Below are 51,802 nucleotides of genomic sequence, written 5' to 3'. Positions count from 1 at the left end.
TGTGTTAGGCCTGCCGCCAGCGTTCAATCTGAGCCATGATCAAACTCTTCAGTTTAAAATCATACAGTTCTTGCCTGCCCGAAGGCAGAAGCGAACCAATCTTGGCTCAAGGTTTCAAACGAATTCATAAATCCTGTTCCTGAGAACAGGCTTGACGAGTCGCTTGCCTTGATAATAGGTGATTTGTCACCCTCATCGGCAAGCGCCCACATGAATTACCTGATCAAATTCTTAAAGAGCGTGTCGCTGTATTACCGGCCAACTGCTGTACTGCTTGGCCTCAGCGAGGAAGGCGTATTCTACGCCTTCCGTGGTGTTTGTCAATCGCTATTTTCAGTGGCTGAATTCAGCAATGTAGGTGAGCAGACAATCGCTCTAACCTACTGACAAACCGAAGGTTTTTACCTTCATTCACCGCTGGAAACGCTTGGCGTCCCCGGCAGCGGATGCGTACTTTACGGGCTCAACGCCGGATTGGCAAGAGGCGTGTGTAAAAAAATTTCATGCCTGCCTCGCCACGCTTTTAGCGGGCCACTTTTTCACTGCCAAGCGCTAGGAGGTTCACCATGCCTCCGATACCAGAGAATCTTGCGTAAGATCCGCAATGCTGCGCGCGCCCGTCAGGGTCATTGCCACTCGCATCTCTTTTTCAAACAGCTCCAGCAAATGCGAGACGCCAGACTCCCCAGAGGTCGCGAGCGCGTAAATAAAGGCGCGGCCAATTAGCGCCGTGTCAGCCCCCATCGCAATCATTCTCACGACATCCAGTCCGTTGCGCACACCGGAGTCGGCCAGAATCTTCAAGTCGCCTTTAACGGCATCCGCTATCGCCGGCAAGGCCCGCGCCGTGGAAGGAACGCCATCTAGCTGACGACCGCCATGGTTGGAAACAACAATACCATCGGCACCGAAGCGCACCGCATCTCGAGCGTCTTCAGGATCCAAGATACCCTTAATAATCATGGGACCATCCCAAAACTCGCGAATCCACTCCAGATCTTTCCACGAAATGGCGGGATCAAAGTTATCCCCCAACCAGGCAATGTAATCCTCAAGCTCGGTCGGCTGCCCGCGATAATCAGAAACATTGCCCAAGTCGTGAGGGCGACCATTGAGCCCCACGTCCCACGCCCAAAGAGGATGCATCGCCGCCTGAAGAACGCGCCTCATTGGCCCGTGTTTGCCACTCATGCCTGAATGCGCGTCGCGGTAGCGCGCTCCTGGCACGGGCATATCGACAGTAAAGACCAGTGTTTTGACGCCTGCCTCTTTGGCACGCTCAAGGACATGCTTCATAAAGCCGCGATCCTTAAGCACATAGAGCTGAAACCAGATCGGGCGCTCAACGGCGCCCGCGACTTCGGCAATGGGACACACCGATACCGTCGAGAGGGTAAAGGGTATACCTTTCTTAGTGGCCGCTCGCGCCGCTTGAACCTCGCCACGCTTAGCGTACATGCCTGTTAATCCGACGGGCGCCAAGGCAACCGGCATGGAAAGCTTTTCGCCAAACAGCTCGGTTTCCAACGAGAGCGACGACATATCCTTGAGCACGCGCTGTCGCAACCCGATATCCGCAAGATCCTCGACGTTACGACGCAATGTACGTTCCGCGTATGACCCGCCGTCTGCGTAATGAAACAGGAAAGGAGGGAGGCGACGCTTGGCTGCTTGGCGGTAGTCTGTGGGTGCTGAAATGATCATGACGAGCCCTATGCAATGAGTGCACTGTGTAAAGCCGTTACCAAAGAGGCGACTGACGGCGGCTATCCGGTGCCACACATGCTATCTAGGCCGGTGCACCGCACTTAAAATTGGTTTTACCAATTAACAAAAAAATCAGACACAACGGTAGTGAAACGCCATTAAGGTGTCAAATCAAGGCACTCTCTTATCGCGGCTTTCTCACCTATACTTTAGTTTTAGGCTCACTGAGAAAGCCTCATCAGCAAAAATACCTTTCCTTCCACGTTCCCGCCAAATCGGTTGAAGACGCTACGCAAATTGCTTAACATTGGTCTTACCAATTAAGGAGCCGTTTATGAACTACTCGCCGCTTCGCCAGCCCCGTTTAGCCGATGTCATTACCGAACGCTTGGAGGCAATGATTTTAGAAGGCAGCCTAAAGCCTGGACAGCGCTTGCCGCCGGAGCGCGAGTTGGCCGAACGCTTTGGCGTCTCGCGCCCTTCATTGCGCGAGGCCATTCAAAAGCTTGCCGCGCGGGGGCTGCTGAACAGCCGCCAAGGGGGCGGTACCTTCGTCAACGATACTCTCAATAGCGGCTACACCGACCCGCTGCTGGAAATGCTCTCGCGCCACAAAGAGTTCCACCTTGACCTGCTAGAGTTTCGCGATGCGATGGAGGGTATTTCGGCCTATTACGCAGCGCTGCGCTCCACACCTGCGGATAAAGCGGTGTTGATTCAGCGCTTTGAAGAACTGGACGGTGGTTTTGCCGGCGCCGACCCCGCGCAAGAAGCCAAGCTAGACGCCGCTTTTCACCTGGCGATTGCCGAAGCCGCGCATAATGTCCTGCTGCTGCATACCATTCGCGGCATTTTCCACCTGCTGGAGCAGAGTATCGTCGATAACCTCGCGCATCTGTTCGCGAAGCCCGGCTCGCGCCGCCAGTTAATGCAGCAGCACCGCGCGCTGCTTGATGCCATTTTAGAAGGCCGCGCCGAAGACGCTCGCACCCGTGCCCACGAACATCTTGTCTTCGTCGAAGAGGGTCTTTTGGAAATGGCACGCGCCGAAACCCGTGCCCAACGCGCCTTGCGCCGCGCTCAGAGCGTCTCCTCACCGGCATGATGCAGTTTCGTCACTGGAAACCGCGTCAGCTTAATAAGTGGCGGCACGTGGTCTGGCTTATGGTAGCGCTCGGCCTGGTGCTAATGATGTGGCAGGCCGCTCGATTCGCTCGCGAGCAAGCGCTCACCAACCTTCAAGAGGATGCCGAAAATGAGCTGCGCCTCTCTGCCGCCAACCTAAACGGTTACTTGCTGCGCTACGATTATTTGCCGCAACTACTCGCCACCCGCGAAGGCGTACAGCGTTTTCTCGCCTCTCCCGAGCGACAAGACGTGATGCCGCTCAACCTGCTGCTCGACCGTTTTCGCTTTACCGCCGGCGTGTCGGATGTCTACCTGCTGGACCGCGAAGGCACCACCATTGCCGCCAGCAACTGGCATCGCCCCAACACTTTTATCGGCCAGAATTACGCCTTTCGCAGCTACTACACCGACGCGATCGGCGGGGGCCAGGGGCGCTTCTACGGCCTGGGGGTGCAATCGCTTGAGCGCGGCTACTACTTCTCCGCCCCGGTATGGCTCGACACCACCTCCCCCGATGCACGCCCCGACGGCGTGATGGTAGTGAAAGTGCTGCTAAACGATGTGGAAGAGAGCTGGGCGGAACAGGACGCCACGCTCTTTGTCACCGCTACCGACGACATCATTTTTCTGGCAAGCGAACCGGAACTGCGCATGAATGCGCTCCACCCGCTCTCCGATGAGCAGCGCGAAGCACTGCGTGAAACCCGCCGCTACGCCGTTGAACCCCTTGATGCCTCCGGGATCCGTCAAGAAGCGCAATACGCCCCCGGCACTCACATCGTCAGTTTCGACAGCGGGCCGCTTAGCAACCATCGCTACCTGAGCTTGACCCGCCAACTGCCTGAATTCGAGTGGGACATGCACATCCTTAAGCCGATCGACCCGGTGGTTAACGCGCAGTGGATGACGGCGCTAATGGCGGGTGGGCTTTACGGTGTCGTCGCGCTCGGTGGCGGCATCGGTTGGCAGCGTCTGCGCCTTCGCCGCGAGCGCGAAGCCTTTGCAGACCGCGAACGCCAGACGCTGGCACGGGTGCGCGATGAGCTGGAAATCAGCGTCGAGCGGCGCACCCGGGATTTAGTCGCCAGCAATCAGCGTTTATCGGCGGAGATCGAAGAGCGGCGCCGTGCGGAAGCCAATTTGCGGCAAACGCAGGATGAGCTGATTCAAGCCGCGAAGCTTGCCGTGATCGGCCAGCTCGCCGCGGGCATCAACCACGAACTCAACCAGCCTCTAGCCGCCATTCGCGCCTACGGCGAAAACGCGCGTCGCTTTCTTGAACTCTCCCGCGTGGAGCAAGCCGACGCCAATCTGGCTCAAATTATCGAGCTTACCCAACGCATGGCGGACATTAGCGCCCAGCTACGCCAGTTCTCACGCAAAAGCAGCGAGCGCCAGGAGACGATTTCGGTGCAGTCCTGCGTTGAGTATGCACTGCGGCTCTTTCACAGTCGCCTGCGGGCGGGGCAGATTAACGTGGAACAGCACCTCCCCCACGACACCCTTTGGGTCAAAGGCGACCTGGTGCGCCTGGAGCAGGTGATCGTCAATCTCATCAGCAATGCGCTGCAGGCGATGAAAGAGACTCCCGCGCCGACGCTCACTATCACGGTGACAGCCGTTGCCGTTCATGGCCTGCAGCAGGACTTGCTCAAGCTGCGCGTCGAGGCCCATCACGTTAAGCGTCTCCTGCCCGGCGAACCACTGCTGGGTAATCGCACGGCCTAGCGCCACGCGCACCAGCGCGGTGAGTTCGTTGGCGTCTTGCTGCTGCGGGGCGTACTCGGCCAGGGTATCGAGAATGGTGCGCATATCGCGGATGGAGACATCCTCGTCGAGCAGGTTCTGCAAGATGCGCTGCAGCACCGTCAGCGAAATCGCCTTCGGCACCACCTCTTCGACCAGCGACTTCTGTTCGTCGCTGAGTTTGTCGAGCAGCTTCTGCACCTCGGCGCGGCCCAGCATTTCGGGCGAGTGGCGGTGCAGCAGGTGGTTGAGGTGCGTGGCAATCACGGTGCTGGCATCCACCACCGTGTAGCCGTAGACCTGAGCATGTTCACGCTGGTTGCCGTCGATCCACACCGCTGGCAGGCCAAACGCCGGGTCCTGCGTCGGCGTGCCCTGCAGCTCACCGGAGACCTGGCCGGGGTCAATCGCCAGCCACTTGCCCGGGTGCGCCTCGGCGCGGCCGATCTCCGCGCCTTTCATGGTCAACACATAGTCGTTGGGCGCAAGCTCCAAGTTATCGCGGATATGCACCACCGGCGGCAAAAAGCCCACTTCCTGGGCGAACTTTTTGCGCACACTCTTGATCCGCCCCAGAAGCTCGCCCTTCTGGCGCGAATCGACCAGCGGAATCAAGCGGTGGCCCACTTCCAGCCCCAGGGTATCGACCAGCTGCACGTCTTCCCAACTGGCTTCGGGCGCCTCCTGCGTGGGCGGCGGCGGTGCCGCGGCGATCTCCTCTTTGACCAACAGCTGGTTCTGCTGACGAATCAAAAACCACGCCAAGCCGCCGAGCAGCGCGGTGAAAATCAAAAACACCAGGTTGGGCATGCCCGGCACCAACCCCAAAAGCCCCATTACCGCGGCGGCGAGGATCATCACCTGCGGATTAACGAACAGCTGGCTCAGCATCTGCTGGCCCACGTCCTGGTCGGTGGTGACCCGCGAGACCGTCACACCGGCGGCGGTGGAGATCACCAAGGCGGGAATTTGCGCCACCAGGCCATCGCCAATGGTCAACAGCGTGTAGGTCTCCCCCGCCGCGGCAAAGCTCATGTCGTGCTGCATCATGCCGATCAAAAGCCCGCCGATGATATTGACCACCATGATCACCAGACCCGCCATGGCATCACCGCGCACGAATTTACTGGCACCGTCCATGGAGCCGTAGAAATCCGCTTCCTGGGAGACTTCGGCACGGCGCTTTTTGGCGTCCTCTTCGCCGATCAGCCCGGCGTTCAGGTCGGCGTCGATCGCCATCTGCTTACCCGGCATGGCGTCGAGCATAAAGCGCGCGCCGACTTCGGCGATACGCCCGGCGCCCTTGGTGATGACCATAAAGTTGATCACCACCAAAATCAGAAACACCACCAAGCCCACGGCAAAGTTACCGCCGACGAGGAAGGTACCGAACGCCTCGATCACTTTACCCGCCGCGTCGCCCCCTTCGTGGCCATTCATTAAAACCACCCGAGTGGAGGCGACGTTCAACGACAGGCGCAGCAGCGTGGTAAACAGCAGCACCGCCGGAAAAGCGGCAAAATCGAGCGGTTTTTGCGTGAACATGCTAACCAGCAGCACCATGACCGCCAGGGCAATATTGAAGGTAAAGAGTAAATCGAGCACGAACGGCGGCAGCGGCACGATCATCATGCCGAGAATCATGATGATCAACACCGGGCCGGCGAGCACTTTCATGCGCACATCACTTAAACGGTCGCGCTGGCTCAGCAGTTGACTCAGCCCTTTCATGATGGCGTCTCATTGCCGCGATCGGTGCGGCTATCTAATTCCGGCGGTACCGGAAGGTTGTCGGGGGTGGGGGGCACCTCGCCTCCTTGATCGGTTACGTGCTTCAAGCGATACGCCCAAGCCATGACTTCCGCCACAGCGGTATACAGCTGTGCCGGTACTTCCTCATCTAAATCCACGTGGTGATACAGCGCCCGCGCCAAGGGCGCGGCTTCCAGACGCGGCACGCCGGCTTCTTCGCCTACTTCGCGAATTTTCGCCGCGACGGCATCGGCCCCCTTGGCCACCAGGCGCGGCGCGCCCATCGCACCTTCCTGGTAAACCAGCGCGACGGCGTAGTGCGTCGGGTTGGTAATGATAACATCGGCGTCGGGAACTTTACTCATCATCCGGCCACGCGCCATCGCCTGCTGCTGCTGACGAATGCGCGCTTTCACCTGCGGGTCCCCCTCTGACTCTTTGTGCTCGCGTTTGACTTCCTCTTTGGTCATGCGTAGCTGCTTGGCATGGTTATAGAGTTGAAATGGCACGTCGATCAAAATGACCACGAGCAGCGTCAGTACCATCAGCCCCGCCGCCTGCGCCGCCATGTTCAAGGCGTTGGTCAGCGCCTGCTGCACCGGCTGATCCATCAGCGACAGAAACTTGCCGATATTAAAGTAAAGAAACGCCGCGCCCACACCGCCGACCAACCCGGTCTTGGCCAGCGCTTTCGCCAGCTCGATCAGCGCCTGCAAGGAAAAAATACGCTTTAACCCTTTCGCCGGGTTGAGTTTGGACAGCTTGGGCTGCAGCGACTTGGCGGAGATCAGCCAGCCCCCCAGTAGCGCCGGCGCGACCAGCGCAATGATCGTCAGCAGCAAAAAAAGCGGCAGAATCGCGTACAGCGTGCGCTCGCCTAAATCCAGCGCCGACACTAGCATGGGCGTGGTTTCCAATGCTTCCCGGCGCTCAAACAGAAATGCTTGCTCCATGACCGTGCCGAGCTGGTCATACAGCATCATGCCCATGCTCCACAGGCCGATAACGCCACCGAGCAGCATCAAAAAAGTGGTGAGCTCGCGCGAACGCGGCACCTGCCCTTCTTCGCGCGCCTTTTCCTCGCGTCGGGGCGTGGCCTCTTCGGTCTTTTCCTCGTCGCTATCGTTATCTGCCATGGAGGTCTTTCGTCATAGAGGTCTTTGCCATTCGGCGAGGCGTACACGGACTCAGCCGCCCAAGGGGCGGCTGAAGCCAGTGACCAAGGTGTGACGTACACAGCGGCGCTCAACGCATGTCGCGACTAGAACCCAAGCTCATCGAGCAGGTCATCCACTTGGTCTTGGCCGGAGACAACATCAGGCGCATCATCCTTGATTTGCGGACCGTTGAGCAGTTCTTCATTGCGCCGTGCCTTGTCACTTTCCCACTGATCTTCGGCCTTGCGCTGCATGGTTTCACGCGCTTGCGCTTCGGGCACGTTATCAATCAGTACCTGCACCAACTGGTGTTCGATCTCGCGGATCACGTCCATCATCTTCTTGATCACCTGGCCGGTCAGGTCTTGGAAGTCCTGGGCCATCATGATCTCGAGAAGCTCTTTATTGGTCGCGCCGGTCATCTCCGGTACATCGCTTAAATAGCGGCGCGTCTCTTTCACCAGCGCCTTGGCGTCGTCGAGCTCCTTGGGCGCTTCGAACCACTCCGCCCAGCGCTTATCCAGCGCTTCGGCGCGCTCGGTGAGCTGATCCTGCATCGGCTGTGCGCGGTCGATGGCATTGAGCGCGCGCTCGGCGGCCTGCTCGGTCATCGCCGCAACGTAGTGCAGGCGGTCGCGGGCATCGGGAATCGCTTCGGCCGCTTTCTCGATCTCTTTATCGAGACCTAGCTCGCGCATGTTCTCACGCAGCATTCGCGTCAGCTTGCCGATACGATGAATCAGGTCTTCGGAGGCTTCCTCGGACAGCTTGCCGGAGCCGGCCTGCTCATTCTGACTCATGGTGTTGTCTCCTTGTTATACAGGCGCTTTGGCGCCTTTCCACTCACTTGCCCATTTTTTCGAAGATTTTGTTCAGCTTCTCTTCAAGGGTAGCAGCGGTAAAGGGCTTCACCACGTAGCCGTTCGCGCCCGCCTGAGCAGCCGCAATGATGTTCTCTTTCTTGGCTTCCGCGGTCACCATCAACACGGGCAAATCCTTGAGTTGATCATCCTGGCGGATCTCCTTAAGCATTTCGAGTCCGTCCAAGTTGGGCATGTTCCAGTCGGATACCACAAACTCAAAGTTGCCGGCGCGCAGCTTGTTAAGCGCGTCCTGGCCATCTTCGGCCTCTTCCACGTTGGTAAAGCCAAGCTCTTTGAGTAGGCTACGCACAATGCGGCGCATCGTGGGAAAGTCGTCGACTACCAGAAAGCTCATGTTCTTATCGGCCATGGGTCATCCTCTATGTCTATCAGCTATTAAATTCTTCCCAGTCGTCATGCGCTGGCACTGACGATGGTGTGAGTTTGCTACGCGCCAACGCGGGCTTGGGCGATGATAACGCAGGATGCGCGCTGACGCCGCTACTGGACAAAAAATCGCTACCGCCTGATTGGCGGCGTCTTGGGCGATATCCAGCACAGGCTGTTCAACACCCTGCTCATACTTACACCCGCTGCGCGCGGCCGGATGCGGCGATAAGCGACATCAAACGGTCAGGGATATCGTCCAGCGCCGCCACTTCGGTGGCGCCCCCAATGGCAATCGCCTCACGCGGCATACCAAAGACCACACAGGTCTCTTCGTTTTGCGCGATGGTGGCCGCGCCGGCTTGGCGCATTTCCATCAGCCCCGTGGCGCCATCTTTGCCCATGCCGGTCAAAATCACGCCGATGGCGTTTTTCCCCGCGTGCTTGGACGCCGAGTGAAACAGAACATCCACCGAGGGGCGGTGGCGATTGACCGGCGGGCCGTCGTTTAAGCGTGCGACGTAGTTCGCCCCGCTGCGCGCCAGTTCTAAGTGTTGATCGCCGGGGGCAATATAAGCATGGCCAGGCAGGACACGCTCGCCGTCGCTCGCCTCTTTCACGGTAATGCGGCATATGCGGTCCAGCCGCTCGGCAAACGAACGGGTAAAGCCACCGGGCATGTGCTGGGTAATCAAAATAGCCGGGGCGTTCGCCGGCAGCGGCTCCAGTACCGAACGGATCGCCTCGGTACCGCCGGTGGAGGCGCCGATGATAATGAGCTTTTCACTCGAGACCAGCGGCGCCTTCAACTCCTGTTTCGGCGGGGTGTTCTTGTGCCGCGCCTGGCGGGGGCGCGAGCGGGCAGCCGCGCGCAGCTTCTCGGCGATCTCGTTGGCATACTCCATCATGCCTGTGCGAATCCCGAGGCTTGGCTTGGCGACAAAATCCAGCGCCCCCAACTCTAGGGCACGCAGGGTGATTTCGGACCCTGCCTGTGTCAGCGAAGAGACCATCAGGACCGGCATGGGACGCAGGCGCATCAGGCGCTCAAGAAAATCCAGCCCGTCCATGCGCGGCATTTCCACGTCAAGCGTGAGCACGTCCGGGTTATGCTGCTTGATGAGATCCCGCGCCGCGATAGGGTCGGGGGCCACCGCCACCACTTCCATATCCGGCTGGGAGTTGATGATTTCCGTGAGCAAGTCGCGAATGAGTGCTGAATCATCGACACATAAGACTTTAATTTTAGATGCGCTCAATGCACGCCTCCTTTCGTGTGAATACGAGAGTTAAGCTGGCCACCGCCGTCGGTTGACACGCCCCAACTAATATCGAGAGTTAAACCGTCTAAGCACCCGCTATTTGGGCGCCAATGTATACACTGTCTGCCCGCGTAGCTTGAATTCGCTGCTGATATAGGAAAAGTTCTCGGAGTGCCCGGCAAACAAAATACCGTCGGGTTTTAGCAGCGGCGCAAAGCGCTTAAGGATTTTGGCCTGGGTGTCTTTGTCGAAATAGATCATGATGTTGCGACAAAAAATCGCATCAAACGGGCCTTTCACCGGCCACTTAGGGGCCAGCAAGTTCAGCGGCAGGAACTCGACCAGCTCGGAAACCTCGGGCCGTACCCGCGCCAAGCCGATACGACGCCCGGTTCCCTTTTGAAAGAAGCGCTTAATGCGCACTTCGTCCAGCTTATTCACCTGTTCAAGGGGGTAGACCCCCGTGCGCGCCTTCTGCAGCGCCTCGGTATCGATATCGGTCGCCACCACTTTGGCCTGGCTGGCCTTAGGGCCGAGGGTCTCCAAGAGCGTCATGGCGATGGAGTAGGGCTCTTCGCCGGTCGACGCCGCCGCGCACCAGATATTGACCGGGCCGGTTCTGTGCTTAATGTGCTCCGCTAACAGCGGAAAGTGGTGCGCCTCACGGAAAAACGCCGTGAGGTTGGTGGTCAACGCGTTGGTGAACGCTTCCCACTCTTTCGCATCCGGCTGACGCTCAAGACGCGAAAGGTAGTCGCTAAAGCGTGTCAGGCCATGGTGACGCAGCCGCTTGGCTAAGCGGCTGTAGACCATTTCACGCTTATGCTCGGCCAATACGATACCCGCGCGCTGATAAATCAGCTCGCGGATCCGGGTAAAATCGGCGTCTGTCAGTACCAGATCGCGTTCGATTTGGCTACTTGACGCCCACTGGCCGGCGTCCGTTCCTTCACGTTGCTGTGTCAAAACTCCTCCCAATCATCCACAACGGCCGGCTGCCGTTTATCCGGCCGTTTTTCCGACCGGTTTTCTAACAGCGTCGACCGAGTTTCGCGGCGCTCATCGCTATCGCTTTGGCGATCCGGTAGGCGGCCAGACGGCTTCGCGCTCGCGTTTACAGTATGCTGCAATGCAACCGGACGCAACGAGCCGCTCGAATTCAAGCGGAAGGCTTCCACCGATAGCGAGAGCAGCGATGCCTGCTGTTCAAGTGCCACCGCCGCACGCGCTGTTTCCTGTACGCGCACTGCATTTTGCTGGGTGGCTTGATCCATCTCGACCACGGCCTGGTTAACTTCCGCAATACCGCGACTCTGCTCTTCAGAGGCGGAGGAGATTTCATTCATGATTTGCGTCACGCCTTGTGTCGCTTGAATGACCTCGGCGATCGCCTCTTCGGCTCTTTTCACCAGCCCGGCGCCGTCGTTAATATCGCGGTTAGAGCCGTCAATAAGCTGGCGAATTTCACCCGAAGCGTCGGCGCTGCGCCCGGCGAGTTTGCGTACTTCGTCAGCGACAACGGCAAAGCCCCGCCCGTGCTCGCCGGCCCGCGCGGCCTCAACCGATGCATTCAGCGCGAGTATATTGGTTTGGAAGGCGATGGAGTCGATCACATCAATGATGTCGGTCATCTTTTTGGCGCTATGGGTGATGCGATCCATATTGGCCACCAGCTCGCCCATCAATTCGTTGGTTTGCGTCACGCGGGCATTGTTATTTTGCGCCAGACGCCGCGCTTGTTGCGCGTTGTCGCTATTCTGGCGCACCGTGGTGGTCATCTCTTCCATGCTCGACGCCGTTTGCTGCAAAGACGCCGCCTGCTGCTCGGTGCGGGCTGACAACTCTTCATTGCCGCTGGCGATATCCCGTGCCGAGGGGGTCACCACGTCGATGCCGCTTTTCACGTCGCCAATGATGCTGTTGAGGCTTTTGCGCATGGTGTTCAGCGTATCCATCAGATGGCCCACTTCATCCCGGCGCGGCGGGGGCACTTTCACCGCCAAATTGCCGCCCGCGATTTGCAGGGTAAAGCGCGCGGCGCTTTTCAACGGCCGTGTAATCGCCCGTAGGGTCAGCGCACCGAGTAGCGCCAGCACCACTAAGCCCACGATCAGCACCACCGATTGCGCCGAGAGCATCAGCGTTTGGCCCTCTTCCGCCTCGACCGCCATGGCTTCCGCCGCGCGCTGTTTCTGCCCAATCAGCTGGTTCACCAGCGTCGAGATCGTCTTCCCGTCGCGATTCATCACGTTGATCACTTCATCGAGGCCGGTGAACGCGACGTAGGTATCTTCCGCTTGCAGCACGTCGGCGGCGCGGTTCATGCCTTGCTGTAGAAACGCTTGCAGCTGCTGATCAAATTCCTGCGTGAGCTCGCCGCTATTCACCTCGCGGGAGTAGTACGCCTCCCACGCGGCCTCCACTTCACCGGCTTGCGCTTGTATCTCTTCGCCCATCTCAAAGCGCTGATCGATCAGCGCCATCCGCTCCGGCTCAATCATCGCTTGGCGCGCCTGGGCGATGGTTTGATCAATCTGCTGCAGGCGGATCACATCGCGTAGGCCGTCGTTGTTGAGTCGCTCCAAGCGATCCCCTGCTTCCTGCAGGCCGTATAGCCCCATCCCGCTGGTAGCGAGTAGCAAAATGCCCGCCACCGCGATCATGCCCGTTAGCTTGGCTCGAATGGTATCGAGACGTACACGCGATAAGCGGGCAACAAGTCCGCGCTGACGGATGCGCCCTTTATCTAAATACACCTTTGCGTTTCGGCCGTCACGCATGGCGGCGTAAACGCGCTCGGCGCGGGCGATGGCGTCGCGGCTTGCCTTTACCCGCACGGAGGCGTAACCAATCACGTCATCGCCTTCGGTAATCGGTGACACACTGGCATCCACCCAGTAGTGGTCACCGTTTTTGCAACGGTTCTTAACCAACCCCTGCCAGGTGTCGCCCGCTTTAATGGTGCGCCAGAGGTTCTCAAACGCAGCGGGCGGCATATCCGGGTGACGAATCACATTGTGCGGCGACCCTATCAATTCGTCGTGCTCAAAGCCGCTAATCTCAATAAAAGCCGGATTGGCATAAGTGAGGCAACCCTTTAAATCGGTTCGGGAAACCAAAAAGTCGTCATCGTTGAGCTCAACTTCGCGTTGAGTCACCGGTTGGTTATTTCGCATTGTTATGCCTTACGTTCGCGTTATTTCGTCGGGGTTTTAATTTTTATAGGGCGACACGTTTTGTGTCAGCCGTAGGGGTAGTCATGCACCGTGACCGCTCCACAACGGCGCATGGTGCCGCCTTTATGCTCAAGAAACAGCGGCAATACATGAAAAGCGGCGTGCTAACGCGTCCCTGCGTTATGGGTACGGGTCGATTCGTGGCCTATTCGTACGGTTCATTAGGTACGGCTATTTCACCGTACGCTTAGCGATTGCTGGTGCTATCCACTAGCGCCATCTCTTCACTGGTCAGCAGTTTGTCGATATCCACCAGCACCAGCATGCGATCCTCGAGACTGCCCAAGCCACTGAGGAAGTCGGATGAGAGGGTGACGCCAAACTCGGGGGCGGGCTTGATTTGCTCCGGCGTGAGTGTCATCACATCCGAGACGCCATCCACCACGATGCCGACAATGCGATCGGCGACGTTGACCACGATGACCACGGTTTGGCCACCGTACTCAACGCTGTCCAAGTGAAACTTAATGCGCAAATCGACAATGGGCACGATCACGCCACGCAGGTTGGTGACCCCTTTGATAAAATCGGGGGCATTGGCAATCCGTGTGACGTTTTCATAACCGCGAATCTCCTGCACTTTAAGGATATCGATCGCGTACTCTTCATCCCCTAGCGAGAAGACCAAAAATTCACGGTTTTCTGCTTCTGCGGCGGCCAGCACCGCATCGTTGTTAGCCTGGCTCATGACGGCTCTGCCTCCTTAAAGAACATCGAATTTTGTTGATTGACCGGTTGTTTGCCTGACTCTTTTTTCGCCCGGCTTAAGCGGTGTAGCCCGGTAATATCCAGAATCAACGACACGCTGCCATCGCCGAGGATGGTCGCTGCTGAGATGCCTGGCACTTTGCGGTAATTATCTTCTAGATTTTTCACCACCACTTGCTGCTGGCCGATCAACTCGTCAACCAGCATGGCATAGCGGCGCCCTTCACCTTGAACGATGACGGCAATGCTTTTGGTCGGATCGGTGATCGCATTCTCCACGTCGAGCACTTCGTGGATGGCGATCACGGGTAAGTATTCGTCGCGCACTTTAAGCACCACGTCGTCGCCGGCCATGGCGTACATATCTTCCTTGGCGGGCTGCAGCGACTCAAGCACCGCGGACAGCGGCAGGATAAAGGTCTCGGCGCCGACCTTGATCGACATGCCGTCCAGAATCGCCAGCGTCAATGGCAGGACAATACGCGTGTTGGTGCCTTCGCCCTTTTTCGACTGAATTTCCACGCGGCCGCCCATGCCTTGGATATTACGCTTCACCACGTCCATGCCCACGCCCCGCCCGGACACATCGGTCACTTCTTTGGCGGTGGAAAAACCGGGGGCGAAAATCAGCTGCCAAACGTCTTCGTCCGTCATGGTGTCGGAGACGTTAAGGCCGTTTTCTCGGGCTTTTTCCAAGAGTTTTTCGCGATCCATGCCGGCGCCATCGTCTTTGACCTCGATGAGGATGTTGCCGCCCTGATGACGAGCCGAGAGCGTCAACTTGCCGGTTCGCGGCTTACCCGCCGCCTCACGCTCGTCAGGCATTTCGATGCCGTGATCCAGGCTATTACGCACCAAGTGCGTTAGCGGGTCGGTAATGCGCTCAACCAGGCTTTTGTCGAGCTCGGTGGACTTGCCTTCGGTGACAAGCTCGATATCTTTGCCCAACTTGCCCGCCGTATCGCGTACCACGCGAGGGAAACGGCTGAAGACAAACTCCATCGGAATCATACGAATCGACATCACCGACTCTTGCAGATCCCGCGCGTTACGCTGGAGCAGGCTCATGCCGTTTTGCAGCGAACTGTTCTGCTCATCCAGGTCGCTCACCGTCTGATCGAGCATGGACTGGGTAATAATCAACTCGCCGACCAGGTTGATGATCTGGTCCACCTTGTCGACGGACACCCGAATCGATGAGGACTCCGCGGCGGCTTTTTTGGACTTGGGTTTTTCAGCTTTTTTCTCGGGTTTCTTCTCCGGCTTTTTCTCGGCGTTGGGCGCGGGTTGAGCGGGTGCTTCGGCGGGCGCTTTCTCTCGCGCCGGCGCCGGCTCCTTCGACTGGTCCTTCGCCGGCTCCTGCGGGGCGCTCTCCGCGGGCGTGGGGGTCTCGCCTTCAAGGGCGGTGACTTCCACCTGCTCAGGCTCGATAATAAAGCACATCACCGCTTCAATATCGTCGGCGCTGGTATTGCCCTGGAGAATGACTTCGTAGCGCGCTTCGTCTCCCGAGTGGGACACTACCTCGCCAAGCTGCTCAAGCTCCTCCACTAGCAGGTCGCGGTCTTTTTCACCCACGTTGAGCAGCGCGACTTTGAGCATGTCGCCGGAGGCGGCGGGCTTCTCCTCTTCGCCGCTTGTATCGGCAGCCGGCTCACTCTGGGGCGCTTTTTCAGCAGGCGCCTTATCGGCCTCGCTTGAAGACGTGGCATTGGCAATGGGGGCACCTTCCGCCGCTTCCAGGCCTTTGCCGATCTCTTCAAGGGCAATCTGCTGCAGCGTTTGGCAAATGCGCTCAAAAGCCTCCTGATCGGGCTCTTCCTCGTTGCGGTAGGCATCGAGTTGTTCGTGCATGATGTCTTTCGCCTCTAAAAACGTGTCAACGAGGTCAGCTCGCAACGCAAGCTCGCCTTTGCGTGCATGGTCGAGCAGGTTCTCAAAAATATGCGTTGTTTTTTGCAGCGCCGTGAAGCCGAACGTGCCCGCCCCGCCTTTAATCGAGTGGGCGGCGCGGAAAATGGCGTTTAGCTGTTCGCTGTCCGGATCTTCGACATCCAGCTCCAGCAAGTGCTGCTCCATATCCGCAAGCAGCTCTTCGGCTTCTTCAAAAAAGGTGTCAAAAAAATCCGTGATATCCATGCACCATCCCACCTTGTACGTCGTATTTTATGTCAACCGCCCGCTACTCATTGCTTTGTGGCAGTTGTGGAAAGTTGTCTCTCGACTCGTCTGTGCTTGCATTCTCCTCCAAGCCGGGAACCGGCATGGGAACCGGTGACGGCATCTCTGCCGTCACGCTGGGGTTGCGGATCGCCTCAGCGATCTCTGGCAGCAGCACCACAAGCTCAATGCGGCGATTGACCGGATCATCTGGCTCTGTATCCGGTAGAGTAACGCGGTCGGCAAAGCCTGAAACCCGCAGCAATTGACCCGGGTCAAGACCGCCGGCAATAAGTTCGCGTCGTGAGGCGTTAGCCCGGTCGCTGGAGAGCTCCCAGTTGCTGTAACCGCGATACCCCCCGCTATACGGCACGCTATCCGTATGGCCACCGATACTCAGATCATTGGGCAGGTCATTCAAAAGGGGGGCGATCGTGCGCAACAGATCGCGCATATAGGGCGCGACCTGATCGCTGCCTAGCTCAAACATGGGGCGCTGTTCGGTATCGAGTAGCTGAATCCGCAGCCCTTCGCGAGTAAGGTCAAAGCGCATCTGATTGCGCAGCTGGTTAAGCTCGGGGTCCAAGGCGATAGCTTGCTCAATGCGCTCTTGCACATTACGAAAAAAGCGCCGCTGCTGGCTGCTGGGGCGCGTGTGTTGCAGCGTATCGATGCGGGCGCGCTCGCCGTCGGAATGGGCCGGATCCGGGCCACCGCCGGGGATCGCACTGGTACTACCGGAGCGATCCCCTCCTGTGATGGCAACGGTTAGCGGCATGCTAAAATATTCTGAAACCCCCTGGCGCTGCTCCTCGCTGGCGGTGGCCAATATCCACATCACCAAAAAAAGCGCCATGAGCGCGGTCATAAAGTCTGCCAACGCGATCTTCCACGACCCGCCGTGGTGGGCGTGAACCACTTTCTTGCGCCGAATCACAATGGGGCGCTTATCACCGCCCTGGCTCATGCACCGCCTGCCTTCTTGGCGTCGCGTACGTACTCTTCAAGCTCCGTGAAGCTTGGACGCTCAGCGGTGAACAGCGCTTTGCGACCAAACTCCACGGCGATCTGGGGCGCATAGCCGTGCAGGCTCGCCAGCAGCGTCACGCGGATGCATTGCAGCATCTTTTCGGCCTCTTTGGCCTGACGGTCGAGGTAGCTCGCGACGGGATTCACAAAGCCATAACCGAGCAAAATACCCAAGAAGGTGCCCACCAGCGCATGGGCAATCATGACACCTAACTGCTCCGGGCTGGCATCGGCATAGGTCAGCGCCTTTACGACCCCCATGACGGCGGCAACGATACCAAAGGCGGGCATGGCGTCCCCTACTTTGGCAATCGCATCAATGGGAATGTGAGACTCCTGCTCAAACGCCTCAATTTCGTGCAGCATGAGTTCGTCGATTTCCATCGGCTCCATGCCGCCACTCACCATCAAACGTAAATAGTCGGTGAGAAAATTCATGATATGCGGATCGGCCAGCAGCTTGGGGTGCTCTTGGAACAGCGGGCTCTCTTGCGGGTTATCAATATCCCGCTCGATGCCGAGCATCCCTTCGCGGCGAATCTTGGAAAGCAGCTTAAACTGCAGCGCCATGAGCTCCATGTACATGGCTTTGTTGTATTTTTTTGTCCGCTTTAACTTGGGAAAGATTTTGAAGGTCGCCTTCAGCGCTTTGCCGTTGTTGGCCGCAATGAAGGCCCCAACCCCCGCGCCACCAATCATCAACAGCTCCGTTGGCTGGAACAGCGGCCCAAGGCTGCCACCCGCTAATACATAGCCGCCAAATACCGAGAGCAGCACTACTAAATATCCTAGAGGAATAAGCACAAGCAGTTTCCTTGCTAGTCTTTTGTCGCCAGAAAAGCCTTTTCGGCAGCGAATCAATGCGCAACGCTTTAATACCGGCGCTGATGAAAAAGTACCATCCCCGTTGCGCTGCATCCATATAATCGGCGCTTTTTTGCACGACTTAAACGGCCATGCAGGCTTAAGCCGCTAGCGCGATGTTTTTTTGTCGGAGGCCTTGCGGGTTTTTCCTGCACGCGAGGGGGGCTGACAAATGCCGCAGACGTAATCCTGCGCAGGGCTGTGCGCGTGCGCCACAAAGCGACCGCTACAGCGGGTACACGCGTTTAGCTGTAACAGATCGCTTTCGAAAAAACGCACTAGGGTCCAGGCGCGCGTCAGTCCTAGCGCCGGCTCAACGCCCTCAAGGGTAATTTGCTCATCATAGAGGCGGAACGCTTTGACAAACGCATCGATGCGTTCACACTCCTCACCCTCAATCAGGCTGAGATAGATATTGTAAAAAAGCGATGAGTGGATGTTGGGTAGCCAAGTGATGAACCAGTCGGCGGAGAAGGGCAGCATCCCCTTCGGCGGCGACATACCACGCACCTCTTTATAAAGCTTAATTAACCGCGTGCGGCTTAACTCCGTCTCTGTCTCCAGCACCTGTAGCCGTGCACCTAGCTCAATTAACTCGATGGCCAGCTGCACCTGGTGCATCTCATCCACCAAGCTTTTCTGGCTCACTGCGGCTCCTCATCTGGGTCGGGCGCCTTGGGTGGCGTTGTCGGCGGCGTCTGCGTTTGGCGCTTAGCCGGGGCCTTAGGCGCCTCACCGGCCAACAGCAGCGAGGTATGTAACCCCGCCAAGCCCTGGTCACGGGGGTTGTGCGTCACTTGGCGTATCTGCTCGGCACTGAGGGGGGTCAGCCGGCACAGCAGCTGGTTGGTCCGCGCCAGCTGGGTTAACTGCCTTGCATTGAGCGCCAAGAGAAGATCCGCCATCTCGGTGTCAATTTTGAGACGAAACATGCCCGCCTCGCGATCCTCTCCCAGCAGGCGCTGGGCAAGAAGCAAGTAGGCTAAGTTGATTTCTTGAATTTCGTCGAGAAAGCTGGTTTGACTCATGCTGCCCTATGGAAACGACCCGGTAAGTCCATGGTTCACCCGCTCTATATGCACCCTTTATAGGTAAACCTATCAGCTGCATGGTTGCATACAATGGCTATATTGGCTACTCGGGCGCATCGCGGGGGCGCACGCCGCCTTCGGAAAGCTCAAATACCCACACCAAAAGCTCGGCCACGACTTGGTAAAGGCTTGCGGGTATCTCTTCATCCAGATCGAGCTGCATCAAAAGCGCGACCAGCTCCGGCGCATCGTGAACGTAGATGCCCTGGCGCTGCGCTTCGGCCATGATCCGCTCGGCCAACTCGCCGTACCCTTTGGCCACAACGCGCGGCGCACCCTCATCGCTTTGGTACGCAAGCGCAACGGCCTGGCGCCGGCGCTCACCCGGAGAGCTCATGGGAATCCTCCTGCGTTATATAGCGCGCCCGCACCTGCACTTTGCGCAAATCCAGCGCCGAGAGACGCTCTTCAAGGGCGGGCACACCCTCCTCCAAGCGCTGGTGAACCGCTTCGCTCTCCGTGGTGAGGTCAACGCTTAACACACCCCGATAGAGCCACAGGGCGACCTCTAAATCGCCCAGGTTCGGCACCTCAAGGCGCATTTCAGAGCGCCAGCCATCTCGCTCCTCGCCGCTTTTCTCTTCGCCGCCCGACTCCTCTTCCCGGGTGGGGAGATTGACCACCAGGGCCATGAAGATCCCCGCCCAAACGTCGCCCTCCCAGCGGATCGTCGGCATTACCAGCATTTCCAACTGCTGGCGCACCATACTCTGCAGGCTCTCATGGACAACATCTCGCGACTGACGCGCCGAGCCCATCTCAAGCATTTCGCGGGCACCGGCGAGTTCGCCACGCGAGGCATCCGGCGTGACATTGAGCGCCACGCCACCCTGTGCGTTGGGCCCACGCGACGCGGCGCCCTCCACGCTGCTGGCAACGGGCAATAACACGCTACCAGGCTGGATCAATGCGCTTCCGCCGCCTTGACTGCTTTGCCCGCCCTGGCCCAGCTGACCGCCTTGAAGGCCCTGGAGTATCAGGTTCAGGCTTGACCTTTCCGGCACCACAAAAGGCACAGGAGAGGGGAGTAAAAGCGCAGGCGCATTGGGGGCCTGAGGGTTGTTGACCACGCCCCAACCGGCACTCCCAGCGCCCCCTAGCGCCAAGTTCGCCAGCGAGGGCGGCGGCGGCCGAATACCGGGCTGCATCTGGGGCTCGCGCAATAACTGCTGCCGCGAGCCTTCGCCTTGAAACCAGCGCTTTAGATGCGATTCGTAAAATAGACCACTATCGCGGATGCTCGACTCCAACCGCGTCGCCAGGGTTTGCGGTGATGCGGTTTCGGATGTCGACATCAAAGGCGCTTCGGTCCGTAACACGGAAGGGGGCGCGGGAAAGCGCAGGAGAAGATCGGCAATGCTGCGCGCAGCGGGGCTAAAGTGCGTCTGGATGGAACTTTGGCCCTGCGGTGGGAGGTCACCACGCGCGCCCTGGCGAGGCAAATCGAGCTGCGGGGGTAATCGGCGTAGGTCGTTTAATCGCGGATCCGAGCGGGCGTCTAGACGTGAATCACTGTGCAGGGGGCGCGGCCCTTCGCCCGGGTCGACAGGGCGCACGGGCTCGTTGAGAACCCGCGGTGAGCCGTCCGCGCGCTTGCCCAGCACTTGGTGCATCAAGGTGTCGATTAACGGCGTGATACCGCTCACGTGGACCTCTTGGTATCCGCCTCACCTAGCGCATAAAATGCTTCTGAATTGCCCTGTTGCGGTGCATAAGCGCGGTGTAAACGGCGCTGACTCTGAGAGACACCGATCAACTTCCCCAGCTCGTCTCGGCGCGCCACCAGCTGGCGACGAATCTCGACATCGTGCTCAAGAATCGCCTCCAGAAGCTCCGCTTTGCGCTGCTGCATGCGCTCATCTAGCGTCACCGCCGCGTCGAGCTGTCGCAACTTATCCACCAGCATGACGTAGTGAGTGCGCTGCTCGATAAGCGACGCCCACTCTTCCGCATTCGCCAGCTCATGCATGTGCGCGGCACTATCCAGCAGTACGGCATACGCATCCAGCAAAGCCTGCGGTGTCACCGGGTCGTGGCGGGGATTAGACGCTGACATGCATGCCTCATGCGCTTTGCTGTTGGCCAATTTCTCGCCATGCGGAGGCGATATCTTCAAGCAGCTTCTCCGCTTGATCGAGGCTCTCCTCATCGTTACGCAAATTGGCCGCCAACAAGAGCCTGACAATGTACTCATAAAGCGAGCCCAGCCGTTCCGCAATTTCACCGCCCTTTTCTTGGTCGAGCGCTGCGGCAAGGCCGTTGTTGATAATATCTAGCGCTTTCGAGATCGACTTGCCCTTCTCGCCGATATTACCCGACTGCATGTGAATGCGTGCCGCACGAATAGCCGCCTGAGCGCCGTCAAACAGCATCACAATCAGCTGATGCGGGTTCGCCGACATCACCCCGCTCTCGACACCGACCCTTGCATAGGCGTTGGCTCCTCGGCCGTAGGCACTGGCGCCGCGTGAGTAAGTCATAAATACAAACTCCTATCATGAAGTAAACCGCTGGTACCCTTTTTATATCGGCGCTTACTCAGGTGACTTTAACGCCAGGCGCTGTTTTTTACTTACGCCTTACGCCGGCCTTAGGTCGACACCGCCACTTCGCCCACCGGCCGCCCGAGGCGCTCGGTCACATTGCCACGAATGAGGCCGCCTAAGTTATCGTTGGAAGGCGGCTCGGCGCACTTGGCCACTTGCACCTCTGTGGGGTTACCTTTGGCATCCAAACGCAGCACCCAGGCCAATTGTTCGCTGGAAAAGCGCACCAAAGAGCCGATCGGGAGGGCTTTAAAGTGCTCGACGTAACGCTTTATCCAGCGCGGATCAAACTGATGCGGGTTCTTTAACAGGTGGCGATAAATTTGCTGCACGGTGCGCGCCGGTCGGTCGGCCCGGTCCCGACGCATCGCCTCCACCACATCGACAATGGCGCTGGCTTTTGCCAACTCGTGCAGCTGATCACCGTTAAGCCCTTTCGGGTAGCCGCTACCGTCCATGCGCTCATTGATACCGCCAATGACCGCCTGGGCAATACGCGCCGATAGCCAGTGGCAGTTGTTGAGCCGCGACATAATCAGGTCGACGTGCTCGCTCATCGCGCTGCGGTGCGTGCCTTCAAACTTCGCCGCCTGAAACAGCACTTGGGGCACGAGCGCTTTACCCAAATCATGCACCATGGCGCTCGCTGTGATGGCTTTGCGCAGATCGTGGGGAATATGGGTGCCCACCAAATCCAATAGATGCACGGCTACCGAGAGGCTATGCCGCACCAGGAGCGGCTCGCGCGTCATGCAGCGAGTGGCGAACAGCAGGGCCTCGCGGTCCTCTTCGTGCAGCGTCATCAACCGGTCGGCGTAGCGCGAAAGCTGGCGCGAATTGACATCGCTGCCATTTTGCAACAGCAGCATCTGCGAATCGAGATAGGCCGCCACTTTGGCTAAGCGCCGCGCCATCGGCGTGGCGTAATGCTTTAATTCGCGCCGGCCAATATGATCGCCGCTGGCACGCTTTTGTGGCGCCTCAAATAGGGGAGATGGCTGCCGTCCCGCTTGGTTATCTTTCTTGTAGCGCGACGCTTCACGCTCAATTTCGCAGACGAAATACCAAATTTGCCGCTCTTGGTCGGCGCTGCAGTGGGTAAAGCGGAAACCAATCCGCAGCAGTTGCTGGTCAGGGTCGGTTTTTTGATGGCGCACCTCGCCTTGGACTTCAAAATAGGTGCCATCGGGAAACTTAAACGCCATCTTAATCGGCTCGGCGTCCGCCTGCGCGAGAATGCCAGTGGCTGTCAGGGGTAGCTCGACCTGACACCCCTCCTGGGATAAATCTTTTAGTTCCCCCTGGACGGCCAAATCGTCATGGCCAAACAGCGTCACCGGCACTTCCATGCCCATTCGCAGCTCGGCGCGGAATGACTCACGCCGCTGGAGCACATCGAGATACGCCGGGTAATCGCTACAGCATAAATAGCGCCCTCCGGCGTGGCGCACTTCGGTCAGTTCGAGCGATGGCGTGCGTACCACTTTTCCCTGCGACTGACCGCGCAAGAAGAAAGTGGCGCCATCTTGCAGGCGGGATAGCAGATAATCGACCGAGGAGAGGTCCATCACCAGCGTTTCGCCGGCGTGCTGCTCCATCAGCACAATCGGCTCCGGGCGTGCGTCAGGCTCATTCAAGCACAGCGAGACGCCGCCGCTTTCGATCAACCCCTCAAGCAGAGACTCAATCGCAATCGCCCCGGCGACCCGCTCATATTCATCTTCGTGCGCTGACATCCTCGCCTCGCTTCCCAATATCCCTTAACGATAAACCAAGCGGTTAAGGCGAATGCCTTAATGCCGCGCTGAAGGATACCAGAACCCCTTCACCTAGCGCATAGCCAGCGCAACATTTCTAACGCAAAAACGCAGAACACTTAGGCTAATACTCGTCACCGCCAACAGACGTGTAAAACAGTCTGACATAGGTCAACCTTTTGTAGGTTCAACGCCTCAAATCGCCCACATCCATGTACAAAAGGTCACGCTTTTTACTAAATATAACAATCAGGTTTTAGGCTTTATTGACTAGCTCTCACTCAATGTCATTACCCACTTCAGCGAGTTGCTCGCGCAAGGACGTTTTTGATGCACTCCCTCAGCACGCTTGATACCGACCCGGCGCTCCAAGAGATCCAGGAAGACGATGTTCTCATTTCCAAAACGGATCTCACGAGTCGGATTACCTATGCCAATCAGCGCTTTATCGATATTTCCGGCTACTCTTATGCGGAGCTGCACGGCTCGTTGCATAACATTGTGCGCCCCCCCGATATGCCCGCCATTGTCTTTGCGGACATGTGGCACGACTTACAAAAGGGGCACTACTGGACCGGTGTGGTCAAAAACCGGCGCAAAGATGGCAGCCACTACTGGGTACGCGCGAACGTGGTTCCGGTGAGAAGCCAAGGCGCGGTTACCGGCTATGTTTCCATTCGCGTGAAAGCCAATGAGACGGAAATCGCCCACGCCGCCAAGGTGTATCAAAGCCTTCAGCAAGGGGAAAAGCGCTACGTGGTCAAACACGGCACCGCTTACCGGCGCGGCTTGGCCCGCTGGTTACTCCCGGCACGCTCATCGCCCGGCAATCAAGACCATCGCGCCGCGCTCACCAGCGCCGCCATTGCACTGACGGTTGCCGCGGTCGGCGCCAGCGCAAGCGTGACCATGACCAGCCCCACCGGATGGACAGCCGCCCTCGGCACGGTAGCGGGGGTTGTCCTAGGCGCGCATCACTGGCTGAACCATCGACGCCAAGTGCGTTTTATGGAGCTTGCCGCCGACTTTTCGCTCCAGCTCGCGGCGGGCAATCTCACCGCTCAACCGGACAACGTCGGCCGCAGCGATATGAACCACACCCTTAACACCATGAGTTTTATGCGCCAATCATTAGAGGCGCTGATCAACTCCATCAGCCATCGGGTGGAGGTCGTGCGTCCGTCTGTCTCTGACCTCGCCCACAGCAATCACGCCATGGGGAGCCGAATTGAGAAGCAAGCAAGTGCTGTGCAACAAACCGCGGCCAGCGCCGAGCAAATCTCCTCCACCGTGGCGCAAAGCGCTGAAAACGCACAGCTTGCCAGTCAAGCCTCCCTAAGCAACGTCGAGGAAGTGGACCGCGGTCACCGCATCGTGGCGCAACTTAACGACGCCATTGCCAACATGACGCAGCAGACGCAAAACATGGCGGGCATGGTCGACACCATCGACAAAATTGCGTTTCAGACCAATTTATTAGCGCTCAATGCCTCAGTGGAAGCCGCGCGCGCGGGCGAGCATGGACGGGGCTTCTCCGTGGTCGCGCAAGAGGTTCGCGGGCTTGCCGAGCAATCCGCCCACGCGGCGAAGCAAGTTCAAGCGTTGATTGCCCAAGCGCAGGCCAGCGTAAAAGCCGGCTGCACCAGCGCCGACGAAGCCGCCGAGGTTATGGACAGCATTCGGGAGGCGAGCTATCGCGTGAACGACTTAATGGGGGAAATCAGCGCGGCGACCCAGGAGCAAAGCATCGGGGTTCAGCAAATCAGCCAAGCGATCAATGACATCGAGCGCACCACCCAGGATAGCGCCGCCTGCATGCAGCATTACAACCAGTCCGCAAACTCGCTTAATACGGAAATCAATGGTCTAGCACACAGCACGTTTGCCTTTCTACCCGATAGTGACTTACACCATGCCCATCAACGGTTAGCGGCACCCAACGCGTAACGCATACCGTCGCGTTACGCGTTGGGCTATCTGGCAGCTTGAGCGTTATTCACTATACTGTTTTGACGCTCTGTTATTGGCGTTACAAAATTTAAAGATCTGGGCGTTGCTGCCGATAGGACCTACGAGGCCATAAAAAAATAAACGCCCTACCGGTTAGCTGCCTTGATGACCCACTAGGCGGCTATAGGGGCACTAAAAAGAGGAATCCGATATGAGCTCACCCTTAATCGATGCGACTCATACGCTTTCAATGTCATCACTACACGATGTCACACCTCGCCAACGCTTAGAGAGCGTGCTGGATAAACTGCCCGCTGCTGGCTCGCAGCTTGCCCAAGCGGAGAGCAACACCGATGCGACGACGCCAGGCGCGCTCGTTGAGCCGCTGCAAAGAATCAATGAGGTAATGAGTCAACGCGGTCTGGAGTTTGATTTAAGCGATGAGAGTTCGCGCGTGATTACGCGGGTCGTTGACCGTGAGTCGGGCGAGGTTATCCGGCAGATTCCTGCGGAAGAGGTGTTACGCATCGCCGAGCGACTCAATGAGTTGCAAGGCGGGCTAATTGATTTAAGCGCTTAAGCCCCCTACCCACGCGCTACACCTGCATGTTCATCACATCCTTGTAGGCCGTCACCAAGCGGTTACGCACCTGCATGCCCATCTGGAAAGCAACGCTTGCCTTCTGCATATCCGCCATGACTTCGTTAAGCGCCAGATCGGACTCCCCCGACTGGAACGCCACGGCTTGGCTGTTAGCGGTTTGCTGCAGACGATTAATACGCTGAATAGACGCTTGCAGCTCACTACCGAAACTTCCTTGACCCACCGCTGTTGAGACTTGCGACCCCTGAAGGGGCTGCTGACTGGCTTGGCTAGCTAGCTGTTGCATCTGCTGCAACGCGGATTGAATCGCCGGTGAGCTCATAAACATGCCTTAAGCGCTAAAAAATGGAATAATGGACAAAGCCTAACACCGGTACCACTCTCCTCATGCGAACAAATGCGTATAAAAACCTAGGCTTTTCGTTCCTTTAGGCTCGACGTGCCACCGGATAATGGCGTCCATCATAATTCCGCATCAGCACAATGGCGGACAATCGCGATTGACGGATACAGCCTATGCCTTCTTTGGTGATGCGCCTGGGCCGTGACCGGTTTTGCTTGCCTTCTCGGAGGAGCGCATGAGCGAAACCGGCACAGCAACGGGCCGTCAAAACAGCACGACACAATCCTCTCAGCAAGACAGTGGGCAGGCGAGCCATCAGCCTGCCCCGTCTGCGTTTGAGCGCGTCACACAGCAGCTGCGGGGCAACCCGCTGGTCGTTCTCCTCATTGCGGGCGCGGCGAGCGTGGCGATCATCGCGGCGCTGTTTATGTGGGCAAGTAGCCCAGAATACCGCGTGCTCTATAGCAACCTCAGCGAAGCCGATGGCGGGCGCATCATCAGCGAACTTGATACCCGCGGCGTCCCTTACCGTTTTAGCGACGGCGGACAAGCCTTGCTGGTGCCCAGCGAAAACGTGCACACCCTGCGCCTGCAGCTCGCCGAGCAAGGTCTGCCTCGTGGCGGCAATATCGGCCTGGAACTCATGGACGACCAGGCGTTCGGTATCAGTCAATTTGCCGAACAGGTCAATTATCAGCGTGGCCTTGAGGGCGAGCTCGCCCAGTCGATTGAATCGCTGGCCCCCGTTGAGGATGCCCGCGTTCACTTGTCGATGGCCAAGCCGTCGGTATTTATCCGTGACCGCGAAGCCGCCAAAGCTTCGGTGGTTCTTACCCTGCTGCCGGGGCGGGTATTGGGCCAGGGCCAAGTGAGCGCCATTGTTCACATGGTCTCGAGCAGCGTGCCGGAGCTTGCTGCCGAAGATGTTTCCGTGGTCAATCAAGATGGCCGCCTACTCTCTGCGGATACAGGGGGCAGTAATGATTTAGACGGCTCTCAGTTGGAGTACATCGCAGAGGTCGAGCGCTCCTATCAGCGACGCATCGAGAACATCCTCACGCCCATTCTGGGCGGTGATAACATTCGCGCACAGGTGGCGGCGAAAATCGACTTTTCGCGCCGCGAGCAAACCTCTGAAACGTATGGCCCCAACCAGCCGCCCAACGAAGCCGCCGTGCGCAGCCGCCAGACGAGCCTCTCGCTTGATGGCGAAAACCCCCTCGCCACCGGGATCCCGGGTGCGCTGAGCAACACACCCCCGGGTGTCGCACCCTCCCCCATCAATGCGCCGGAAGACGAAGAAGGCGATGGAGAGGCTGAAGGCGAGGATGGCGAAAATAACACCGGCAACCTGCGCCGCCTGAACCAAGACGACGTCGTCAATTACGAAGTTGACCGCAGCGTCGAGCATATTCAGCACCGCCTAGGGCAAATTGAGCGCTTGACCGCCGCCGTCGTGGTCAACTACCGCGAAGAGATGAACGAAGAGGGTGAGTGGGAGCAGGTTGCCCTCAGCGACCAGGAAGTGCAGCAAATCGAACGCCTGGTTCGCCAAGCGATTGGCTTTTCACCCGCGCGCGACGATGCCATCGACGTGGTTAACACGCCGTTTGCCCAGCCGCGCGAAGAGGAAGACACAACCGAGTGGTGGCAACGCCCCGAGGTGCTTGAGATGGCAGCGAATTTAGGTCGCTACTTGCTCGTGGGCCTAGCCGCGCTGCTGCTCTACTTGCTGATTCTGCGTCCGCTGATCAAGCGTTACACGCAGCCGCCGGTCGTGGCGACCGCCTTGCCGGGCGGCGGCACCCTTCACGCCAGCGTAGGCGGAGACGATGAAGAAGGCGAGGAGGGCGCCGAGGGCGGTGAAGAAGCGGAAGAGACGTATCGCAAGCCCAAGCGCAAGCGTAAAACGTCGCTTTATGAGCACAACCTCAATGATCTTCGTGAAATGGCCCAAGAAGACCCCCGTATGGTGGCCATGATCATTCGCAGCTGGATGCATTCGAAATGAGTAGCGCAGTCGCAGAAATGAGCGGCGCTCGTAAAAGCGCCATCCTACTTCTCGCCCTCGACGAGGACAGTGCCGCGGAAGTGTTTAAGTACCTCGGTGCTAACGAGGTGCAAGAGATCAGTATGGAGATGACAAAGCTGCAGCAGGTCTCGCATGAAGACATGAAGGCGGTGCTGGAAGCGTTCCATGAAGAGACCGAGGAGTTCGTGGCGCTGAACCTCAACTCCAGCGACCATATCCGCTCGGTACTCACGAAAGCGCTCGGCAGCGAGCGTGCGTCGAGTCTGATTGAGGATATTCTCGAAACCACCGGCGAGAACTCGGGCATTGATGCGCTGAATCTCATGGAAGCCTCGATGGTGTCCGAGCTGATCCGCGACGAGCACCCGCAGATCATCGCCACTATTTTGGTTCACCTTGAGCGTCACCAAGCCGCCGATATTCTGGAGCTGTTTGATGAGAAACTGCGTAACGACGTTGTCCTGCGTGTCGCCACATTCAGCGGTGTCCAGCCAGCGGCGCTGCAGGAGTTAACCGAAGTGCTTAGCAGCATGCTCGAAGGTCAAAACCTCAAGCGCAGCAAAATGGGTGGCGTAAGAACCGCGGCCGAGATTCTCAACCTGATGAACTCTTCTCAGGAAGAGACCGCCATCGAGACCGTGCGCTCCCACAGCGAGGACTTGGCGCAAAAGATCATCGACGAGATGTTCCTGTTCGAAAACCTGCTCGACCTCGACAACCGGGCGATTCAGATGGTCCTTCAAGAGGTCGACACCAACTCGCTGGTGGTCGCGCTCAAGGGTGCCGAAGACGAGCTGGTCGACAAATTCCTGCGCAATATGTCGCAGCGCGCGGCAGATCTTGTGCGGGAAGACATGGAAGCCCGCGGCCCTATCCGAGTTTCACAAGTGGAAACCGAGCAAAAAGCCATTCTTCAGGTGGTACGCCGCCTAGCCGATGCGGGCGAAATCGTCTTAGCCGGCGGGGACGACGAATATGTCTGATTTTCAGACCGCCGAGTTTGACCGCCATGGCAATTGGCGGCGCTGGCAAATGGACGAGCTGAGCGAGCCCGTTCGGCGCAAATCCGGCGAGCAAACGTCTCCCGCTGACGAGCACAAGCGCAGGGTGGCGGCCGCGAAAAAAGCCGCCGAAGCGGCGCGTAAACGCGAAGAGCAAGAGCGCCAAGCCCTTTACGACAAGGTTCGCCGTCAGGCCGAAGAGGAAGGCTACCAAGCTGGCTTTGAGCGCGGGCAACAAAGGGGGCATGAACAAGGCCTTCAAGAGGGGCGCGAGCAAGCGGACAAGGAGCTTGAGCAACAGGTAAAGCAGACCATTGCCCCCTTGAAAACGCTGGCCAAGCAGTTTCACGAGGCGCTCGCCCGCCTTGACGACACCGTCGCCCACGACCTCGTCGACTTGGCCCTTGCCACCGGCAAGCAGCTCGCCAGCGACGCACTCAAGGCCTCGCCCGAGCATATTCTCGATACCGTGCGGCAACTACTGCATACCGAGCCCCCTTTAGTGGGCCAGCAGCGCCTGTGGCTACACCCTGACGACCATGACATTGTCGAGCAGCACCTAGGTGACGAGCTGCGTGCCGCCAACTGGAAACTGCAACCCGATGATCAGCTCGCGCGTGGCGGATGCCGTGTGACGAGCGCTCAAGGAGAACTGGACGCCACCTTTGAGAGTCGCTGGCAGGCGATACAGTCGCAAACCCGCCAGCGGCACACGCCAGCCTCCCGCGATCACGCATCGCCAGATAACACGGCCGAGTAACGCCATGACGACCGCGACCTCCCTCCATCACCAGCGCTGGCAAACGGCACTGCGACGCACGCACAAACGCGTCGAGCAGCTGCCACACTACCGCATAAGCGGGCGGGTGGTGCGCGCCACCGGCATGGTGATCGAAGTGGTGGGGCTCAAAGTCGCGGTGGGGAGCGCCTGTCGCATCGAACTACCCGGCAGCGACGGTCGTTTAGGCCAAAGCGCCCTCTACGCTGAAGCCGAGGTGGTGGGCTTCGCCGGTGACAAGCTCTACTTGATGCCGCTGGAAGAGATTTCGGGATTAATGCCCGGCGCGCGCGTCTCGCCGCTGAGCGACGCCGGACACAGTGCCCGCCGCTTTCCGCTAGGCGAAAGCCTTTTGGGGCGCGTGCTCGATGGCAACGGCAACCCGCTGGATGACCGCGAAAGCGTTGAAGAGGCACCAAGGGCAACGCTCAGCACCGCGCCGTTAAACCCGCTCTCGCGCGCGCCGATCGATGAGCAGATCGACGTGGGTATCCGTGCGATCAACGCGCTCTTAAGCGTTGGGCGTGGCCAGCGCATGGGGCTATTTGCCGGCTCCGGGGTGGGTAAATCCGTGCTTCTCGGCATGATGGCCCGCTATACGCGGGCCGATGTGATCGTGGTGGGGCTTATCGGTGAGCGTGGCCGCGAAGTCCAAGACTTTATCGACAATATTCTCGGCCCTGAAGGGCGTCGGCGCGCCGTCGTGGTTGCCGCCCCTGCCGACACCTCACCGCTGCAGCGCCTGCAGGGGGCGGCCTACGCCACGCGCTTAGCCGAGGGCTTCCGCGATGAGGGGCGTAATGTCCTGCTGATCATGGATTCGCTCACCCGTTACGCCATGGCGCAGCGTGAGATTGCGCTGGCGATCGGCGAGCCCCCCGCCACTAAGGGCTATCCGCCGTCGGTGTTCGCCAAGTTGCCAAGCCTGGTCGAGCGGGCGGGGAATGCGGAGCGCGGTGGCGGCTCGATTACCGCGTTTTATACGGTGCTCACCGAAGGTGATGACCAACAGGATCCCATCGCCGATTCAGCACGTGCTATTCTAGATGGTCATATTGTACTATCACGCTCATTAGCCGAGGCGGGACACTATCCGGCAATCGACATAGAGGCCTCTATTAGTCGCGCCATGACAGCGATCACGGATGAACAGCAGCAACGTAATGCGCGTAACTTTAAGCGCCTGTTTTCGCGCTACCAGCGCAACCGCGATTTGATCAGCGTTGGCGCGTACACGCCGGGGCACGACCCGCAGCTCGATGAAGCGGTCAAGCGGTTCCCTGAGCTTGAGCACTTCTTACAACAAAATATTGACGAGTGTGCGACGATGGAAGCATCGCGGCAAGCCTTAGACGCCGTGGCCGGTAAGCAGGCCACTGGAGGGAAAGCATGAGTACATCCCCATCAGGCACATCACAACTTGAGATGCTCTCGGAGCTCGCCAAGGATGCCCGCGACCAAGCCGGGCAACTGCTGGCGAAAGAGCGTCAAACCGAGCAGCAAACGCATGCGCAGCTGCAAGCGCTACACCGCTACCGGGCGGAGTACAGCGAGCGGCTGCAAAGCGCGATGCGCCAGGGCATTGACCCGGCCAGCATGTACAATTATCAGCAATTTCTCGCTTCGTTGGACGCCGCCTTAAGCCGCGCCCAGCAAGCGCTTGCAGACCAGCAAAGACGCGTAGAGAAAAGCCAAGAGCAGTGGCGCCAAGAACAGCGCAAGCTCTCCTCCTACGATACGCTGGCTTCGCGCCGTTTACTCGAAGCGCAGCGTCGCAGCGCGCGCCAAGAACAGAAGATTAACGACGATCTGGTGACCAGCCGTTTGGCGCGCCAGCAATCTGAGACACCGCAGTAACGGTGTCAGGGACGCATTATGAACATTCATGCACTGCTTTCGATGCAACCAGGCCAACCCAATACCGCCGCGTCTGCCGGTCGCTCAGGCGATGCGCAGGCAAACGGTTTCTTGCAGGCCTTTAGTCAAGCATCGCACACCTCGCTTAGCCGCACCTCGCCTAGCTCCCTCGCACAAGCCGCCAGCGGCCAAGCCAAAAGCAGCGGCAGCGCCGTGTCGCTTGAGCAGATTGCGGGCCAACTCCAAGCACTCGGCCTCAGCGAAGAGCAGCTCCAGCAAGCCGACATGCAGGCGCTGATGGAGCAGATTCGCCAGCAGCCCGCGCTGATGGATGCGCTACAAGCGCTGACGGACTCCCTTAATGCCAGCGCAGGAGCCGAGGCCCTCCTTGGCGCTGAGTGGATAAACGGTGAGCAATCAGATACAGCCTCACCGCTATCTGAAATCGCTCAACGGCTTCAGTTGATGTCGGCTTTTGATGTGTCATCTGAAAGTGCTAATGCAAGTGATGCTGCAGGCTTACAGCAGGAACAACAAACACTTGCTACGGCTCTGGAGGGTCTTAGTGGCGAAGGGAATGAGGTCGCCGATCAACTAGCGGCTCTGCTTAGCGGTGTCGCCGCGCTGCAAAACAGCACGGCACAGGGGGCAGCAACGAATAGCAACAAGGCGTCGAACGCTTCTACGCTCTTTTCGCCGTCACTCGCGGCGATGCGCGCGAGTGCCCAGGCATCAGGTGACACATCTCAAGGTGAGACAGCTAACCGAGCGCTGTCGCTTCTTGATGGCACGGCGACGAATAGCCCCCGTATCAGCAGCGAGGCGCTGCTTGCGGCTCTTTCTAGCAGCAGTAACAGTGCGACGCAGACACCTAATTTTGAGCTGCCTAGCACCCTTCAAGCGGGGTTAAATGGGCCCGGCTCTTCTGCCGCCGCGCTGCAAAATAGCGCCAGCGGCCTCTCCCAAGGCGCGGCACAAAGCAGCGTTGCCACGCCGGTGACAAGTCCCGCTTGGCCACAACAGCTCGGCCAGCGACTGGTGCAGTTTGCCCAGCGCGGCGGGGAGCAGCACGTTCAGCTACAGCTAAACCCGGTGGAGCTGGGGCCACTGTCGATTTCACTCAAGATGAGCGAGCAGGGCACGCAGGCCCACTTCCTCTCGTCCCATGCACAGGTTCGCCAGGTCATCGAACAAGCCATTCCTCAGCTGCGTGAGGCGCTGGCCGAGCAAGGTATCTCCTTGGCCGAAACCTCGGTGGGCGAGCAGCGCCAACAAAACGGTGATGCCGAACTCGCCGGTGGCGGTGGCACCCCCGGCCAGGCGGGCAATATGCTGGAAGGCGATGGTGAAGACATAAGCGAAGCGCCATTACCGTCGAGAACAGTAGCCATCGACGGCCGCGTGGACTTATATGCCTAATGGGTCATCTTCTCACTCTTAAGCTAAAAGATAGGCTCGCGTAGCGAGCCTGTTCATTTCATCACGAATAAGCGCATTGGGCATAATGCCCGCTCGCGCCTAAGCATCACGGGAAACACAATGGCAGAGACAAGCGGCGGATCCAAAAAACTGCTTTGGGTAATGATACTCCTCGTACTGCTCTCCTCCGCGGGAGCCGCAGCGGCCATCTATATGGTCATGAACCAGGAGGGTAACGGCAGTAGCGCCGAGGCTCAGGCCCAGGTTCAGCCCGAGCGCCAATCGCCTATTTTTCTTGATATCGAACCCTTTACGGTCAACCTTGAGAGCGACCGCGGCGGCTCGCGGCTGCTCTATACCGGCATTACGCTGCGGGTTGGCAACGAGCAGAGCAAAGAGATCCTAGCAGAGCATATGCCCCAAGTACGCAGCCGTTTACTCATGCTGTTGTCAGGCAAAAAAGCCAGTGAACTCACCTCTCCAGAGGGCAAGCGTGCGCTTTCACGAGAGATCATCGACGCCCTGAGTGAGCCACTCGCTGAAAACCAAGCGCCTTTGGATTTACGTGAAGTGCTTTTCACTGAATTCATTGTGCAATAACCCGGGAACTCGGAGCCGTCATGTCACAGGACGATCTACTGTCCCAGGAAGAAATTGATGCCTTGCTCAAAGGGGTCAGCGGTGACGAGGAGTCCTCTTCATCGTCGGGTCAGCAGCGGGATGACGAATCACGTATTCGCCCCTATGACCCTTCCACGCAGCACCGTGTCATCCGCGAGCGCCTGCATGCGCTGGACTTTATCAACGAGCGTTTTGCCCGCTATTTCCGTACCGGGCTCTTCAACTTGATCCGGCGCAGCGCGGATATCACCGTTGAGTCCGTGCGCTACCAGAGTTTCAGCGATTTTGCGCGCAATGTGCCGGTGCCGACCAACCTTAATATCGTCGCCATGAAACCGCTGCGCGGCTCCGCCCTCTTCGTCTTTCCGCCTAATCTGGTTTTTATGGTGGTGGATAACTTGTTTGGCGGTGATGGCCGTTTTGTCACCAAGTCCGACGGGCGCGAGTTCACCAATACTGAACAGCGCATTATCCAGCGTTTGCTCAACCTGGCAATCGAGGCGTACGAAGAGGCATGGAAAGTTGTCTACCCTTTGGATATCAATTTCTTACGCTCCGAGGTGCAATCCAAATTCGCCAATATCACCAACTCGCCCAATGAGATAGTGGTCAATACCAAGTTCAACCTTGAAGTGGGCAACTTGGCCAGTAACTTTCAGGTCTGCATGCCGTATGCGATGATCGAGCCTTTGCGCGACCTGCTCGCCAACCCGATCAATGACAGCAACCATGACCAGGATGGCACCTGGAGCAAGCGCATGGCGAGCGAACTAAGACAGTCGGAAGTGGAGCTGGTGGCGGAGTTTGCCCACATCCCTAGCCGTATTGCCGAGATCATGGGACTGAAAAAAGGCGATGTTCTCCCGGTTGAGATCCCCGAAACAGTCAATGCCCATGTCGATGGGGTGCCCGTCATGGAGTGCCAGTTCGGTAGCCAGAATCAGCAGCGCGCCCTACGTGTTTTGCGTATGTATGACCACGCCGCCATGAATAACGTCTCGTCCAACGACTTTATTAACGAGTCTACGCGACAGAAAGCCAAGGAATCGAAAGCATGACTGATCCCAACAAGCCGGACGATCAGAGCGCCGACAATCAAAACGCCGACAACCAAGAAACGGATGATCAGAACATCTCTGATGACGATTGGGCCGCCGCGATGTCTGAGCAAGAGACCAGCGATAGCGATGCCGACAGCGCTGAAGAGGATGACCCTTGGGCGGCCGCAATGGCCGAGCAGCAGGCGGCCGAAGAAGACGCCTCTGAGCAGGAAGAAGAAGCGCCAGCCCCTGAGCCACCCAAAGCAAAAGAGGCCAGTAGCGATGTCTTTCCTCCGCTGAATCAACAAAACGGCAACGGCGCTTCCCGTGATCTTGAAATGATCATGGATATCCCGGTCAAGCTAACCGTTGAGTTAGGGCGCACCAAACTCACCATCAAACAACTGCTCGAACTCGCCCAGGGCTCGGTCATTGAGCTTGATGGCTTGGCCGGCGAGCCGATGGATATTCTGATCAACGGCTATTTGATTGCCCAGGGCGAAGTCGTGGTCATCGAAGACAAATACGGCATTCGTATTACCGAAATTATCACCCCCTCTGAGCGGATTCATAAGCTGAACCGATGAGCACAGAGGCCACAACCAACAGCGCCATCTCTTCTGCCGGGAGCAGCGATGCTCTCATTGGTATGGCGGCGTTGGGAAAAACCGCAGCGGCGCTAGCGCTTGTTCTGGCCATCATTTTTATCTGCTCGGCGTTTCTCAAACGCTGGTCACGGCAGGGTTCGCACCAAAGCGCCAACCTCAAAGTAGTGGGCAGCACGGCGGTTGGCAACCGCGAGCGTGTGGTGATCGTGGATGTTGAAGGCACTTGGCTCGTGTTAGGAGTAGGTAATGGGCACATTAGCAAACTGCACGAACTTTCCGCCCCTAGTCCTTCTGCCAACGATAACGCGCCAAGCTCGCGTTTCTCGCAACGCTTTGCTAAAGCGCTCCAAAAGCAGCGCACAAGCCAGGGTGGCTCCGCATCCTCCGATTCAGATACAGCGCCATGACCCATAGGATGCCCGCTTTCACGTCCATGCCAACACCGCCGTCCAAATATCTTCCCGCTTTGATGGCATTATTCGGGCTCGTGGCGCTGTTATGGCTGCCGAGCCTGAGTTATGCCCAGGAGATCCCTGGTATCGTCAGCGAACCCATGGAAGATGGGGGCCAGCAGTGGTCGGTTTCGCTGCAAACGCTGCTCTTTTTAAGCTCGCTGGCGTTTCTGCCGGCCTTGCTCTTAATGATGACCAGCTTTACCCGCATCATTATCGTGCTCAGCCTGCTGCGCACCGCGATGGGCACCCAGGCCACGCCGCCTAACCAAGTGCTTCTGGGTATTGCGCTCTTTTTGACGTTTTTTATCATGTCGCCGGTGCTGGACCAGGTCTATCAAACGGCTTGGGTACCGCTCTCGGAAGAAGATATTAATTTTGAGGAGTTTTTGCGGCTTGCTCAGGAGCCCTTCCGCGAGTTTATGTTGGCGCAAACCCGCGAGCCGGATATCGCCCTTTTCGCACGTTTGGCCGATATTGGCCCGATGGAGGGGCCAGAAGAGCTGCCGATGCGCGTGCTGCTACCCTCCTTTGTCACCAGCGAACTCAAAACGGCATTTCAAATCGGCTTTACGATTTTTATTCCGTTCTTGATCATCGACCTCGTCGTGGCCAGCACCTTGATGGCTCTGGGTATGATGATGGTACCGCCGATTACGATTTCACTGCCTTTTAAACTGATGCTCTTTGTTCTCGTCGATGGCTGGCAGCTCATCATCGGCTCAATGGCCGAAAGTTTCTATATAGTATAAATATACACCGCCCTCAGCGGTGCAGGAGTTTCTCCATGACACCCGAAATGGTCATGAGCATTGCCTACCAAGGAATGCGCGTCACGCTGTTTCTGGCCGGCCCGCTTCTGCTTGCCGCGCTTGCCACAGGGCTTGTGATCAGCCTGTTCCAGGCAGCGACACAAATCAACGAGATGACCCTCACGTTTATTCCTAAAATTCTGGCCGTATTTGCCACCTTGGTACTCGCGGGCCCCTGGTTGATAGGCTTGATTACCGATTTTACCGAGCGCTTGTTTACCAATATCCCCAGCATGGTGATGTAGGCGCATGGTCGAGGTCACCTACGACCAGTTACACGGCTGGCTTGTGGCTTTTTTGTGGCCGTTCGTTCGTATCACCGCGTTTATGGCCGCCACCCCGCTATGGGGCCACTCTAGCGTGCCCAACCAAGCTAAAGTCGCCCTTGCCGCGGTGGTAGCGGTGGTCATTGCGCCCGTTTTGCCCGCCATGCCAGATGTACCGATCATGTCATGGGCAGGCGCCGGCATTGTAGTTGAGCAGATCGTGATCGGCGCGGCCATTGGCATCGTCATGCACATCGTCTTTGCCGTCGTCCAAGCCGCAGGGGAGTTCATTGGGCTACAGATGGGGCTAGCATTCGCGAGCTTTTTTGATGCCGCCAGTGGCACGAACATCATGGTGTTATCGCGGATTCTCTATATGGTGACGCTGTTGATGTTTCTGGCCTTCAATGGCCACCTGATGGTACTGGAAGTCTTGGTGATGAGCTTTCAAACGCTGCCCATTGGGGTCGATCTCATTAACGCCAACGCCTTTGAAGTGCTCGCCCGCTACGGCGGTACTATCTTTGCCTCCGGTATGCTGTTGGCGCTCCCTTTGGTTGGCTCTCTGCTGATCATCAACCTCGCCCTGGGGATTTTGAACCGCTCAGCCCCCCAGCTCACCGTGTTCAATATCGGCTTTCCTACCTCGCTGACAGTAGGGCTCATACTGCTGATGGTACTAATGACCGACATTGGTCGCTTTTTACAGCGCCTTTTCAGCGATGGCGTTTCCTTTATGCAGGGCTTGATCGAGTTAATGGCGCAAGTCTCTTAAACGCAAAAACCCCAGGCTGATGACCTGGGGTTTTGCTTACAACCTATAGGTTATGCGCATTAACGCTTAACGTAAGAAATCAAATAGCGACATGCCCTTAATATCGGCAAAGGCTTGCTGCGACGCCTGCAGACCCACTTGGCGCAAGCTGTATTCCGAAATGGCATCGACGTAGTCTAAATCGACAAGATCCGAAAGCGTTTGCTCATAGTTGAGCATCCGGTTACTACCTACGGCATCCACCACATCCAGCTCATTAAGCCGCGCGCCAGCGGAGGCACGCACGGTGAGTACATTATCTAGGGCATTATCCAGATCACGCATCGAGGTATTGAGCGTGTTGCGCAACTCCGCCTTATCAGCGTCGGTTTCTACTGGGTTTTCCAATACACGGATAGCTTCTTCCATGGTGCGGAAGAGGTTTGGCTCACGCTGCTCGCTACCCGCCTGGGCGACTAGAATTTCATCGCCTGCTTCTGGCTCACCATTGAGAGTAATACTCAAGCCGCCAAAAGAGACGGTGTCTCCATTTACCTCGAAATCAGTAAAATTCTCCCAACCATTTTCAGAATCATAGCGCTCCATAGTGAAATCCATCACTTCGGGATCTGTGCCGCTGTAATTGATACGGAAGCTACCTCCGTCAACATCGTTGACGTTAGTAACTTGCGGTCCGCCAAAAGTCACACTCCCGCTATTTTGCTCTGAATCTGTAACTTTCCCTTCGGCATCAAAATCAAATTTTTTGGCCTCAGCCACATATCCCGCACCGCTGGGTACGCTTTTAAAGATAGAGTCGCCGTTTTCCGTGACCGGCATCAAACGGGAAGCATCAATACGCTGTTCGCGTTTGTTGTTATCACCTTGGTAGGTAACAAATTCGTCTCCGGCAGCATTCGTTTCTTTAACAAACGGCGGGGCATTATCCGCATAGCCGCCGAATAAATAGCGACCGTTGCCATCGGTGGCATTCGCCTGGCCGATCATGGTTTCGTAGATACCGCGCAGCTCACTGGCAACGGATTCACGGTCCACATCGCTTAAGGTATCGCTTGACGCCTGCACCAACAGCGTCTTGGCGCTGGTGACAGCATCGCTAACGCTATTAAGGACGCTTTCCGTCTGCGATAAGGAGTTGCGTGCTGAAACGCGGGCATCTTCAAACTGCTGCGTGACCGCTTTCGACTGATCAACACGAACCGCACGGGACGCCGCCTGAGGATCATCAGAAGGGTTAACCACACGGCGGCCGCTGGCAATTTGCTTACTAACGTTGAGAAAGTCGCTCTGCTGCTGGTTAATCGACGCAGTGCCCTGCTCAAACATGGTGACCGAACTAATACGCATGACTTAAGCTCCCGAGTTAACCGCGTAGACCCAAAATAGTGTCCATGATGGTGGTCGCCGAATCGATCACCTTAGCATTGGCTTGGTAATACTGCTGGTAACGAATCAGATTGGCCGCTTCTTCATCTAAATTAACACCTGATTCAGACTGCTGAACCGCTTCCAACTGGTCGGTCAGGCCTTGGCGCGCGTCCAAGTTGACTTGGGTGATGTTGGTCCGGTTACCCACATCGCTGACCATCGCGCCGTAGGCGCCGCTTACAGAGGCGCTACCGCCCACGACGCTTTGGCTTTGTAAGTCTTGAAGGGCGAGGGCGTTACGATTATCGCCGGAATTGGCCGCGCTTGGTGAAAGCGTTAACGTAGTTACTTCACCCTCCTCAGGTAAGTCATCGACACTAAAACTAAGTAGTGCTTTGCCATCGTAAACTACATTAACTCTATCACCTGCCTCTAGCTGATCACTACCAGGAGTAAACTCTGTTGTACCATTAACTTCATTGGTACGTGTAACCTCAACTCCACTAGGAAAGCCTGTCAGTTGACCATTCTCGTCAAGAGATAACTCAAGTTTGTCACTTGACTCTAGTCCCCCCACTTCGGCATCAATTGCTGCTAGTGAGCCACCTGTAAATCGCAAGTCACTCACTGCCATATCTCCACTGCGCTCGTACATGGATGCGGCCGCAATTTTATCCAAATCGGCGATATTAGCTTCCATTCCGGCGCCGGCACGGCGCACGGGCTGTACCTCGAAACGATCGTCTGCTTGAAGGCTAGTACTCTCGTTAAATGTAAGAGTGATACCACCAAACCTAAGCGTATTCTCGGTGGCGTCGAAATCATCATCTTCTAGCGCGACAGGTTCACCATTGTCTTTACGCACAACTTCGAAGTCAGCGCTTTCCGTTGGATTATCGCTAACTACCCGCACGGTATAATCCGTCGCACGCAAGTCATCGATAGAATCAACGTTAAACTCAGCCGAGGTTAAAAGATCGTCCGCGCTATTGTTTTCGTAACTATACGTCTGCGGCTGACGAACATTAAAGAAGTCACCCCCTTGCTCGCCGTTAAGGTCAACGCCCTGCTTATGCTGCTCGTTGAAAGCGATGGACAGGGAGACGCCCAACTGGCCGATCTGGTTCTGGGTTTTATCCAGCGTCTCTTGGCGGAATGTCATCAAACCACCTAATGCCCCGCCAGTGATCACGTCTTCCTCTAGCTCAACCAAGTTCCCGCCACCATCACGGTAGCCGACAACGGTACGCTGCGGGTCAATTTCTGACTTTATCGACTCTAGCTGAAACGAGTCGGTGCCTGTCACCAGAGGCTGGCCATTGGGCAAACTGACGTTATAGGTTTTGCCATCCTGAATATTAAGACGCAGATCCATCCGCTCGTTTAGATCCGTTATCAGCTTATCGCGTTGATTGAGCAAGCTGTTAGGAGCTTCCCCGGTACGCGCTCGGGCAAGCGCAATCTCGCGGTTCAACCCGGCGACTTGTTCGGTGGTGTTATTGATCTGGGTAACTTCGTCTTGGATTTCGCTATTGATATTGCTCTGCATGTCTTGCAGATAACCGTCAAACGAACGGAACTGCGCGCTTAACGTTTGCGCCGTGCCCAATACGCCCTGGCGTGAAGCGGGGTCTGAGGGCGCGCTGGCCAAGTCTTCCAGCGAGGAGAAAAAGTTCTGCATCAGCGGCGCCAAACCCGCATCACGATCCGCCAGCAAATTATCAATCTGGCTGACTTGCTCCGCGTATTTTTCCAGCGCGCTCGACTGTGTTTTGGCGCTATTGAGCTGATCCGCGACGTAGCGATTAAACTGGCGCTCAATATCATCGACCTGCACACCGCGAGTACCCGCGGAACCTTCACCAAGTTGGGTGAGCTCGCGGTTATAGCCCGGGGTGTAGACATTGCTAATGTTATTGCTCGTGGTGTTGAGGGCGCTTTGCGCCGCACTGAGGCCGCTTAGCCCGGTAGAAAACATGCTCATGGTTCGATTCCTTAAGCCGATCTTTTACCTATCGGCTAAGCGCAGAAAAACTTAAGGGTTCAGCGCGATGAAGCCAGCAAATTGCTTGAATCCAATGCGCCCAAGGTTTGCATGACCGCAACGAGTTTATTGGCATAGCGGGGGTCAGTCGCATAGCCGCCCGCTTGGAGTTCTTGGGCGGCGCTTTGGGCATCCGGGGCATTCAGCACGCCTGCATAGCGGGGATTACTGCCAATCAGGGACGCATAGTCGGTAAACGCCTGCTCAAAGGAGTCGTAGACCCGGAAGGTATCCACGACCTGGGTGCGGCGGCCATTGATGTACTCATGGGTGACAATATCAGTCGTTTCCCCCTGCCACTGGCTGCCCGCTTTTATGCCGAAGAGGTTATGGCTATTGCGCCCCTCGCGGGTGGTGATCTCATGCCGCCCCCAGCCGGTTTCTAGCGCGGCTTGGGCAAGAATCAGTTCAGCCGGCACACCGGTTGCTTGGCTCGCCACCTGAGCGGGCTCGGCCAATCGATCTTTAAACTGCTGGACGTGATCACCCACGCCACTTTTTGCGGGTATCTCATCGACAATACCCCCTTCTACCCCTCTCTCTTGCGGCGCTGATTTCCTTACCGCATCGAGTTCAGACAAAAATCCTTTCAAATCGTCTTGAGTCACGCCCACGCTACTTTCATCGGGTAGCGGATTAGCACTCCCTAGCGCGAGCGGAGTACCGCGCGGAATGCCAGCGATCAACTCTTGCGTTGCGCTGTCACCACCCGTTGAAGTCTCACTGCGTTTAAACGCCCCTTGGCGCTCTAGTTGATCGACCAGCGAATCCGCTAAGCCCATGCCGCGCGAGGCAATGACTTGTGACCACTGCTGATCCAGCATCGACTGATAAAAATCCGTTTGGCGGCTGCTCATCAACCCCGACGTGGGAATGGCATCGCGCATGCTTTTGACCATCATCTTCACAAACAGCGCCTCAAACTGTTGTGCGGCACTCTCGACGCCCTCTTCCGGGTTCGTCCGCGCGGTGTGCTGTAGGCGCTGAAAGCCCTGCATATCCAGCGCGAACTGGCCGGTCATGTCGTTGCTAACGCTCACTAGATCACCTCCAGCTCGGCGCGCAGGGCACCCGCCTGCTTCAAGGCTTCAAGAATTGACATCAGATCCTGTGGCGTTGCCCCTAGCGCATTGAGTGCGTTCACCACCTCGCTGAGCTGAGCTCCTTCCACCATTCTTAGGTAGGCTTCTTGCTGCTCGACTTCGATATCAGTGTCTGGCACCACCACCGTCTCTCCCTCTCCCAAAGGATTGGGCTGACTGACCCCGAAGTTGGTGTCGATCGTAATGGAGAGATTGCCGTGCGCCACGGCGGCTTGGCGCAGTGTTACCGATTGATTCATCACCACCGAGCCCGTGCGCGCATTCACCACCACTTTGGCCGGTGCACGTGTTGGCGTCACATCGACGCTCTCCACACGCGCCATGAAATTCACTCGCTCATTGGCATCCGCCGGGCCATCGAGCGCGATCACCCCGCCGTTACGCGCATAAGCCACGGAGCGCCCAAACTCATTATTAATCGCGGTGACCATACGCTGAGCGGTGCCAAAATCGGCTTCATCCAGCTGAAGCTCCAGCGTGCCGCCATTGGCGCCCAGGTTGAGCGGCACCTCGCGCTCCACCGTGGCGCCGTTGGGAATACGACCCACGGCTTGCTGATTTATTTGAACGCTACTGCCGCCCGCCTGGGCGCCGGCTCCACCGACCAGCATATTGCCCTGCGCCATGGCGTAGGTATCGCCATCCGCGCCTTTAAGCGGGGTCATCAGCAGCGTGCCGCCGCGCAGGCTACTGGCATTGGCAATGGATGAGACGACAATATCCATCTCTTGCCCAGGGCGAGCAAAAGGAGGCAAATTCGCGGTCACCATCACCGCCGCGACATTGCGTAGCTGCATATTGGTGCCTTGGGGGATGGTCACCCCCAGCTGCGAGAGCATGTTAGCCAGGCTCTGGCTGGTAAACGGCGCTTGCGTGGTTTGGTCACCGGTACCGTCTAACCCCACGACAAGCCCGTAACCCACCAGTTGGTTATTACGCACCCCGGCAAAACCTGCCAATTCACGCACTTGCTCTGCCTGGGCGGGCAGGATGATGGCGCACATTAGCATCGCCGCCGTAAGTGAACGCCAAAAACGTCGCCAGCCTAAGGGGGTTGTTTGCTCTATTTTAGCCCGCTTTGTCATCAGTCACCCTATGCGTTAGAACGGCGATACGTTCAAGAAGAAGCGCTGCAACCACCCCATGTGCTGCGCTTCATTGATATAGCCATCGCCCACGTACTCAATCCGCGCATCGGCGACTTGCGTGGAGGGCACGCTGTTTTGCGCGGTAATCGTCCGGGGGTTCACCACGCCCGAGAAACGGATAAACTCAGTGCCCTGATTGATCGCGATCTGTTTTTCGCCGCGCACCCGCAAGTTGCCGTTGTTCATCACTTCAAGCACGGAGACCGTGATAGTACCAGTAAAGGAGTTGGTCGCCTGGGAGCCGCCCCCGCCGTTAAATTCGTTATTGCCCGAGACATCAAAGCCGTATTCCGCCAGCGTATCGAGCACATCGGGCAACTGTGCAAGCTCCAACCCTGCACTGCCATCACGGTTAGCGTTGGATTGTGACGACTTGCTGGCACTCACCTGCTCATCGAGCACAATGGTCAAAATATCGCCGATGGCACGGGGGCGGCGATCCTCGAAAAGCGGTTCATGGCCACGTCGTGTTTGGTAAATAGACCCGTTGGGAATGGGCGGCGGGCGATCGATTACCTCGATTCTCTCCTGCTCGCCCACCACCGAGGCCCGAGGCACTTGCGCACAACCCGCTAGCGCAACGAAAAAGAGGGCCACCCCCCATAACCTAAGGTAGCGCCCCCATACTCCCCACTGCCGCATACGCTGTACTGCACTCTTCACGTTGTAACCGATCACGTTATAGCTGGCTCAAACGGGCCAACATCTCATCGCTAGTGGTAATCGCCTTGCTATTGATCTCATAGGCACGCTGAGTCTGGATCATGCTCACCATCTCTTCGACAACGCTCACATTGGAGGTTTCCACATAACCCTGGAAGAGCGTACCAATGCCGTTTTGGCCGGGAATATTTTGGTTTGGCGCGCCCGAAGAGCCTGTTTCAAGGTAGAGATTACCCCCGATGCTTTCTAAACCGGTCGGGTTGATAAAGGAAGCGAGGTTTACCTGGCCAATTTCATTATCAATCGGGTTACCCGGCTCACGTACGCTGACGGTGCCGTCTTCACCGATGGTGACGGAGAGCGCGTTTTCGGGAATAAAAATAGCCGGCTCAAGCGGATAACCGTTGGCTGTCACCATTTGGCCGTTCTCGTTCAGCTGAAAGCTGCCGTCGCGGGTGTACGCCGTAGTGCCATCGGGCATCAATACTTGGAAAAACCCTTTGCCGCTAATCGCCAAGTCGCGCGAGTTTTCAGTTTGTTCAAGCCCGCCTTGCGAATGCAAGCGCTCCGTCGCCACTGGGCGCACGCCAGTACCCACCTGCATCCCGGAGGGCAGGCGATCCTGGATATTATTCTGCGCACCGGGTTGGCGCATGTTTTGGTACAGCAAATCTTCGAACACCGGGCGCGAGCGCTTAAACCCGTTGGTGCTGACGTTAGCCAAATTGTTAGAGATAACATCCAGCTTGGTCTGCTGCGACTCAAGGCCGGTCTTGGCCGTCCAGAGCGATTTAATCATGAAAAATTCCTTTGGCTATCAGGCGTATCACCCCTGAATAGAGAGCATACTGTTGGCACTTTGAGCATTTTCATCGGCGGTGGTGATCACTTTCATCTGCATATCGTAGCGGCGCGCGACGTCGATCATTGACACCATGGCATCCACGGCGCTGACGTTACTGCCCTCAAGCACACCGCTCACCAATGAGGCATCTTCGTTAGCGTCCAATGCCCCTGGTTCACCCTCTTCATTCTCGGGCGCGCGGAAGAGGCCATCTTCACCGCGAGTGAGCTCGTTAGGCTCAGGGGTTACCAACTTAATACGACCCACATCTACCAGCGCTTCGGGACCCTCCCCTTCGGGAATGGCGCTGATAGTGCCATCAGCACCGATAAAAAGCTCAGCTCCCTGGGGCACATTGATAGGGCCACCATCACCGATCACTGGGCGACCAACGTTCAATACAATGCCGTCTGCATCGACCTGCAAATCACCGCGGCGGGTATAGGTTTCGCTGCCGTCTTCCGCTTGCACGGCCATCCATGCGTCACCTTCCATCGCCACATCAAGCGCGCGCCCGGTCTGCATCAACGGGCCTTGAGAGTAATCCGTGCCCGGCGTGGTGGTCACCGCGTGAGTGCGCGAGTCTAACCGTGCCTCACCCTGAAGCGGCACCGCGCGCACAGCATCTAGCTGAGCACGAAAGCCGGTAGTCGAGACGTTGGCCAAGTTATTACTGACCACCGCCTGCTGATCCATGCTGTGTTTGGCACCGCTCATCGCGGTATAAAGCATCCGATCCACGGTTGACTCCTTATGCGTCGCCCAAGGCGCTTATTTTGTTATACCGATCAGAGGTTTATGATGGTCTGTAGCAGTTCGTCCTGGGTGCTGATGGTCTGCGAGTTGGCCTGATACGCCCGCTGCGAGACGATCATATCCACCAGTTCCGCCGCGAGATCCACGTTAGAGGTTTCAATCGCGCTCGCCTCAATCAAACCGCGCTGTCCGGTGCCCGGTGCACCCACAAGCTCCTGGCCAGAAGAGCCGGTTGCCGACCAGAGGTTGTCACCTACTGGGCGCAAGCCTTCCGGGTTGCGGAAACTAACGAGTGCGATCTGCCCTGCGGCAAGAGACTGCTCATTGGAGTAATTTCGCACTACGGTGCCGTCATCTTCGATAATCACACCAACCAGCGAGCCAGAAGTATAGCCATCCTGATTGACGTTATTTACTGTAGAGTCATTTGCAAACTGAGAAGATCCATTGAAGTTTAAAGAAAACTCTAAGTTTTCAAAAAGGCCATCATTACCCTGATCAAACTCACCTTCAGTGAAGCTTACTTGTGGGTTTCCATCCGCATCATTAGCTACAATATCGCTATCCCCGGGATCAACAAAGTCAAAACCATCTTCTGGTAGCGTGCCACTCTCATTGAAACTTAAAGTTCCAATCGGACCTTCATATTCTCCTCCACCATCCGGCCCTCCACTTAGTCGGCCATGAACAGCCCAATTATTGGTTGTAACCAATGGGTTAGCTGTATCATCGACAAACTGTCTTTGGAAATAAACTGTTAGGTTTCGGCCATTACCTTGGGAATCAAAAACAGTGGCATTTGTAGAAAAGTTATACGTTGAGGGCTCAGCAGTATCGATACCCCCAGTGATAGCTGGCTCTCCCGAATCAAGATTCAGCGTCATACTTACATTATCTGTAGCACTCGCCTCCATGTCATCCGTATCCACCGTGAAAGCTTCTACATCGCCTCCTGGCTGTACTTCGCCATCAGCATTTGCAGCGTAACCCATAATCCGAGCGCCTTGGGCATTTACCAGTTCACCCTCGGGAGTCATAGTCAACTGACCGTTGCGCGAATAGCCCACTTCACCACCAGGCTGCTGGAAGCGGAAGAAGCCTTCGCCGGCAATGGCCAAGTCCATGTTACGGTTGGTGGATTCGACATTACCCTGGCTAAAATCCTGCAGCACGCCAGACACCCGTGTACCCAGCCCAATGCGCGACTGAGCGAATACATCGGCAAACTGCACGTTGGAGCTTTTAAAACCGACCGTTTGCGAGTTGGCAATGTTGTTGCCGACGGCACCGAGCTTTTGTTGCTGGGCGTTCAAGCCGCTAAGCGCTTGTGAAAAACTCATTCTCTTTCCCCTGAAACTTTTTAATTACAGAATTTGTTTAACTTGGTCGATGCCGACCTGGCCATAAATGGCGCCCAGATCTAAGCGCACATCGCCGTCATCGTTAGCGGGTGTCACGCCTTGAACCATCGCGTAATTAAGTGACTGAGCGCTCATCTCTTCACCATCAGCATCAAAGGCCTTAAGGCTGACGCGGTAATCGCCGGGTGCTAGTGGCTCACCATCGCTGTTTAAGCCATCCCAGCTAAAGGACTGAACCCCAGCACTGACATTATTCACTTGTTCGGTGTAAACCACCTCACCGCCTTTACTGCGTACGCTAATTTCGACACGTTCAGCGGGCGTATCCAATTCAAGGCCAAACGGAGTGGCGTGAGAGGCGCCTTCGTCGTCAACATTCACTTTGACGCTATTGCCCGGTACCAACACCGCGTTGCCGATCAAGCCCGATGCTTGCAGCATCTTGCCGGCATCCATCTGCTGGGTAATGCCGTTAAGCGTATCATTGAGTTGTTCAATGCCGCTGACTGTATTGATCTGCGCAAGCTGCGAGGTCATTTCCTCGTTTTTCATCGGATCCATGGGGTCCTGATTTTGCAGCTGCGTCACTAGCATGGTCAGAAAGCTTTCCCGTAGTTCATCTGACTGGTTTTGAGTGAGCTTTGGGTTGCCACCATTACCGTTAATGCGATCTAGCGCAGCGCTATTGAGACCGTCAATCATTGCCTACTCCTTAGTTCTGACCGAGCGAGAGCGTCTGCATCAGCATCTGCTTGCTGGTGTTGAACACCTCGACGTTGGCCTGATAGGACCGCGAAGCGGAGATCATGTTCACCATTTCGTGCGCCGGCTCGACATTGGGCTTGGCAACGTAGCCGTCTTCATCCGCGGCGGGGTGGTTGGGCATGTACTCCATGCGCAGCGGCGAGTCGTTTTCCACCACTTCCGTCACGCGCACGCCACCGACACCATAGCGGTTATTGTTCGCTTGGGTTTCAAACATTACCTGCTTGGCGCGGTAGGTTTCGCCGTCCGGCCCCGCCACGCTGTCGGCATTGGCCATGTTGCTTGCGGTCACGTTCATGCGCTGCGACTGCGCACTCATCGCGGAACTGGAGATATCAAATGCGGAAAACATAGTGCTAAGACTCCTCGCCTGACTTAGTAGAATTATTCAGGCTGCATGGCATTTTTCAGCCCTTGGATGCGGCTATTAAGCATGGTGATCGCGGCGCGATAACGCACGGCGTTATCGGCAAACTGAGAGCGTTCACGGTCCATATCCACCGTGTTGCCATCCAAACTGGGCTGGTCGGGTATGCGATAGAGCAAATCCAGATTGCCAGCGCCGCTGCGCAACGCTGGGCCTTCCCCCGGCAGGTGACTCGCCGAGGTGCGCTCAAGCGCCAGGCCTTCGCGGTTACCCTGCGCGCGCTCGCTGTTCTTGACCGCTTTTTTGTACTCACTGCCGAAATCAATATCGCGCGCTTTGTAGTTAGGTGTATCCGCGTTGGCGATATTAGCCGCTAGCACTTCGTGACGCGCGTGGCGTAAGCTAAGTGCCTGCTGGTGATGGTTAAATGACGCTTCCAGTTGATCGATCATGCCCATCCTCTCTGAGAGGCGAATTAAATGGGAATTTACTGATGATGAAGAATACCCTCCATCCTGTCATTCTAAAGCATGGAACAGCCCTTTTTTCACCCGGTATTTCGGCTGATACCCACTAAGCCGTTTCGTTACACTCCACAGGCACTTCTCCTTAGCCTTAGATTCAGCCGACGACCGAGACGACGCACATGCTGGCACTGCTGCCCGTTAATTTCCGAGGGGTGTCCCGATTTGCGGTGGCGCTGTTTTTTGCAATGCTAGGCAGCCTGGTTTTACAGCCACTCTCCGTGTTCGCTGACGACGCAGCGCTAACTGAGCGAGTCCATCAATTTTTGTACGAAAAGACCCAGGCGCTCGGCGAAGAAGTGGTGATTGATTTGCGCCCGCCTTCCCCCCATTTACCGCCTTGCCTTGATCCCGAGCCCTTTCTTCCCAATGCTAATCAGGCTCCCTTGGGGCGCGTTTCAGTCGGCGTTCGTTGTGGCGAGCAGCAGCGCCAAGTTCGCTATCTACAGGCTCAGATTGACGTTATCGGCCCTTACGCCGTGGCTGCGGAAGATATTCCCCGCGGCACACGCATTACGCAAGCGATGCTCGATACGCAACACGGCAACCTGGGTGAACTCTCATCGCGCACGGTGACCGACGCCGAGGCTATTATCGGCAACATGACACGCCGACCCATCAGTCGTGGCAGCACCTTTCAAGCGCACGACCTTCAAGCGCCACGCTTGGTCGAACGGGGAGAGCGCGTCACCGTGATTGCCGAAGGCGCTTCCTTTCGCGTCGCGCGCGAGGGCGAGGCCATGGATGACGGTGGCCTAAACGAGCGTGTTCGCGTCCGTTTTGGCTCCCGTGAAATCATGGAGGCACGCGTTATCGACAAGGGTGTTTTGCGGGTCGATTTTTAGCGCGACTTTTGCCATTCAGCGCTAAAGTTTTGCTAGGCGCCGCCGATAGCGTAGGTAATTGGCGCAAAACGCCACCCAGTTACCGGAGGCCACCCACATGAAAGTCGATGCTCTAAATTCGCTGCTGCGCCCCAATCAGCAGACACAGTCGCGCGACGAAGCGCAGAAACCCCAAGCGGCCAGCGCGGCAAACGTTAACCAAGCATCAGCCGATGCAACCCGTTTGAGCCAGCAAAGCGTGGATACCTCGCAAGATATCGACCAAACCAAAGTCGATGAGATCCGCGACGCCATTCGCGAAGGCCGGCTAGAAGTCGACCCTGAACGTATTGCCAACGGCCTATTGGCAAGCCTGGGTAGCCAGTAACTACCACCGATTCTGTAAGGAGACGCCCTCATGAGTCTCGCGCGCCTACTTAGCGATCAACAAGAGCGTATGAATACGTTGATTGCATTAATGGAAAAAGAGCAGTCGCTACTTACCCAGGGCGACATTGATGGCGACGCATTGGCGACATTAGCCAAAGAGAAGCAATCCTTACTGGCAGAACTCGACCGCATGGAAAGCCTGCGCCGTGATGTGCAAAGTCGCCTTGGCTACGAAAAAGGCGCTGAAGGGGCTATAAAGGCTGCCAAAGACGCCAACTGCCAATCTGACTGGCAGCAGCTACTGGCCAAAAGTGAGCGCGTTGCACGCATGAATGAGCTAACCGGCCAGATGCTCTCGCTGCGCATGAAGCACAATCAGCAAATGCTGGACTATATTCGCCAAATCGCTGAAAAAACATTGTACAAGCCCGATGGACGCAACAGCGCCCAGCCTGGCCGCATCAACGCCTCCGCTTGAGCCTCTTCGCGCCATTTTTAAATAGCGCCGCCTGAAATATAGACAAAACGTGTACAAGACGCTTCAATGGAAACACACAGTTCTCATTTAGGTGCTTCGTATGCTGCCCCATCTTCCGAGTCATTTCACAGCCGTGGTAACGGGTGCCAGTGGTGGTATCGGTCACGCTGTGGTGGAATCCCTATTAAACACTTCCCAAATGGGTAAGCTCATCGCGGTTAGCCGCGCGCCCCAGACCTTTTCCGACTCACGCGTCACTCCCCTTACGGCGGATGTAAGCCAAGAAAGGGGGCGGCAGCAGCTGAGAGAGCAGCTCGATGGCGAGCCTGTGCATCTGCTGTTTAACGCTATCGGTATCCTGCATGATCATGACAATGCGCTCGAACCTGAAAAGCGCTTAGAAGAGCTGGACAGCGAGGCTTTCGCTCAGGTGATGCACATTAATGCCGCAACGCCAGCGCTGCTGATCGCGGCAGTGAAAGACTCGCTACAAGGTAAGCATCCCACCATTATTGCAAGCCTTTCCGCTCGCGTTGGCTCAATTGGTGATAATGGCTTTGGCGGCTGGTACAGCTACCGTGCAAGCAAAGCCGCCCATAACATGCTGCTCAAGACAGCATCGATTGAGCTTAAACGGCTTAATAAGCAATCGATCGTGCTGTGCCTACATCCGGGCACCACGGATACAGATCTCTCTAAACCGTTCCAAGCACGCGTACCCGAAAACAAACTCTTTAGCCCAAGTTTTGTTGCGGAAAGCCTTATCGGGGTGATGGCAAAACGAACACCCGACGATACTGGCAGCTTTTGGGACTGGGCGGGTGAACCCATTGAGTGGTAATGGCTCTTTAATTACCCCACAAAAAAATCCCCCGAGGCGGCTGCCCCGGGGGATTTTTCGGATAATTGCCTGACGATGACCTACTCTCGCATGGGGAGGCCCCACACTACCATCGGCGCTGAGCGGTTTCACTGCTGAGTTCGGCAAGGGATCAGGTGGTTCCCGCTCGCTATGGTCGTCAGGCGTAACTGGCGATATATCATGCTGTGTTTTGTGCGTCTCTTTCACCTAGCGTTTTTCGCTACGTCTGCGTATCCGGTGTTCGTTTGAACAGTCGTTATCATTGGCGACCCAACCCCTTGGGTGTTATAGGGTCAAGCCTCACGGGCCATTAGTATCGGTTAGCTCAACGCCTTGCAGCGCGTCCACATCCGA

Annotated in this window: 52 protein-coding genes, 1 rRNA gene and 1 pseudogene; 22 read left to right on the top strand and 32 right to left on the bottom strand. The window is 57.2% G+C overall.

Annotated features, from left to right (window positions below; all coding sequences use genetic code 11):
- Nucleotides 1-210: 210 nt before the first annotated feature.
- On the top strand, nt 211-387 hold the full coding sequence (locus BQ9846_RS16725; RefSeq protein WP_159437938.1) for a hypothetical protein: 177 nt from the start codon (nt 211-213) through the stop codon (nt 385-387).
- Nucleotides 388-561: 174 nt separating this feature from the next.
- On the opposite strand, the gene lldD is transcribed toward BQ9846_RS16725, so the two are convergent.
- Complete coding sequence (gene lldD / locus BQ9846_RS15715) at nt 562-1,704, bottom strand: FMN-dependent L-lactate dehydrogenase LldD (protein WP_075881995.1); 1,143 nt, start codon at nt 1,702-1,704, stop codon at nt 562-564.
- A gap of 337 nt (nt 1,705-2,041) precedes the next feature.
- Here lldD and BQ9846_RS15710 point away from each other — a divergent pair, with 337 nt between their 5' ends.
- A complete protein-coding gene (locus BQ9846_RS15710; RefSeq protein WP_075881994.1) occupies nt 2,042-2,812 on the top strand; it encodes a GntR family transcriptional regulator in 771 nt (256 codons plus the stop codon).
- Nucleotides 2,809-4,164: pseudogene (locus BQ9846_RS15705) on the top strand (cache domain-containing protein); the annotation flags it as partial. The gene BQ9846_RS15710 and the pseudogene BQ9846_RS15705, both read left to right, overlap by 4 nt.
- Nucleotides 4,165-4,209: 45 nt before the next feature.
- Here the strand turns inward: BQ9846_RS15705 and flhA are convergent.
- From flhA to BQ9846_RS15615, 18 genes are all read right to left on the bottom strand, one after another.
- Nucleotides 4,210-6,312, bottom strand: a complete 2,103-nt coding sequence (flhA, locus tag BQ9846_RS15700; RefSeq protein WP_235818991.1) for a flagellar biosynthesis protein FlhA — start codon at nt 6,310-6,312, stop codon at nt 4,210-4,212.
- On the bottom strand, nt 6,309-7,469 hold the full coding sequence (flhB, locus tag BQ9846_RS15695) for a flagellar biosynthesis protein FlhB (RefSeq protein WP_075881993.1): 1,161 nt from the start codon (nt 7,467-7,469) through the stop codon (nt 6,309-6,311). Before flhB ends, flhA begins: the two co-directional genes overlap by 4 nt.
- Nucleotides 7,470-7,594: 125 nt before the next feature.
- Nucleotides 7,595-8,290, bottom strand: a complete 696-nt coding sequence (gene cheZ, locus BQ9846_RS15690) for a protein phosphatase CheZ (protein WP_075881992.1) — start codon at nt 8,288-8,290, stop codon at nt 7,595-7,597.
- 43 nt (nt 8,291-8,333) lie between these two features.
- Nucleotides 8,334-8,723 carry a chemotaxis response regulator CheY gene (cheY, locus tag BQ9846_RS15685; protein WP_075881991.1) on the bottom strand — a complete coding sequence of 130 codons (390 nt, stop codon included), beginning with the start codon at nt 8,721-8,723 and terminating at the stop codon, nt 8,334-8,336.
- A gap of 214 nt (nt 8,724-8,937) precedes the next feature.
- Complete coding sequence (locus BQ9846_RS15680; protein ID WP_075881990.1) at nt 8,938-9,999, bottom strand: protein-glutamate methylesterase/protein-glutamine glutaminase; 1,062 nt, start codon at nt 9,997-9,999, stop codon at nt 8,938-8,940.
- A gap of 99 nt (nt 10,000-10,098) precedes the next feature.
- The gene (locus tag BQ9846_RS15675; RefSeq protein ID WP_075881989.1) at nt 10,099-10,968 is read right to left on the bottom strand and encodes a CheR family methyltransferase; all 870 of its coding nucleotides are present in this window, start codon (nt 10,966-10,968) and stop codon (nt 10,099-10,101) included.
- Complete coding sequence (locus tag BQ9846_RS15670) at nt 10,965-13,178, bottom strand: methyl-accepting chemotaxis protein (protein ID WP_075881988.1); 2,214 nt, start codon at nt 13,176-13,178, stop codon at nt 10,965-10,967. Before BQ9846_RS15670 ends, BQ9846_RS15675 begins: the two co-directional genes overlap by 4 nt.
- 247 nt (nt 13,179-13,425) lie before the next feature.
- A complete protein-coding gene (gene cheW / locus BQ9846_RS15665) occupies nt 13,426-13,926 on the bottom strand; it encodes a chemotaxis protein CheW (RefSeq protein ID WP_075881987.1) in 501 nt (166 codons plus the stop codon).
- On the bottom strand, nt 13,923-16,085 hold the full coding sequence (gene cheA / locus BQ9846_RS15660) for a chemotaxis protein CheA (RefSeq protein WP_075881986.1): 2,163 nt from the start codon (nt 16,083-16,085) through the stop codon (nt 13,923-13,925). Before cheA ends, cheW begins: the two co-directional genes overlap by 4 nt.
- Before the next feature lie 43 nt (nt 16,086-16,128).
- Nucleotides 16,129-17,073 carry a flagellar motor protein MotB gene (motB, locus tag BQ9846_RS15655; RefSeq protein WP_075881985.1) on the bottom strand — a complete coding sequence of 315 codons (945 nt, stop codon included), beginning with the start codon at nt 17,071-17,073 and terminating at the stop codon, nt 16,129-16,131.
- On the bottom strand, nt 17,070-17,939 hold the full coding sequence (gene motA, locus BQ9846_RS15650) for a flagellar motor stator protein MotA (RefSeq protein ID WP_075881984.1): 870 nt from the start codon (nt 17,937-17,939) through the stop codon (nt 17,070-17,072). The genes motB and motA overlap by 4 nt, the downstream gene beginning before the upstream one ends.
- A gap of 168 nt (nt 17,940-18,107) precedes the next feature.
- Entirely contained in the window at nt 18,108-18,647 is a 540-nt protein-coding gene (gene flhC, locus BQ9846_RS15645; protein ID WP_075881983.1) for a flagellar transcriptional regulator FlhC, read from the bottom strand.
- The gene (gene flhD, locus BQ9846_RS15640; RefSeq protein WP_075881982.1) at nt 18,644-19,027 is read right to left on the bottom strand and encodes a flagellar transcriptional regulator FlhD; all 384 of its coding nucleotides are present in this window, start codon (nt 19,025-19,027) and stop codon (nt 18,644-18,646) included. Before flhD ends, flhC begins: the two co-directional genes overlap by 4 nt.
- A 106-nt stretch (nt 19,028-19,133) precedes the next feature.
- Nucleotides 19,134-19,427 carry an EscU/YscU/HrcU family type III secretion system export apparatus switch protein gene (locus tag BQ9846_RS15635; RefSeq protein ID WP_075881981.1) on the bottom strand — a complete coding sequence of 98 codons (294 nt, stop codon included), beginning with the start codon at nt 19,425-19,427 and terminating at the stop codon, nt 19,134-19,136.
- Complete coding sequence (fliK, locus tag BQ9846_RS15630) at nt 19,411-20,736, bottom strand: flagellar hook-length control protein FliK (RefSeq protein WP_075881980.1); 1,326 nt, start codon at nt 20,734-20,736, stop codon at nt 19,411-19,413. The genes BQ9846_RS15635 and fliK overlap by 17 nt, the downstream gene beginning before the upstream one ends.
- Complete coding sequence (locus BQ9846_RS15625) at nt 20,733-21,146, bottom strand: flagellar protein FliT (RefSeq protein WP_075881979.1); 414 nt, start codon at nt 21,144-21,146, stop codon at nt 20,733-20,735. The genes fliK and BQ9846_RS15625 overlap by 4 nt, the downstream gene beginning before the upstream one ends.
- A 7-nt stretch (nt 21,147-21,153) precedes the next feature.
- Nucleotides 21,154-21,570 carry a flagellar export chaperone FliS gene (fliS, locus tag BQ9846_RS15620; RefSeq protein ID WP_075881978.1) on the bottom strand — a complete coding sequence of 139 codons (417 nt, stop codon included), beginning with the start codon at nt 21,568-21,570 and terminating at the stop codon, nt 21,154-21,156.
- A 110-nt stretch (nt 21,571-21,680) separates the two neighbouring features.
- Entirely contained in the window at nt 21,681-23,372 is a 1,692-nt protein-coding gene (locus BQ9846_RS15615) for a PilZ domain-containing protein (protein WP_075881977.1), read from the bottom strand.
- A 351-nt stretch (nt 23,373-23,723) separates the two neighbouring features.
- Here BQ9846_RS15615 and BQ9846_RS15610 point away from each other — a divergent pair, with 351 nt between their 5' ends.
- Both BQ9846_RS15610 and BQ9846_RS15605 read left to right on the top strand, forming a co-directional pair.
- Entirely contained in the window at nt 23,724-25,340 is a 1,617-nt protein-coding gene (locus BQ9846_RS15610) for a methyl-accepting chemotaxis protein (protein ID WP_075881976.1), read from the top strand.
- Between the two features lie 214 nt (nt 25,341-25,554).
- Nucleotides 25,555-25,923, top strand: coding sequence for a flagellar protein FlaG (locus tag BQ9846_RS15605; protein ID WP_075881975.1), 369 nt, complete (start codon nt 25,555-25,557; stop codon nt 25,921-25,923).
- A gap of 16 nt (nt 25,924-25,939) precedes the next feature.
- Here BQ9846_RS15605 and fliE read toward each other — a convergent pair whose 3' ends face one another.
- Complete coding sequence (gene fliE, locus BQ9846_RS15600) at nt 25,940-26,269, bottom strand: flagellar hook-basal body complex protein FliE (protein ID WP_075881974.1); 330 nt, start codon at nt 26,267-26,269, stop codon at nt 25,940-25,942.
- A gap of 256 nt (nt 26,270-26,525) precedes the next feature.
- On the opposite strand from fliE, the gene fliF reads away from it, so the two are divergent.
- The 13 genes from fliF (at nt 26,526) to fliR (ending at nt 37,951) form a co-directional block, all read left to right on the top strand.
- Nucleotides 26,526-28,301 (top strand): flagellar basal-body MS-ring/collar protein FliF, encoded by a 1,776-nt coding sequence (gene fliF, locus BQ9846_RS15595; RefSeq protein ID WP_075881973.1) that lies wholly within the window; start codon nt 26,526-26,528, stop codon nt 28,299-28,301.
- Nucleotides 28,298-29,305 (top strand): flagellar motor switch protein FliG, encoded by a 1,008-nt coding sequence (fliG, locus tag BQ9846_RS15590; protein ID WP_075881972.1) that lies wholly within the window; start codon nt 28,298-28,300, stop codon nt 29,303-29,305. Before fliF ends, fliG begins: the two co-directional genes overlap by 4 nt.
- The gene (gene fliH / locus BQ9846_RS15585) at nt 29,298-30,083 is read left to right on the top strand and encodes a flagellar assembly protein FliH (protein WP_075881971.1); all 786 of its coding nucleotides are present in this window, start codon (nt 29,298-29,300) and stop codon (nt 30,081-30,083) included. Before fliG ends, fliH begins: the two co-directional genes overlap by 8 nt.
- Nucleotides 30,084-30,087: 4 nt before the next feature.
- Nucleotides 30,088-31,494: a flagellar protein export ATPase FliI gene (gene fliI / locus BQ9846_RS15580; protein WP_075881970.1), complete on the top strand. Its 1,407-nt coding sequence runs from the start codon at nt 30,088-30,090 to the stop codon at nt 31,492-31,494.
- A complete protein-coding gene (fliJ, locus tag BQ9846_RS15575; protein ID WP_075881969.1) occupies nt 31,491-31,958 on the top strand; it encodes a flagellar export protein FliJ in 468 nt (155 codons plus the stop codon). The genes fliI and fliJ overlap by 4 nt, the downstream gene beginning before the upstream one ends.
- A gap of 18 nt (nt 31,959-31,976) precedes the next feature.
- Nucleotides 31,977-33,377: a flagellar hook-length control protein FliK gene (locus BQ9846_RS15570; protein WP_075881968.1), complete on the top strand. Its 1,401-nt coding sequence runs from the start codon at nt 31,977-31,979 to the stop codon at nt 33,375-33,377.
- Nucleotides 33,378-33,497: 120 nt separating this feature from the next.
- Complete coding sequence (gene fliL, locus BQ9846_RS15565; protein ID WP_075881967.1) at nt 33,498-33,977, top strand: flagellar basal body-associated protein FliL; 480 nt, start codon at nt 33,498-33,500, stop codon at nt 33,975-33,977.
- A gap of 20 nt (nt 33,978-33,997) precedes the next feature.
- The gene (gene fliM, locus BQ9846_RS15560; protein ID WP_075881966.1) at nt 33,998-35,056 is read left to right on the top strand and encodes a flagellar motor switch protein FliM; all 1,059 of its coding nucleotides are present in this window, start codon (nt 33,998-34,000) and stop codon (nt 35,054-35,056) included.
- The gene (fliN, locus tag BQ9846_RS15555) at nt 35,053-35,625 is read left to right on the top strand and encodes a flagellar motor switch protein FliN (protein ID WP_075881965.1); all 573 of its coding nucleotides are present in this window, start codon (nt 35,053-35,055) and stop codon (nt 35,623-35,625) included. Before fliM ends, fliN begins: the two co-directional genes overlap by 4 nt.
- A complete protein-coding gene (gene fliO, locus BQ9846_RS15550) occupies nt 35,622-36,053 on the top strand; it encodes a flagellar biosynthetic protein FliO (protein WP_075881964.1) in 432 nt (143 codons plus the stop codon). The genes fliN and fliO overlap by 4 nt, the downstream gene beginning before the upstream one ends.
- A gap of 62 nt (nt 36,054-36,115) precedes the next feature.
- A complete protein-coding gene (gene fliP, locus BQ9846_RS15545) occupies nt 36,116-36,850 on the top strand; it encodes a flagellar type III secretion system pore protein FliP (protein WP_144049482.1) in 735 nt (244 codons plus the stop codon).
- 35 nt (nt 36,851-36,885) lie between these two features.
- Nucleotides 36,886-37,155: a flagellar biosynthesis protein FliQ gene (gene fliQ, locus BQ9846_RS15540; RefSeq protein ID WP_075881962.1), complete on the top strand. Its 270-nt coding sequence runs from the start codon at nt 36,886-36,888 to the stop codon at nt 37,153-37,155.
- 4 nt (nt 37,156-37,159) lie between these two features.
- Nucleotides 37,160-37,951 carry a flagellar biosynthetic protein FliR gene (gene fliR, locus BQ9846_RS15535; protein WP_075881961.1) on the top strand — a complete coding sequence of 264 codons (792 nt, stop codon included), beginning with the start codon at nt 37,160-37,162 and terminating at the stop codon, nt 37,949-37,951.
- A gap of 66 nt (nt 37,952-38,017) precedes the next feature.
- Here fliR and flgL read toward each other — a convergent pair whose 3' ends face one another.
- From flgL to flgB, 11 genes are all read right to left on the bottom strand, one after another.
- Nucleotides 38,018-39,298, bottom strand: a complete 1,281-nt coding sequence (gene flgL, locus BQ9846_RS15530) for a flagellar hook-associated protein FlgL (RefSeq protein ID WP_075881960.1) — start codon at nt 39,296-39,298, stop codon at nt 38,018-38,020.
- 16 nt (nt 39,299-39,314) lie between these two features.
- Nucleotides 39,315-41,303, bottom strand: a complete 1,989-nt coding sequence (gene flgK / locus BQ9846_RS15525) for a flagellar hook-associated protein FlgK (RefSeq protein WP_075881959.1) — start codon at nt 41,301-41,303, stop codon at nt 39,315-39,317.
- A gap of 59 nt (nt 41,304-41,362) precedes the next feature.
- Nucleotides 41,363-42,403, bottom strand: coding sequence for a flagellar assembly peptidoglycan hydrolase FlgJ (flgJ, locus tag BQ9846_RS15520; RefSeq protein ID WP_235818990.1), 1,041 nt, complete (start codon nt 42,401-42,403; stop codon nt 41,363-41,365).
- Nucleotides 42,403-43,476, bottom strand: a complete 1,074-nt coding sequence (locus BQ9846_RS15515) for a flagellar basal body P-ring protein FlgI (protein WP_075881958.1) — start codon at nt 43,474-43,476, stop codon at nt 42,403-42,405. Before BQ9846_RS15515 ends, flgJ begins: the two co-directional genes overlap by 1 nt.
- Before the next feature lie 90 nt (nt 43,477-43,566).
- The gene (locus BQ9846_RS15510; RefSeq protein WP_075881957.1) at nt 43,567-44,256 is read right to left on the bottom strand and encodes a flagellar basal body L-ring protein FlgH; all 690 of its coding nucleotides are present in this window, start codon (nt 44,254-44,256) and stop codon (nt 43,567-43,569) included.
- A gap of 37 nt (nt 44,257-44,293) precedes the next feature.
- The gene (gene flgG, locus BQ9846_RS15505) at nt 44,294-45,076 is read right to left on the bottom strand and encodes a flagellar basal-body rod protein FlgG (protein WP_075881956.1); all 783 of its coding nucleotides are present in this window, start codon (nt 45,074-45,076) and stop codon (nt 44,294-44,296) included.
- Between the two features lie 27 nt (nt 45,077-45,103).
- A complete protein-coding gene (locus BQ9846_RS15500; RefSeq protein WP_075881955.1) occupies nt 45,104-45,862 on the bottom strand; it encodes a flagellar basal body rod protein FlgF in 759 nt (252 codons plus the stop codon).
- A 47-nt stretch (nt 45,863-45,909) separates the two neighbouring features.
- Nucleotides 45,910-47,217 carry a flagellar hook protein FlgE gene (gene flgE / locus BQ9846_RS15495; RefSeq protein ID WP_075881954.1) on the bottom strand — a complete coding sequence of 436 codons (1,308 nt, stop codon included), beginning with the start codon at nt 47,215-47,217 and terminating at the stop codon, nt 45,910-45,912.
- A 24-nt stretch (nt 47,218-47,241) separates the two neighbouring features.
- Nucleotides 47,242-47,940, bottom strand: a complete 699-nt coding sequence (locus BQ9846_RS15490; protein WP_075881953.1) for a flagellar hook assembly protein FlgD — start codon at nt 47,938-47,940, stop codon at nt 47,242-47,244.
- Nucleotides 47,941-47,950: 10 nt separating this feature from the next.
- Nucleotides 47,951-48,355, bottom strand: a complete 405-nt coding sequence (gene flgC / locus BQ9846_RS15485) for a flagellar basal body rod protein FlgC (RefSeq protein WP_075881952.1) — start codon at nt 48,353-48,355, stop codon at nt 47,951-47,953.
- Between the two features lie 32 nt (nt 48,356-48,387).
- A complete protein-coding gene (gene flgB, locus BQ9846_RS15480) occupies nt 48,388-48,822 on the bottom strand; it encodes a flagellar basal body rod protein FlgB (protein WP_075881951.1) in 435 nt (144 codons plus the stop codon).
- Nucleotides 48,823-49,016: 194 nt separating this feature from the next.
- Between flgB and flgA the strand changes: the two genes are divergently transcribed.
- From flgA to BQ9846_RS15460, 4 genes are all read left to right on the top strand, one after another.
- Nucleotides 49,017-49,739, top strand: a complete 723-nt coding sequence (gene flgA / locus BQ9846_RS15475) for a flagellar basal body P-ring formation chaperone FlgA (RefSeq protein WP_328585377.1) — start codon at nt 49,017-49,019, stop codon at nt 49,737-49,739.
- 97 nt (nt 49,740-49,836) lie between these two features.
- Nucleotides 49,837-50,106 carry a flagellar biosynthesis anti-sigma factor FlgM gene (flgM, locus tag BQ9846_RS15470; RefSeq protein ID WP_075881996.1) on the top strand — a complete coding sequence of 90 codons (270 nt, stop codon included), beginning with the start codon at nt 49,837-49,839 and terminating at the stop codon, nt 50,104-50,106.
- 30 nt (nt 50,107-50,136) lie between these two features.
- Nucleotides 50,137-50,586, top strand: coding sequence for a flagella synthesis protein FlgN (locus BQ9846_RS15465; RefSeq protein ID WP_075881950.1), 450 nt, complete (start codon nt 50,137-50,139; stop codon nt 50,584-50,586).
- A 100-nt stretch (nt 50,587-50,686) separates the two neighbouring features.
- Nucleotides 50,687-51,427 (top strand): SDR family NAD(P)-dependent oxidoreductase, encoded by a 741-nt coding sequence (locus BQ9846_RS15460; RefSeq protein WP_075881949.1) that lies wholly within the window; start codon nt 50,687-50,689, stop codon nt 51,425-51,427.
- A gap of 67 nt (nt 51,428-51,494) precedes the next feature.
- Here BQ9846_RS15460 and rrf read toward each other — a convergent pair.
- Nucleotides 51,495-51,610 (bottom strand): 5S ribosomal RNA (gene rrf / locus BQ9846_RS15455).
- Between the last annotated feature and the right edge of the window lie 192 nt (nt 51,611-51,802).

The sequence above is a fragment of the Vreelandella massiliensis genome, from assembly GCF_900155385.1.
Classification (GTDB): Bacteria; Pseudomonadota; Gammaproteobacteria; order Pseudomonadales; family Halomonadaceae; genus Vreelandella; species Vreelandella massiliensis.
Note: the sequence above shows the minus strand (reverse complement) of the source record. Positions and strands in the feature narration are given on the sequence as shown.

Excerpts from the sequence above, each read along its gene's own strand:
- BQ9846_RS15460 (WP_075881949.1), top strand. The coding sequence starts at position 50,687 with ATGCTGCCCCATCTTCCGAGTCATTTCACAGCCGTGGTAACGGGTGCC.
- fliR (WP_075881961.1), top strand. The coding sequence starts at position 37,160 with ATGGTCGAGGTCACCTACGACCAGTTACACGGCTGGCTTGTGGCTTTT.
- motB (WP_075881985.1), bottom strand. The coding sequence starts at position 17,073 with ATGAGCCAGGGCGGTGATAAGCGCCCCATTGTGATTCGGCGCAAGAAA.
- BQ9846_RS15465 (WP_075881950.1), top strand. The coding sequence starts at position 50,137 with ATGAGTCTCGCGCGCCTACTTAGCGATCAACAAGAGCGTATGAATACG.
- BQ9846_RS15625 (WP_075881979.1), bottom strand. The coding sequence starts at position 21,146 with ATGTCAGCGTCTAATCCCCGCCACGACCCGGTGACACCGCAGGCTTTG.
- fliQ (WP_075881962.1), top strand. The coding sequence starts at position 36,886 with ATGACACCCGAAATGGTCATGAGCATTGCCTACCAAGGAATGCGCGTC.
- fliH (WP_075881971.1), top strand. The coding sequence starts at position 29,298 with ATGTCTGATTTTCAGACCGCCGAGTTTGACCGCCATGGCAATTGGCGG.
- cheZ (WP_075881992.1), bottom strand. The coding sequence starts at position 8,290 with ATGAGTCAGAATGAGCAGGCCGGCTCCGGCAAGCTGTCCGAGGAAGCC.
- flgK (WP_075881959.1), bottom strand. The coding sequence starts at position 41,303 with ATGAGCATGTTTTCTACCGGGCTAAGCGGCCTCAGTGCGGCGCAAAGC.
- flhD (WP_075881982.1), bottom strand. The coding sequence starts at position 19,027 with ATGAGTCAAACCAGCTTTCTCGACGAAATTCAAGAAATCAACTTAGCC.
- BQ9846_RS15635 (WP_075881981.1), bottom strand. The coding sequence starts at position 19,427 with ATGAGCTCTCCGGGTGAGCGCCGGCGCCAGGCCGTTGCGCTTGCGTAC.
- BQ9846_RS15610 (WP_075881976.1), top strand. The coding sequence starts at position 23,724 with ATGCACTCCCTCAGCACGCTTGATACCGACCCGGCGCTCCAAGAGATC.
- cheA (WP_075881986.1), bottom strand. The coding sequence starts at position 16,085 with ATGGATATCACGGATTTTTTTGACACCTTTTTTGAAGAAGCCGAAGAG.
- BQ9846_RS15615 (WP_075881977.1), bottom strand. The coding sequence starts at position 23,372 with ATGTCAGCGCACGAAGATGAATATGAGCGGGTCGCCGGGGCGATTGCG.
- BQ9846_RS15490 (WP_075881953.1), bottom strand. The coding sequence starts at position 47,940 with ATGATTGACGGTCTCAATAGCGCTGCGCTAGATCGCATTAACGGTAAT.
- fliS (WP_075881978.1), bottom strand. The coding sequence starts at position 21,570 with ATGACTTACTCACGCGGCGCCAGTGCCTACGGCCGAGGAGCCAACGCC.
- fliE (WP_075881974.1), bottom strand. The coding sequence starts at position 26,269 with ATGAGCTCACCGGCGATTCAATCCGCGTTGCAGCAGATGCAACAGCTA.
- BQ9846_RS15510 (WP_075881957.1), bottom strand. The coding sequence starts at position 44,256 with ATGCGGCAGTGGGGAGTATGGGGGCGCTACCTTAGGTTATGGGGGGTG.
- BQ9846_RS15670 (WP_075881988.1), bottom strand. The coding sequence starts at position 13,178 with ATGCGAAATAACCAACCGGTGACTCAACGCGAAGTTGAGCTCAACGAT.
- BQ9846_RS15515 (WP_075881958.1), bottom strand. The coding sequence starts at position 43,476 with ATGCTAATGTGCGCCATCATCCTGCCCGCCCAGGCAGAGCAAGTGCGT.
- BQ9846_RS15570 (WP_075881968.1), top strand. The coding sequence starts at position 31,977 with ATGAACATTCATGCACTGCTTTCGATGCAACCAGGCCAACCCAATACC.
- flgM (WP_075881996.1), top strand. The coding sequence starts at position 49,837 with ATGAAAGTCGATGCTCTAAATTCGCTGCTGCGCCCCAATCAGCAGACA.
- flhB (WP_075881993.1), bottom strand. The coding sequence starts at position 7,469 with ATGGCAGATAACGATAGCGACGAGGAAAAGACCGAAGAGGCCACGCCC.
- fliM (WP_075881966.1), top strand. The coding sequence starts at position 33,998 with ATGTCACAGGACGATCTACTGTCCCAGGAAGAAATTGATGCCTTGCTC.
- fliP (WP_144049482.1), top strand. The coding sequence starts at position 36,116 with ATGGCATTATTCGGGCTCGTGGCGCTGTTATGGCTGCCGAGCCTGAGT.
- fliG (WP_075881972.1), top strand. The coding sequence starts at position 28,298 with ATGAGTAGCGCAGTCGCAGAAATGAGCGGCGCTCGTAAAAGCGCCATC.
- cheW (WP_075881987.1), bottom strand. The coding sequence starts at position 13,926 with ATGAGCCAGGCTAACAACGATGCGGTGCTGGCCGCCGCAGAAGCAGAA.
- flgA (WP_328585377.1), top strand. The coding sequence starts at position 49,017 with ATGCTGGCACTGCTGCCCGTTAATTTCCGAGGGGTGTCCCGATTTGCG.
- fliJ (WP_075881969.1), top strand. The coding sequence starts at position 31,491 with ATGAGTACATCCCCATCAGGCACATCACAACTTGAGATGCTCTCGGAG.
- BQ9846_RS16725 (WP_159437938.1), top strand. The coding sequence starts at position 211 with ATGAATTACCTGATCAAATTCTTAAAGAGCGTGTCGCTGTATTACCGG.
- flgG (WP_075881956.1), bottom strand. The coding sequence starts at position 45,076 with ATGATTAAATCGCTCTGGACGGCCAAGACCGGCCTTGAGTCGCAGCAG.
- BQ9846_RS15605 (WP_075881975.1), top strand. The coding sequence starts at position 25,555 with ATGAGCTCACCCTTAATCGATGCGACTCATACGCTTTCAATGTCATCA.
- fliN (WP_075881965.1), top strand. The coding sequence starts at position 35,053 with ATGACTGATCCCAACAAGCCGGACGATCAGAGCGCCGACAATCAAAAC.
- fliL (WP_075881967.1), top strand. The coding sequence starts at position 33,498 with ATGGCAGAGACAAGCGGCGGATCCAAAAAACTGCTTTGGGTAATGATA.
- fliI (WP_075881970.1), top strand. The coding sequence starts at position 30,088 with ATGACGACCGCGACCTCCCTCCATCACCAGCGCTGGCAAACGGCACTG.
- flgC (WP_075881952.1), bottom strand. The coding sequence starts at position 48,355 with ATGTTTTCCGCATTTGATATCTCCAGTTCCGCGATGAGTGCGCAGTCG.
- flgB (WP_075881951.1), bottom strand. The coding sequence starts at position 48,822 with ATGATCGATCAACTGGAAGCGTCATTTAACCATCACCAGCAGGCACTT.
- flhA (WP_235818991.1), bottom strand. The coding sequence starts at position 6,312 with ATGAAAGGGCTGAGTCAACTGCTGAGCCAGCGCGACCGTTTAAGTGAT.
- flgL (WP_075881960.1), bottom strand. The coding sequence starts at position 39,298 with ATGCGTATTAGTTCGGTCACCATGTTTGAGCAGGGCACTGCGTCGATT.
- fliF (WP_075881973.1), top strand. The coding sequence starts at position 26,526 with ATGAGCGAAACCGGCACAGCAACGGGCCGTCAAAACAGCACGACACAA.
- BQ9846_RS15710 (WP_075881994.1), top strand. The coding sequence starts at position 2,042 with ATGAACTACTCGCCGCTTCGCCAGCCCCGTTTAGCCGATGTCATTACC.
- fliO (WP_075881964.1), top strand. The coding sequence starts at position 35,622 with ATGAGCACAGAGGCCACAACCAACAGCGCCATCTCTTCTGCCGGGAGC.
- flgE (WP_075881954.1), bottom strand. The coding sequence starts at position 47,217 with ATGAGTTTTTCACAAGCGCTTAGCGGCTTGAACGCCCAGCAACAAAAG.
- lldD (WP_075881995.1), bottom strand. The coding sequence starts at position 1,704 with ATGATCATTTCAGCACCCACAGACTACCGCCAAGCAGCCAAGCGTCGC.
- cheY (WP_075881991.1), bottom strand. The coding sequence starts at position 8,723 with ATGGCCGATAAGAACATGAGCTTTCTGGTAGTCGACGACTTTCCCACG.